The sequence below is a fragment of the Micromonospora sp. NPDC049836 genome, from assembly GCF_044465125.1.
GTDB lineage: Bacteria > Actinomycetota > Actinomycetes > Mycobacteriales > Micromonosporaceae > Micromonospora.
In genome coordinates, this window is record NZ_JBITLH010000006.1 from 396,365 (window position 1) to 452,333 (window position 55,969).

The following is a 55,969-nucleotide window of genomic DNA, read 5'->3' on the forward strand; positions in this document are numbered from 1 at the left end:
TGCCTGGGCGCGGCGCTGGCCCGCCTGGAGGCCCAGGTGGCCTTCCCGCTGCTGCTGCGCCGGCTGCCCGGGCTGGCCCTGGCCGGGACGCCCGAGCGGCGGGTCCGGCTCACCCTGCGCGGGTACGCCACCCTGCCGGTCACGGTCGGCGGCCCGGCCGGTCGCGGCACGCCGGCCGGGGCGGGCGCCGATCGCGGTGCCCCGACCGGGGCGGGCGCCGATCGCGGTACGCCGGCCGGGGCGGCGGGAGCGACTCCGTAGACTGGGACGGCACCACTCGTCCCAGTTAAGGAGCCACCCCGCGTGACCGTCCAGCCCATCCGTCTGTTCGGCGATCCGGTGCTGCGCACGCCGGCCGACCCGGTGGTCGACTTCGACGCCGAGCTGCGCAAGCTGATCGCCGACCTGACCGACACGATGCGCGAGCAGAGCGGCGCCGGGCTGGCCGCGCCGCAGCTCGGGGTGGGCCTGCGGGTGTTCACCTTCGACGTGGACGACGTCCTCGGTCACCTGGTCAACCCGGTGCTGGAGTTTCCCGACGAGGAGGAGCAGGACGGCCCGGAGGGCTGCCTGTCCATCCCCGGGCTCTATTTCGACACCAAGCGCCGGCAGAACGTCATCGCCAAGGGCTTCAACGGCTACGGCGACCCGCTGCAGATCGTCGGCACCGGCCTGATGGCCCGCTGCGTGCAGCACGAGACCGACCACCTCGACGGGGTGCTCTTCGTGGACCGGCTCGACCCGGCCGGCCGCAAGGAGGCCATGAAGGCGATCCGGCAGGCCGAGTGGTACGACCCGGCCGCGCCGCCCACGGTCAAGCTCAGCCCGCACGCCGCCGGCAACCCGTTCGGCCTGGGGCGGTGAGCCGGATGCGCCTGGTCTTCGCCGGCACCCCGGCCGTCGCCGTGCCCGCCCTGGACGCCATCGCCGCGGCCGGCCACGAGTTGCTGGCCGTGGTGACCCGTCCCGACGCGCCTGCCGGCCGGGGCCGCGGCCTGGTCCGCTCGCCCGTCGGCGCGTGGGCCGACGCGCACGGCGTGGAGGTGCTCACCCCGGCCCGCCCGCGTGAGCCGGAGTTCCTCGACCGGCTCCGCGAGCTGGCACCCGACTGCGTGCCGGTGGTCGCGTACGGCGCCCTGGTCCCGCCGGTGGCGCTGGAGATCCCCCGGCACGGCTGGATCAACCTGCACTTCTCGCTGCTGCCCGCGTGGCGGGGCGCGGCCCCCGTCCAGCACGCCGTGCTGCACGGCGACGAGCTGACCGGGGCCAGCGTCTTCCAGCTGGAGGAGGGGCTGGACACCGGCCCGGTGTACGGCACGGTGACCGACGAGGTCCGCCCCACCGACACCTCCGGCGACCTGCTGGAGCGGCTCGCCCACGCCGGTGCCGGCCTGCTCGTGGCGGTGCTCGACGCGCTCGCCGCCGGCACCGCCCGGGCCGAGCCGCAGCCCGCCGACGGGATCTCCCTGGCGCCGAAGCTGACCGTCGAGGACGCCCGGGTGCGCTGGACCGACCCGGCGTTCGCGGTCGACCGGCGGATCCGCGCCTGCACCCCGGCCCCCGGCCCGTGGACCACCTTCCGGGACGACCGGGTGAAGCTCGGCCCGGTCACCCCGGTGCCCGACGGCCCCGAGCTGAAGCCCGGCGAGCTGCTGGTCGAGAAGTCCCGGGTGTTGGCCGGCACGGCCACCACCCCGGTCCGGCTCGGCGAGGTGCGGGCGGCCGGCAAGAAGCCCATGTCGGCCAGCGACTGGGCGCGCGGCGCCCGGGTCGCGGCGGGCGAGGTGTTCGCGTGACCGGCCCGTCCGTGCCGCGCGGCGAGCGTTCCGCCGGGGACGGCCCACGCGGCGAGCGTTCCGCCGGGAACGGCCCACGCGGCGAGGGTTCCGCCGGGGACGGGCCGCGCGGGGACCGCGCGGGCGACGCCGGGCGGTTCGCCGGCGGCGACCGGTCCCGCGACCGTGGCGGGGCCGAGCGCGGCGGGCGCCGGGGCGACGGGCCGCCGCGCGAGGGGCGCTTCGGCGCGGACCGGCGCGGCGGGCCCCGCCGGCCGGTCCGGCCGGTGGTGGACCTGCCCCGGCAGGTCGCGTACCAGGCGATCGCGGCGGTGCACCGGGACGACGCGTACGCCAACCTCGTGCTGCCGGCGCTGCTGCGCGAGGAGGGGCTGAGCGGCCGGGACGCCGCCTTCGCCACCGAGCTGACCTACGGCACGCTGCGGCACACCGGCACCCTGGACGCGATCATCACCGACGCGGCCGGCCGGGACGTGGCGCGCATCGACCCGCCGGTGCGGGACGCGCTGCGGCTCGGGTCCTACCAGCTCCTGCACACCCGGGTGCCGGCGCACGCGGCCGTCTCGTCCACCGTGGACCTGGTCCGGTCGGTGGGTCCCGGCGCCACCGGCTTCGCCAACGCGGTGCTCCGTGAGGTGGCCGGCCGGGACGCCGACGGCTGGGTGGCGAAGCTCGCCCCGGCCGAGGAGACCGACCCGATCGGGCACCTGGCACTGGCGTACAGCCACCCACAGTGGATCGTCCGGGCCTTCGCCGAGGCGCTCGGCGGCGACCTGCGCGAGACCGCCCGCCTGCTCATTGAGGACAACGAGCGCCCGCCGGTGCACCTGTGCGCCCGCCCCGGGCGGGCCGACCCGGTGGCGCTGGCCGACGAGGTCGGCGGCGCTCCGGGTGCCTTCTCGCCGTACGCGGTCTATCTCTCCGGCGGCGCGCCGGGTGAGCTGGCGGCGGTGGCCGACGGGCGCGCGCACGTCCAGGACGAGGGCTCCCAGCTGGTGGCGAACGCCCTCGCGGTGGCCCCGCTGGACGGGGCGGACGGCCGCTGGCTCGACCTCTGCGCCGGTCCGGGCGGCAAGGCCGGCCTGCTCGGCGCGCTGGCCGCGGAGCGCGGCGCCCGGCTCACCGCCGTCGAGGTGGCCGAGCACCGGGCCCGGCTGGTCGCCCAGGCCACCCGGGGGCTGCCGGTCACCGTGGTGCACACCGACGGGCGCACGGTCGGCGCCGACCCGAAGCTGCCCGAGGGGCACTTCGACCGGGTGCTGGTCGACGCGCCGTGCACCGGGCTCGGCTCGCTGCGCCGCCGGCCGGAGTCCCGCTGGCGGCGGCAGCCGGCCGACCTGCCGCCGCTGACCCGGTTGCAGCGGGAGCTGCTCACCGCCGCGCTGCGGGCGGTCCGGCCGGGCGGCCTGGTCGCGTACGTGACCTGCTCGCCGCACACCGTGGAGACCCACGTGACGGTGACCGAGGCGGCCCGGCGGTGCGGCTTCCCGGTCGACTTCGTCGACGCCCGGCCGCTGCTGCCGGCCGGCATGCCCGGCCTGGGCGACGGGCCGACCGTGCAGCTGTGGCCGCAGCGGCACGGCACCGACGCGATGTTCCTGGCGGTGCTGCGCCGGGGCTGAGCCCGACTTGGGTCGACGCGCGTCCCGACGGCTTCGGGCGGGTTCCGGCACGGCCCGCCCGGGGCTGTCGGGGGCGCGAACGGTGGGCTGAACGGCTGGTCGTCGCGGGGGAGTGGGGCGCCGGGCGGATGTGCCGGAATGTGCCGCGCCTCGGCCGCCTCGACCCCCATCGCACGGAACCTCGCTCCGCGCACCATGTGACACCCCGTTGACTCTTAGATCGATACATGTAACTGTTCCGATCACCGGTTCCCCGCCGGCCCCGGGGCTCTCCCACCGGAGACCACCGGTCGCGCCACCCCCCGCCAGCACGTCCCGCCGACCCCCACGAGGAGTCTCCATGAGACGCAGCACGCCCGCCGCCGGCCTCGCGCTCGCCCTCTTCGCCGCCATGACGGCGACGGTGACCGCCACCGCCGCCTCCGCCGCGCCCGCGCCGGTGAGCGTCGCCGCCCCGCTCGCCGCCGCCGCGCCGGACATCTCGGTGACCAACGTCCAGGCCCACCTCACCCAGCTCAACACCATCGCCAGCAACAACGGCGGCACCCGGCGGGCCGGCTCGGCCGGTTACACCGCCTCGGTGGCGTACGTGAAGTCGAAGCTCCAGGCCGCCGGCTACACGGTCACCGAGCAGACCTGCACCAGCTGCACCTATCCCGGCAGCAACCTGATCGCCGAATGGCCGCAGGGCCCGGCCGACCAGGTCGTCATGTTCGGCGCGCACCTGGACAGCGTCTCCGCCGGGCCGGGCATCAACGACAACGGCTCCGGCTCGGCCACCCTGCTGGAGAACGCCCTGGTGCTGGCCAGCCAGCGCCCGACCATGTCCAAGCGGGTCCGGTTCGCCTGGTGGAACGGCGAGGAGCAGGGCCTGCAGGGCTCGAAGTACTACGTCGGCCAGCTCAGCTCGACCCAGCGGGGATACCTCAAGGCGTACTACAACTTCGACATGGTGGGCTCGCCCAACGGCGGCTACTTCATCAACCGGATCACCTCGGCCACGGCCGCGCCGCTGAAGGCGTACTGGGACTCGTTGAACCTCCAACCGGAGGAGAACACCGAGGGCGCCGGCCGTAGCGACGACTACTCGTTCGCCAACGCCGGCATCCAGACCTCCGGCTACGCCGCGGGTGCCAGCTACACCAAGACGTCCGCGCAGGCCAGCAAGTGGGGCGGCACCGCCGGGGCGGCGTACGACGGCTGCTACCACCGCTCCTGCGACACCACCGCCAACGTCAACGCGACCATCCTGAACCGCAGCGCCGACGGCGTCGCCTACACGATCTGGAACACGGCCGTCGGCGGCACCCCGACCAACGACTTCTCCGTGGCGGTGAGCCCGACCTCCGGCAGCCTGGCCCGGGGCGGCTCCACCACGGCCACCGTCAGCACCGCCACCACGAGCGGCAGCGCCCAGACCGTGAGCCTGTCCGCCAGCGGCGCCCCGAGCGGGGTCACGGTGAGCTTCAGCCCGTCGTCGGTCACCTCCGGCGGCTCAGCCACCATGACGGTGAGCGCCTCGTCGAGCGCCACCACCGGCACCTTCACCATCACCGTGACCGGCACCGGGTCGGTCACCCGCACCGCCGGCTACACCCTCACCGTGACCGGCACCGGCGGCTGCGCCGGCGGTCAGCTCATCGTCAACGGCGGCTTCGAGTCCGGCAGCTCACCGTGGACGGCGACCTCGGGCGTGATCACGAGCGACTCCGGCCAGGCGGCCCGGACCGGGTCGTACAAGGCCTGGCTGGACGGCTACGGCAGCTCGCACACCGACAGCCTCGCCCAGACGGTGAGCCTCCCGGCCGGCTGCGCCAGCTACAGCCTCGCCTTCTGGCTGCACATCGACACCGCGGAGACCACCACGTCGACCGCGTACGACAAGCTGACCGTCCAGGTCGGCGGCACCACCGTGGCGACGTACTCGAACCTCAACGCCGCCAGCGGCTACCAGCAGCGCACCGTGAACCTGGCCGGGTACGCCGGGCAGACGGTCACCTTGAAGTGGACCGGGGTCGAGGACGCGTCCCTGCAGACCAGCTTCGTCATCGACGACGTGACGGTGCAGGTCGGCTAGGCGCGCTCCGGCGGGGCGGGCCTGGTGCCCGCCCCGCTCACCGGACCGGCAGGCCCTTGCTGCCGGCGCCCCGCAGCGAGCGGGTCAGCGTCCGGTCGGACAGCCAGAGGAAGCACTGCACGCCCCGCTCGCCGTTGCGCCACTCCGCCTCGAAGGGGTGGTAGATGATCGTGCCGGCCCGGTACTGCAGGTCGCCGTTGTTCGGCACCTTGACGTACTTGGCGATCAGACCCCGGCAGGCCTTGTGCGCGCGCAGCGAGGTGCGCTTGAACTCGGCGTACGAGATGTCGGGGAACTGGTAGACCCCGACGAACTCGGCGTGGTGCTTCGCCGTGCAGGCGACCGGGCGCATCTGTTGGATGTCGTCCTTGACCAGCTTCGGGTTGAAGCAGCCGAAGGCCAGCGGGGAGCCCGCGGCGAGCGCGCCCCGCAGGCTGGCGGTACGCGACGTGACGCTGCCGTCGTCGAGGCTGGTCACCTCCGAGGCGTCGCACCGGAACCAGCGTGCGCCGCCGCCCCACGCCAGGGCCGACGGGAAGACCACACCGACCGCCAGGCGCCCGGACCGCCAGTCCGCGCCGACGGCCTTGCTCACCTGGGTGTCGCACTGGGCGCGGGCGGTGCGCATCCCGGCCGAGCCGGCGCGCGGCGGCGTGGACCGCTCGGCGTCCGGGCCGGTCAGCGTGCCCACGTACAGCGTCTCCGCCCGGTGCGAGGCGGTGCAGTCGACCGGGTTGTAGCCGCTGAGGTACCCGACGTCCTGGATGGTGACGTGGCAGGTCCCCGCGTCCGGCAGGAACGCGGCGGCCTTCGGCAGCGCGGGCCAGTCGTCGGCCAGGTCGCGGTCCACCCCGCCCGGCGCGCCGCACCCGGTCAGCGCCAGCGCCGCCGCGGCACCCGCCGCGATCGCCGTCCACCATCGCCGCATCGCACCGACCTCCCCGTCGTCGTGGTCCCGCGGACCCGCACCGCGCGCCGGCCCCGGCCCGGGCCTCTGCCGCGCGCCGGAACGGCCGACCGTCACGGCGGTGCAGCATACGGCACGGACGCTCAGATGACCGGTAGTCCCTCCGGGCCGGCGCCGCGCATCGACCGGTTGAGCCTGCGGTCGTCGCTCCACAGGAAGCAGCGCACCCCCCGGTCGCCCTCCGTCCACTCCCGCTGCGACGGCGGATAGAAGATCGAGCCGGCCCGGTACGGCAGGTCGGCGTTGTCGGGCACCTCGGCGAAGGTGGCGATGAGCGCCATGCAGCGGCGGTGCACCTGCGGGGCGGCGCGCAGGAAGTCGGCCCAGCTCATGTCCCGCTCCACGAAGACGCCGACGAACTCGGCCCGGTGCGGCTCGGTGCAGAGCACCGGGGCCATGTAGTTGAGGTTCTCGCCGATCAGCTTCGGGTCGAAGCAGCGGTGCGCCAGCGGGTTGTCGCCGACCAGCGCGCCGCGCAGGCTGCCCACCCGGTTGACCGGGCGGGTGTTGTCGATGCTGTCGGTCTCGGCCAGGTCGCAGCGGTACCAGCGGGCCCCGGCCAGCCAGGCGGCCGTCGTGGGCAGCGCGATGTTCAGGGCGAGCCGGGCCGCGTGCCAGTCCCCGCCGATGACCTCCCGGGCCCGCTGGTCGCACTCGGCGCGGGCGGCCCGCAGCGCGGGCGAGCCCGGCTCGGGGCGGGGGCCGGTGGCGGCGGACCCGGCGAACGTGCCGACGTGCACCACCTCGGCGAGGTGGCTGCGCGCGCAGTCGACCGTCTCGTAGCTGCCGGCCGGCACCACCGGCGTGATCCGGGGCAGGCAGGCGTCGGTGGCGGGGACGAAGACGCGGGCCTCCGGGAGCGCGGGCCAGTCGTCGGTCAGGTCGCCGTCGGCCCGGTGCCCGGGCACGCAACCCGCCAGGAGCAGCGTCGCCGCGCCGGCCAGCGCCAGGAGCCACCGTCGCATCGTCCGCCCTTTCCGGGAGATGACAGGCGGTCGCCGGGGCCCGGATGGCGGGCGTACCGCCGCCGGGGCGTGCAGCATACGCGACCGTCCCTGTTGGAGTGTTGCGGTCTTTCCGTCGTTCGGCCAGTAGTGTCTGGCTCCTCGTTCCGGATTATTCCTCCGGACGGGCCGATCCCGCACCGCGGGTCACGCCCGGGTCACGGCGCGTTCCCGCGGGTGCCGGGTGGTGAACGGCGGGTCACCGCGTTCGTACACTGGCCCGGTGACCGTACCGCCGCTGATCGTCGCGCCCAGCATCCTGGCCGCCGACTTCGCCCGCCTCGCCGACGAGGTCCGTGCCATCGAACACGCCGCCGACTGGCTGCACGTGGACGTGATGGACAACCACTTCGTGCCGAACCTGACCATCGGCCTGCCGGTGGTGCAGAGTCTGCGCGCGGCGACCGAGCTGCCCTTCGACGTGCACCTGATGATCGAGGACCCGCGCCGCTGGGCCCCCGGCTACGCCGACGCCGGCGCCTACAACGTCACCTTCCACGTCGAGGCGTGCGACGACCCGGTGGCGCTGGCCAAGGACCTGCGCTCGGCGGGGGCGAAGGCGGGGCTGGCCATCGACCGGGACACCCCGATCGAGCCGTACCTGGAGCTGCTGCCCAGCTTCGACACGTTGCTGATCATGACGATCAAGGCGGGCTTCGGCGGACAGCGGTTCCTCCCGCAGCTGCTGGAGAAGGTCCGCACCGCCCGGCGGCACGCCGCCGCGGGGCACCTGGAGCTGCGCATCGAGGTCGACGGCGGGATCGCCGACGACACCATCGCGCAGGCCGCCGAGGCGGGTGCCGACGCCTTCGTCGCCGGCACCGCGGTCTACGGCGCCGACGACCCGGCCGAGGCGGTACGCCGGCTGCGCGGCCTGGCGGAACGCGCGACGACCGGGGCCTGAGGTGGAGCCGGCCGGCGAGCGACCCGACGTCATCCTGGTCGTCGACGACGACGAGGACATCGCCCGCTTCGTCGAGTTCAACCTGCGGCTGCACGGTTTCGAGGTGCTGCACGCCGGCGACGGCCAGGAGGCCCTGGAGATCATCGAGCAGCGCCGGCCCGACCTGGCCGTGGTGGACCTGATGATGCCCCGCATCGACGGCCTGGAGCTGACCCGCCGGCTGCGCGCCGACCCGATGACCTCGGCCCTGCCGGTGATCATGCTGACCGCCAAGGGGATGACCGTCGACAAGGTCAACGGCCTCAGCGCGGGCGCCGACGACTACCTGGTCAAGCCCTTCGACACCGCCGAGCTGGTCGCCCGGGTCAGCTCCACGCTGCGGCGCAACAAGGAGTTCCGCGAGGTCTCCCCGCTGACCGGGCTGCCCGGCAACAGCCGGATCCGCCGGGAGATCAGCGACCGGGTGCGCAACGGCGTCGACTACGCGGTCGGCTACATCGACATCGACCGGTTCAAGAGCGTCAACGACCGGTACGGCTTCGTCCGCGGCGACGAGTTCATCTCCGCGCTCGCCCGCAGCCTGCACCGGGCGGTCGTCTCGATCGGCCTGCCGCCGGCCTTCCTCGGCCACGTCGGCGGTGACGACTTCGTCATCGTCTGCACGCCGGCCCAGGTCCGGCCGCTGACCAGCCGGGCCGTGGTCGACTTCGAGAAGGCCGCCGACGCCCTCTACGACCCCACCGACCGGGAGCGCGGGTTCGTCGAGCTGAAGGACCGGCGCGGCAACATCCGGCGGGCCGCCCTGGTCACCCTCTCCATCGGGGTCTCCCTCTCCGACTCGGGCAAACGGTTCACCGACCCTCTGGAGGCGATCGCGGTCGCCTCCGAGATGAAGACGGTCGCCAAGAGCCAACCCGGGTCGTACGTCGCGGTCGACCGGCGGCGGGGCGTGACGTGACGATCCACCCGTCGCTGTGAGGTAGCTCGCCTCGGTGGCACGCGCCCCCGTCCGGCGTGTAAGACTTCCCCTGTACCCACCACGCGCTGGCGGGGCTCGGTGAAATTCCGAACCGGCGGTGATCCACGGTCCGACCGTGGTAAGCCCGCGACCCGGACGGCTTCGGCCGGACGGTGGACCTGGTGAGAATCCGGGGCCGACGGTTGGGGTGCGGCTCGTCCGCCCCCAGACAGTCCGGATGGGAGACAGCGCGCGGGACGGGGAGGCCCCTGCCGGCCGCTGGCATGCTCAGCCGCCGCGTGGGCTCTCTCCGGGGTCGGCCGTGCCGTCCCCGGATCTCCGCCGCCGCGTGTCCGCGGCACCCGTGCCGTCCGTCTTCCGCCCGTCCGCGCGTGCCCGGCGAGCGAGAGGACAGGGCTGGCGATGGCGAGCGTCTCCGTCGACGAGGCGATGGGTCGCGCGATCGAACTGGCCGCCCGCGGCCTCGGCACCACCAGCCCCAACCCGGTGGTGGGCTGCGTGCTCCTCGACCCGGACGGCGAGATCGTCGGGGAGGGCTTCCACGCCTACGCCGGCGGCCCGCACGCCGAGATCGTCGCCCTGGCCCAGGCCGGCAGCCGCGCCCGCGGCGGCACCGCCGTGGTCACCCTGGAACCCTGCGACCACACCGGCCGCACCGGCCCGTGCAGCCACGCGCTCATCGCGGCCGGGATCGCCCGGGTGGTGGTCGCCGTCGGTGACCCCAACCCGGTCGCCTCCGGCGGCGCGGCCACCCTGCGCGCCGCCGGGGTCCAGGTCCAGGTGGGGGTACGCGCCGAGGAGGCCGAGGCCGGCAACGTCGCCTGGCTCACCTCGATGCGCCGCGGCTGGCCGTACCTGATCTGGAAGTACGCCGCCACCCTCGACGGGCGCTCCGCGGCCGCCGACGGCACCAGCATGTGGATCACCTCCGAGGCCGCCCGGATCGACGTGCACGCCCTGCGCGGCACCGTGGACGCGGTGCTCGCCGGGGTCGGCACGGTGCTCGCCGACGACCCCCGGCTGACCGCCCGCAACCTGCGCGACGGCACGCTGGCCATCCGGCAGCCGCTGCGGGTGGTGGTGGACAGCACGGGGCGTACCCCGGCCGACGCCCGGGTCCGCGACGGCGCCGCCCGCACCTGGATCGCCACTGCCGCGGAGGTCGGCGCCGGCCCGGACGGCCGGGTCGACCTGCCCGCGCTCCTGGCCGAGCTGCACCACCGGGGCGTGCGCGCCGCGCTGCTGGAGGGCGGCCCCCGGCTGGCCGGGGCGTTCCTGGCCGCCGGCCTGGTCGACAAGGTCGTCGGGTACGTCGCGCCGAAGCTGCTCGGCGCCGGCCCGACCGCGCTGCTGGACGCCGGCGTGACGACCATCGCCGACGCCATCGACCTGGAGCTCACCGACGTTACGCAGGTCGGTCCCGACCTGCGGATCACCGCGCTGCCCCGGAAGAGGGAGGCCTGAGATGTTCACCGGCATCGTCGAGGAGTTGGGCGAGGTCGTCCGGATCACCGAGACCGGGGGCGACTCCGCGCTGGTCGCCCTGCGCGGCCCGCTGGTCACCTCGGACGCCCGGCACGGCGACTCGATCGCGGTCAACGGCGTCTGCCTGACCGTGGTCGACGTCGACGGCGGCGTCTTCACCGCCGACGTGATGGGGGAGACCCTGCGCCGCAGCGCGCTGGGCGCGCTGCGCCCGGGCGACCCGGTCAACCTGGAACGCGCCGCGGCGCTGAACAGCCGCCTCGGCGGGCACCTGGTCCAGGGCCACGTGGACGGGGTCGGCGAGGTGGTCGCCCGGGAACCGGCCGCCCAGTGGGAGACGGTCCGCTTCCGGCTCCCCGCCGGCCTGGCCCGGTACGTGGTGGAGAAGGGCTCGATCACCGTCGACGGCGTGTCGCTGACCGTCGCCGAGGTCGGCGACGACTGGTTCGCCGTCGGGCTGATCCCGACCACCCTCAAGCTGACCACCCTCGGCGCCAGGGGCGTCGGCGACCCGGTCAACCTTGAGGTGGACGTGCTGGCCAAGTACGTCGAGCGGCTGCTCGGCGACCGGCTCGCCGGGGGTGCCCGGTGACCGGCCCGCTCGGCTGGCTGCTCGAGGCCCAGGTGCACGTCGCCGGCTCGCCGGTGCTGGTCCGGGAGATCGTCGGCAACGTCTTCGGTCTCGCCTCGGCGTTGCTCGGGCTGCGCCGGCTGGTCTGGGCCTGGCCGGTCGGCATGATCGGCAACGCGCTGCTGTTCACCGTCTTCCTGGGCGGGGTCTTCGCCACCCCGCAGGCGCACGACCTCTACGGCCAGGCCGGCCGGCAGGTCTTCTTCTTCGCGGTCAGCGTCTACGGCTGGTGGCGCTGGTCGCGCAACCGCCGCTCCGGTGACGGCCAGCGGCCCGCCGTGGTGCCGCGCTGGGCGACCGGGCGGGAGCGGCTCGGCCTGCTCGTCGTGGCGGTGGCCGGCACCGCGGCCGGGTACCCGGTGCTGGCCGCGCTCGGCTCCTGGGGTCCGCTGCCGGACGCCTGGATCCTGGTCGGCAGCCTGCTCGCCACCTACGGGATGGCCCGCGGCTGGGTGGAGTTCTGGCTGATCTGGATCGCCGTCGACGCGGTCGGCGTGCCGCTGCTGCTGCGCGGCGGCTTCTACCCGTCGGCCGCCATGTACCTGGTCTACGGCGGGTTCTGCCTGGCCGGCCTGGCCGCCTGGTGGCGTACCTCGCGGGCCACCCCGCCCGCCCGCACCGACATCCCGCCGACGTACTCGGAGGCCGTGGCATGAGCAGCACCTTCGGCAGCATCGAGCAGGCGGTGGCGGACATCGCCGCCGGCCGGCCCGTGGTCGTGGTGGACGACGAGGACCGGGAGAACGAGGGCGACCTGATCTTCGCGGCCGAGCTGGCCACCCCGGAGCTGGTCGCGTTCATGGTCCGCTACACCTCGGGTTACATCTGCGCCCCGCTGACCGAGAGCGAGTGCGACCGGCTGGACCTGCCACCCATGCACCACACCAACCAGGACCGGCGGGGCACCGCGTACACGGTGACCGTGGACGCCCGGGAGGGGGTCAGCACCGGCATCTCGGCGGCCGACCGGGCGCACACCATCCGGCTGCTCGCCGCCGCCTCGACCGACCCGACCGACCTGGCCCGCCCCGGGCACGTGGTGCCGCTGCGCGCCCGCGAGGGCGGGGTGCTGCGCCGCCCCGGGCACACCGAGGCGGCCGTGGACCTGACCCGGCTGGCCGGGCTGCGTCCGGCCGGCGTCCTCTGCGAGCTGGTCAACGACGACGGCACCATGATGCGCCTGCCCGACCTGGAGAAGTTCTGCGCCGAGCACGGGCTGACGCTGATCACCATCGCCGACCTGATCGCCTACCGGCGGCGTACCGAGAAGCAGGTGGAGCAGGTCGCCGAGGCGCGGATGCCCACCCCGTACGGGGTGTTCCGGGCGCTCGGCTACCGCAGCGACTTCGACTCGGCCGAGCACGTCGCGCTGGTCATGGGCGACGTCGGCGATGGGCAGGACGTGTTGGTCCGGGTGCATTCGGAGTGCCTCACCGGGGACGTGTTCGGCTCGCTGCGCTGTGACTGCGGCCCGCAGTTGCAGGCCGCCCTGGCCCGGGTCGCCCAGGAGGGGCGGGGCGTGGTGCTCTACGTGCGCGGGCACGAGGGGCGGGGGATCGGCCTGCTGCACAAGCTGCAGGCCTACCAGCTCCAGGACCAGGGTCGGGACACCGTGGACGCCAACCTCGACCTGGGCCTGCCGGCCGACGCCCGCGACTACGGCACCGGCGCGCAGATCCTCTACGACCTGGGCGTCCGCACGATGCGGCTGCTGACCAACAACCCGGCCAAGCGGGCCGGCCTGGAGGGGTACGGCCTCACGGTGAGCGGCCGGGAAGGGCTGCCCGTGCGGTCGAACCCGGAGAACGTGCGCTACCTGCGCACCAAGCGGGACCGGATGGGCCACCTCCTGGAGGGGCTGGACGAGGTGACCGAGGCGCCGATGGGGCGTCCGGTGGCCGGCGACGAGATCGGAGCGTAGGAATGGCGGGTTTCGGGGAACCGGGCGCGAGCGCGGTGGACGCCGCCGGGCTGACCGTCGGGATCGTGGCGGCGCGCTGGCACGGCGACCTCACCGACCACATGGTCGACCGGGCGGTGGCGGCCGCCGAGGCGTGCGGCGCCCGGCCGGTGGTGGCCCGGGTGGCCGGCTCGGTGGAGCTGCCGGTGGTGGCGCAGGCGATGGCCCGCCGGTACGACGTGGTGGTCGCCCTCGGTGTGGTGGTGCGCGGCGCCACCGCCCACTTCGACTACGTCTGCCAGTCGGTGACCGAGGGGCTGACCCGGGTGGCCCTGGACGAGGGCAAGCCGGTGGCGCACGGGGTGTTGACCGTGGACACCCTCGAGCAGGCCCGGGACCGGGCCGGCCTGCCCGGCTCGGCCGAGGACAAGGGCTGGGCGGCGACCGTGGCGGCCCTGGACGCGGCGCTGGCCGTGCGTGGCCTGGACGCCGCCAACGGCCGCCGGGTCGGCTTCGCCTGACCGCCCTCTCCGCCGAGCGACCGCTCCCCGGCCGGACCGCCGGCCACCGTCGGCTCGGGGCCGGGGAGCGCACCCGAACCGCTCACCCGGCCGGCGCGTCGACCCGCGGTGCGACCCGGCGGGGGACACCGGTGTCGGCCGGCCCGCCGCCCTGCCCGGACGGCGCCGAGAGGTGGCGGCCGGTGAGCAGGTAGCCGCCGGCGGCCAGCAGCAGGGCCCCGATCGCCGCGAACAGCAGGCGGTAGTCGACCAGCCCGACCAGTAGCGCGCCCAGCCCGATGGCCAGCGACTGGGGTCCGCTGGCGAGCGCGTCCAGCGCGGCCGAGGCGCGGCCGAGCAGCTCCGGCGGGGTCTGCCTCTGCAGCAGGGTCATGGTGCCCACCAGGGCGACCGGCAGCCCCAGCCCGATCAGCACGGCGGCGGCGACGGCGACGGCGAGCACCGGCCAGATCGGGGCCAGGAAGCCCACGGCGACGGCGGACACGCCGAGTGCCATGCCGCCCAGCTCGCCGAGCCGGCGCACCAGGGCCGCCGAGGCCAGCCCGCCGAGCAGGCCGCCGATGCCCTGCAGGGAGACCAGCACCCCGAGGAAGGCGGGCTCCCGCCCGAGCCCCTGGTCGACGTAGGCGAACCAGAGCGTCTCGCCGAACCCGAGGCCGACGGTGGCGGCCACCACGGCCAGCAAGGCCCGCCGCAGCGCCGGCTCGCGCACCAGGTGCCGCACGCCGGCGACCACCTCGGTCCGCCAGCCGCCGGCGGCCCTCACGGCCGCCTCCGGCGTGGCCGTCCCGGCGGGTCCGTCCGCGCCGGCCGCCGGCACCGGAGCCGGGCGTACGGCCAGCCCGACGGCGGCCGCCGCGAGGAATCCGAGCGCGCAGACGGCGGCCATCGCGGGGCCGCCGAGCAGCACGTAGAGCCCGGCGCCGAGCAGCGGGCCGACCAGCCGCAGCCCCTGCTTGACGGTCTGGGTGACGCCGTTGGCGTCGGGCAGCAGGCCGGCGGGGACCAGTTCCTGCACGAGCGCGGTGACGGTCGCGCCGAGCGCGATGTAGGACAGGCCGTAGCCGGCGGCGACCGCGTAGACGACCCAGAGCCGGCCGGCGTCGTGCACGGCCAGCAGCGGCAGCAGCAGCCCGGCGGTGGCCGCGTTGAGGGCCACGAACAGGGTCCGGCGCGGCATCCGGTCGACCACCCAGCCGGCCAGCGGGGCGAGCACCATCGGCGCGGTCAGCGCCAGGAAGGTGGCGCCGGCCAGCCCGTCGGAGCCGGTCAGCTCCTTGACCCAGATGGCCAGGGCCAGCAGCAGGATCGACTCGGCGATCATGCTCACGGTCAGCGCGACGAAGAACAGCCGGAAGTCCGGCCGGCGCAGCAGTTCTCTCATCGGTCCCCGTTCCCCTCCGCGTCGGTGTCGCCAGCGCCGGGCGCGTCCTCGGTGTCCGCCCCGCCGGCGACCGCCGTCCCGTCGACGTCGGGCACGGCCCAGGCGAGCAGCCGTACCGGCCGGGAGCCGGGTGGGCGCGCGGCCGGGTCGGCCAGCCGGTTCAGGTGGCGGGCGAGCACGGTGCTCAGCTCCGCCTTCAGGTCCTGCAGCTCCGCGGCGGTGTACCAGCCGATGAACTGGTGCAGGAAGTCGACCTCGCGCCAGCCGGGGGACTGCTGGCGCCGGACGGCCAGCCAGCCCCGCAGCTTGCGGTGTTCCAGGTCGAGCAGGGCCAGCAGGGCCGCGTCCCCGGCCTGCGCCAGCGCCGGGCTCTCCGCGCCCTCGCCCCACCGGTGCCCCTCGGTGACCAGCCGCCACGGCCGCTGCCGGCCGGTGCCGCCGCCCGCCTCGGTGACGAAGCCGTAGCGGGCGAGCTGGCGCAGGTGCCAGGAGCAGTTGGCCGGGCTCTCGCCGACCCGCTCGGCGACCTCGGTGGCGGTCAGCGGGCCGTGCACGGCGACCGCGTCGAGGACGCGCAGCCGCAGTGGGTGCGCGAGGGCGCGCAGCGTGTCGACGTCGGTGATCTTCCGGGTTCGCGGTTCGTCCACGGTCGAAGCGTACCTTTCGAAAACCTCCTTTCGAAAGCCCTCTTTCCAAGAGTCCGGCATGTGGTCCGGGTCCGGACCCGGCGCGTACCGCGACCGGCCGGGGCTGGAAGAATCGCCTCCCGTGAAGACGTTCGAGGAGTTGTTCGCCGAGCTGCAGGCCAAGGCCGCCGCCGGCACCCCGGGCTCGGGCACGGTCGACGCGCTCGCCAAGGGGGTGCACTTCATCGGCAAGAAGGTCGTCGAGGAGGCGGCCGAGTCGTGGATGGCCGCCGAGCACGAGGGCCCGGAGCGCGCCGCGGAGGAGATCTCCCAGCTGCTCTACCAGGCCCAGGTGCTGATGCTCGCCACCGGCCTCGAGCTGAAGGACGTCTACCGACATCTCTGAGTGCCCCCGCCCGCTGATCATCCGATCATTCGAAGGAGCACTCTCCCCATGCTGCGTGTCGCCGTACCCAACAAGGGCGCCCTGGCCGAATCGGCCGCCGGAATGCTGCGCGAGGCGGGCTACCGCCAGCGCACCGACCCCAAGGACCTCGTCTGCCGGGACGAGGCCAACGACATCGAGTTCTTCTACCTGCGCCCCAAGGACATCGCCACCTACGTCGGCTCCGGCGACCTGGACGTCGGCATCACCGGCCGCGACCTGCTGGTCGACTCCGGCGCGCCGGCCGAGGAGATCGTCGACCTGAACTTCGGCCGGGCCACCTTCCGCTTCGCCGCCCGCCCCGACGACGTGGACTCGGTCCAGCAGCTCGGCGGGCACCGGATCGCCACCGCGTACCCGGGGCTGGTCGAGCGGCGCCTGGCCGAGCTGGGCGTCAAGGCCGAGGTGATCCGCCTGGACGGCGCGGTGGAGAACGCCATCCGGCTGGGCGTGGCCGACGTGGTCGCCGACGTGGTGGAGACCGGGGCCACCCTGCGTCAGGCCGGTCTGGTGGTCTTCGGCGAGCCGCTGCTGCGCTCCTCGGCGGTGCTGGTCCGGCGGGCCGGCGCACCCGGCTGCGCCCAGCAGGAGCAGCTGCTGCGCCGCCTGCACGGCGTGCTGGTCGCCCGCCGGTACGTGATGCTCGCCTACGACGTGCCGGCCGGCCTGCTCGACCGGGCCAGCTCGCTGACCCCCGGCATCGAGTCGCCGACGGTCTCCCCGCTGCACCGGGAGGGGTGGGTCGCGGTGCAGGCGATGGTCCTGCGCGACGACGTGCACCGGATCATGGACGAGCTGTACGAGCTGGGCGCCCGGGCGATCCTCGTCACCAACATCCACGCCTGCCGGCTGTGAGGCCGCTGCCGGTCCCGGCCGCCCTGGCCGTGGTGGTGCTGGGCGGGGTGGGCTCGGCCGCGCAGGGCGTGGTCAACGCCGAGCTGGGGGAGCGGACCGGCGACCCGCTCCTCGGCGCGGTGGTCAACAACCTCGGCGGCAGCCTGCTGGTGCTGCTCGGGTTGGTCGCGGTCCCGTCGATGCGGGCCGGCCTGGCCGGGCTGCGCCGCGCCCGCCTGCCCTGGTGGGCCTACCTGGGCGGGCTGGGCGGCGCGGCGATCGTGGTGATCGGCCCGTTCGTCGTACCGGCGCTCGGGGTGGCGGTCTTCACCATCGCCCAGGTGGCCGGGGGCAGCCTCGGCGGGCTGGGCGTCGACCGGGCCGGACTGGGCGCCACCGGCCGCCTGCCGCTCACCGCCCCCCGGGTCGCCGGCGCGCTGGTGGGGATCGCCGCGGTGGCCCTCGCCCAGCTCGGCCAGCCGGTCGGCGACCTGGCGACCGGGCTGGTGCTGCTCTCGGTCGGCGGCGGCCTGGCGGTGGCGTTCCAGTCCGCCCTCAACGGGCGGCTCGCCGCCCAGGTCGGCCCGGCCGCCGGGCTGGCGGTGAACTTCGCGGTGAGCACCGCGGCGATCGCGGCGGTGGCCGCGCTGGCCGGCGCGCTCGCCGACCACCCCGCCTGGCCGGCCCAGTGGTGGTTGTACGTGGGCGGCCTGTTCGGGGTGGGCATCGTGCTCGCCCTGCTGGTCGGCGTCCGGGCCGCCGGCGTGCTGCGCACCGGCCTGGCCCTGGTGGCCGGCCAGCTCGGCGGCGCCCTGCTGCTGGACGTGGCGCTGCCGGGCGGTGCCGGGGTGCGGCTGCCGGTGCTCGCCGGCGCGGTGCTCACCGGGGTGGCGGTGCTGGTGGCCGGAGGGCGGCGGGGCACGCCGGTCCGAGTGGCGGCCGAACCCGACCCCGCACCGGATGGCAGACTGGTCGGGTGAGCGATGCAGTGGTGACCGTGCGGCCGCGCCGGCTGCGGGTGGTCTGCTGGGTGTCGGCCGGCGCCCTGCTGGTGGTGTTCGCCGGGCTGGCCACCTCGCTGACCGGGACGACCGGCGACGGCTACGGCACGTTCCAGCGCGGCGACCAGCTCGCCATGGTCGGGCTGGGCGTCTTCGCCGCCCTCGGGGTGCTGCTCTTCACCCGCCCCCGGGTGGTCGCCGACGCGAAGGGCGTCCGGGTGCGCAACGTCCTCGGCTCGTACGACCTGCCGTGGGAGGTCGTCCGCGGGGTCCGGTTCGACCGGGGCGCCCCCTGGGCCAGCCTCGAGCTGCACGACGACGACCTGCTGCCGATGGTGGCCCTCCAGGCCGCCGACAAGGAGCACGCGGTGGAGGCGGTGCGCGCCCTGCGCCGCCTGCACGGGGCGCACCCGGCGGTCCGGGCCGACGATCCCGCGCCGCGCTGAGCCCCGGGCCCGGTTTGGGGGCCGCTGCGGCGAGGGTGTAGTGTTGCGGAGTCGACCAGACTGCCTCCGTCCCTGACGTGCGGGCAGTCGTTGAAGCGGAGCGCCTGCTCCCACCCGAGTCGCCCCCGTAGGTGGCCGGGTCCGGTCACCGGTTCCGGGCACGTCCCGGTCCCGGATGCGCGATCATTGTGATCGTGCCGACCGGTCGAGTGGGCCCTGGCATGCGCCGGGGCCTTCTGCTTTCCGGGCCGGCTCCCGCCCGGGAGCCCACGGAGTCGGCACCGTAGGACACTCGACTCGAGGAGGCCCCATCAGCGTCGAACCACGCGTGAACGAGCAGATCCGGGCACGTGAGGTCCGACTGGTCGGCCCTGAGGGTGAGCAGGTGGGCATCGTCCCGCTGGAGCGCGCCCTGCAGCTGGCCGCGGACGTCGACCTGGACCTGGTCGAGGTTGCGCCGATGGCGCGCCCGCCGGTGTGCAAGCTCATGGACTTCGGCAAGTTCAAGTACGAGAGCGCACTCAAGGCGCGCGAAGCGCGGCGTAACCAGCAACAGACCGTCATCAAGGAGATGAAGCTCCGGCCGAAGATCGACCCGCACGACTACGAGACCAAGAAGGGTCACGTGGTGCGGTTCCTCAAGGCGGGCGACAAGGTCAAGGTGACGATCATGTTCCGCGGTCGCGAGCAGAGCCGCCCGGAGCTGGGTTACCGGCTCCTGCGCCGGCTCGAGTCCGAGATCACGGACCTGGGATACGTCGAGGCCGCTCCCAAGCAGGACGGCCGAAACATGATCATGGTTCTCGCTCCGCACCGGGCCGTCAAGGCCTCCGCGGTCGCCGCCACGGCGTCCCGCGGTGGACCGCGCGACCGGGCGGCGGAGGAATCGGCCGCCCCGGCAGGCGGCGAGACCCCGGCGGCCGGCGAGACCGCAGCAGCCGGCGAGACCGGCCCGACCGCTGACACCAGCGGCCAGTAACAGGGGAGAGACGTTCCACATGCCGAAGATGAAGAGCCACACGGGTATGGGCAAGCGGGTCAAGGTCACCGGCAAGGGCAAGATCGTTGCCCAGCAGGCCGGCCTTCGCCACCACATGGAGCTGAAGCCCTCCACCCGGACCCGGCGACTGACCGGCACTGTCGAGCTGGCCAAGGCCGACGTCAAGCGCATCAAGAAGCTGCTCGGCCGCTGACGCGCGCCACCTGAACCGAAGAAGGAGTTGAGATGGCACGCGTCAAGCGGGCTGTGAACGCCCAGAAGAAGCGTCGTACCCTGCTGGAGACCGCGAGCGGTTACCGCGGTCAGCGCTCCCGGCTGTACCGCAAGGCCAAGGAGCAGGTGCTGCACTCGATGCAGTACGCCTACCGGGACCGCCGCGACCGCAAGGGCGACTTCCGGCAGCTCTGGATCCAGCGGATCAACGCCGGCGCCCGGGCCAACGGCATGACCTACAACCGGCTGATCCAGGGCCTGCGCCTGGCCGGCATCGAGGTCGACCGCAAGATCCTGGCCGACCTGGCCGTCAACGACGCCGCGGCGTTCGCCGCGATCGTCGAGCTGGCCCGCGCCGCCGTGGCGGCCGAGGGCACCGGTGGCGCCGCGGCCCAGGCCGCCTGATCCACCTCTAGCGGCAGACCGCGGACCCACCCGGACCAGCAGATCGAGGCGTCTCCCATGCCGTCAGCACCGCACGGGAGGCGCCTCGACGCTGTTCCCGGCCCGTTCACCCCGCGTACCCCGCGGGTGGTCGCCGCCCGCCGGCTCCAGCGCCGCCGGGACCGCGAGGCCGCCGGCCGGTTCCTGGCCGAGGGGCCGCAGGCGGTCCGGGAGGCGCTGGCCCGCGCCGGCACCGTGGTCGAGCTCTTCGGCACCCCGGCCGCGCTCGACCGGTACGCCGAGCTGGCCGCCGCGGCCGCCCGCGCCGACGTGCCGGTCTCCGAGGTCACCGACGAGGCCCTCGCCGCGCTCGCCGAGACCGTCGCCCCGCAGGGCCTGGTCGCCGTCTGCCGGCACCTCGACGTACCGCTGGACGACGCCCTGGCGCGCGGGCCGCGCCTGGTCGCGGTCCTCGCCGAGATCCGCGACCCGGGCAACGCCGGCACCGTGCTGCGCACCGCCGACGCGGCCGGCGCGGGCGCGGTGATCTTCGCGGGCGACGCGGTCGACCCCTACAACGGCAAGTGCGTGCGGGCCTCCGCCGGCAGCCTCTTCCACGTCGACGTGGTCCGGGCCACCGACCCGGTCGCCGTGGTCGCGGCGCTGCGCTCCGCCGGGCTCACCGTCCTGGCCACCACCGGGTACGGCGACAGCGACCTCGACGACCTCGCCGACGCCGGCCGGCTGGCCGCCCCGACCGCCTGGCTCTTCGGGTCGGAGGCGCACGGGCTGCCCGCGGAGCTGACCGCCGCCGCCGACGCCCGGGTCCGGGTGCCGCTGCACGGGCGCGCCGAGAGCCTGAACCTGGCTGCGGCCGCGGCCGTCTGCCTGTACGCTTCAGCGAGAGCACTGCGCTGACGTGATCGCGTCGCGCGGCACACAGCAGGGGAGTCGTCCACGTGATGAACGCGCCACGGCGTTCGTTTAGCCAGCCCGCCGGTGTCGGCGGGCGGCGGGCCTGACCCTTCCCCCTGCGCGACCTCCCACCGGCGGGCTGCGGCGAAGCCGCGCGTCCGTAGACTCGCCTAGCCGCCCCGAAAGGGCCGGCGCCGCCGTGAGGGAGTGCCCGTACGCCATGAGCTACCGCAACGATCCGTACGACCCGAAGCAGGTCGCCCTGCTCGACCCGGACGCCCTGGCCGGGGCCGTGGCCGACGCCGAGAAGGCGTTCGCCGCCGCCACCGACCCGGACGCGCTGACCGCGCTGCGCCCCGCGCACCTGGGAGACCGCGCCCCGGTCTCCCTCGCCCGCCGGGAGATCGGCGCGCTGCCGCCGGCCGCGAAGGCCGACGCCGGCAAGCGGGTCAACGAGGCCCGCCGGGCCATCGAGTCCGCGTACGCCGCCCGGCAGGAGATCCTGGAGCGCGAGCAGGCCGAGCGGGTGCTGGTCGAGGAGCGGGTCGACGTCACCCTGCCCTACGACCGCCGGCCGCGCGGCGCCCGGCACCCGCTGAGCACCCTGATGGAGCAGATCAGCGACCTGTTCATCGGGATGGGCTACGAGGTGGCCGAGGGCCCCGAGGTCGAGCTGGAGTGGACCAACTTCGACGCGCTGAACATCCCCGCCGACCACCCGGCGCGCGGCCTGATGGACACCTTCCACATCGCACCCCCGCCCGGTGCGGAGAGTTCCGGCCTCGTTCTGCGGACCCACACCTCGCCGGTGCAGGCGCGCACCATGCTCACCCGCCAGCCGCCGATCTACGTGGTGGTGCCCGGCCGGGTCTACCGCACCGACGAGCTGGACGCCACCCACGCGCCGGTCTTCCACCAGGTCGAGGGCCTGGTGGTGGACAAGGGCATCACCATGGCGCACCTGCGCGGCACGCTGGACCACTTCGCCCGGGCCATGTTCGGCGAGGGCGCGAAGACCCGGTTCCGGCCGCACTACTTCCCGTTCACCGAGCCGTCCGCCGAGTTCGACGTCTGGTTCCCGGAGCACCGGGACGGTCCGCAGTGGGTCGAGTGGGGCGGCTGCGGCATGGTCAACCCGCGGGTGCTGCGCGCCTGCGGCATCGACCCGGAGGTCTACTCCGGATTCGCGTTCGGCATGGGCATCGACCGGACCGTGATGTTCCGGCACGGGGTCAGCGACATGCGGGACATGGCCGAGGGCGACGTGCGGTTCACCCGCGCGTTCGGGGTCTGACGGTGCGGGCACGAGTTACGGAGACGGTGGTTTAACAGTCATGCGAGTTTCTGTCAGTTGGCTGCGGGAGTACGTGGACCTCCCGGCCGACCTGCCCGCCGGCGACCTGGAGCGGGCGCTGGTCGACCTCGGCATCGAGGTCGAGTCCGTGGTGGACCTGCGGCAGTCCGTCACCGGCCCGCTGGTGGTCGGCGAGGTCCTGGAGATCGAGGAGCTGACCGGCTTCAAGAAGCCGATCCGGTTCTGCCGGGTGGATGTCGGGGCCGCCAACGGCACCGGCGAGCCGCAGGAGATCGTCTGCGGGGCGCGCAACTTCGCCCAGGGCGACCGGGTGGTGGTGATCCTTCCCGGCGGGGTGCTCCCCGGCGACTTCCACATCGGCGCGCGCAAGACCTACGGGCGCAACTCCAACGGCATGATCTGCTCGGCCAGGGAGCTGGGCCTGGGCGACGACCACTCGGGCATCCTCGTGCTGCCCGAGCACATCCCGGCCAAGCCGGGCGACGACGCGCGCCCGCTGGTCGGCCTCGACGACGTCGTGGTCGAGCTGGAGATCACCCCCGACCGGGGGTACGCCCTCAGCCTGCGCGGCCTGGCCCGGGAGCTGGCGCACGCGCTCGACGTCGGCTTCCAGGACCCCGGCCTGCGGTCCGCCCCGGGCGCGACCGCCGAGCCGGCGTACCCGGTCGAGGTGCGGGACACGGTCGGCTGCGACCGGTACGCGGCCCGGATGGTGCGCGGCGTCGACCCGGCCGCGGCCACGCCGGACTGGATGGCGCGGCGGCTCGCCGTCGCGGGCGTGCGCAGCATCTCGCTGCCGGTCGACATCACCAACTACGTGATGCTCTGCCTCGGCCAGCCGATGCACGCCTTCGACGCCGACCGGATCAGCGGCCCGCTGGTGGTGCGCCGCGCCGAGCCGGGGGAGAAGCTGACCACCCTGGACGGGGTGAACCGCACCCTGGCCGCCGAGGACATGGTGATCTGCGACGACACCGGGCCGATCTCGCTGGCCGCGGTGATGGGCGGCGAGACCAGCGAGGTCGTGCCCACCACCACGAACGTGCTCTTCGAGGCGGCGCACTGGGACCCGGCGATGGTCGGCCGCACCGCCCGGCGGCACAAGCTGTTCAGCGAGGCCGCGAAGCGCTGGGAGCGGGGTGTCGACCCGGCGCTGCCGCTGGTCGCCCTCGAGTTCGCCGTGCAGCTGCTCACCACCCACGGCGGCGGGACGGCCGGTGCCGAGATCCTCGACATCGACCACGTCCGGCCGCGTACCCCGGTGACCCTGCCGGTGGACCTGCCGTCGCGCCGGGTCGGCGTGGCGTACCGGCCGGAGCGGGTGGTCGAGCTGCTGGAGCACGTCGGCTGCACCGTCACCCGGGGCAGCGACCGGCTCGGCGAGGACCCCGGCGCGGCTGGGACCGCGGCCGGCGGTGCCGAGGTGCTGAGCGTGACCCCGCCGACCTGGCGGCCCGACCTGACCGACCCGGCCGACCTGGTCGAGGAGGTGGTCCGCCTCGACGGGTACGACCGGGTGCCGTCGGTGCTGCCCACCGCGCCACCCGGCAGGGGCCTGACCTGGCAGCAGCAGCGCCGCCGGTCGGTGGCCCGGTCGCTGGCCGAACGCGGGTACGTCGAGGTGCTGGCGCACCCGTTCGTCGCCACCGAGCTGGCCGACCAGCTCGGCCTGCCCGCCGACGACCCGCGCCGCCCGGCGGTGCGGGTGGCCAACCCGCTGTCCGAGGAGGAGCCGCTGCTGCGCACCACGCTGCTCGGCCCGCTGCTCGGCATCCTCAAGCGCAACGTCGGCCGGGGCCAGCGGGACGTGGCGATCTACGAGATCGGCGTGGTCTTCCACCCGCGTCCGGGCGCCGGCGCCCCGCCGGCCATGGGCGTCGACCGGCGCCCCACGGACGAGGAGTTCGCCCGCGCCGACGCGGTGGTGCCCGACCAGCCGCGGCACGTCGCCGTGGCGCTGACCGGGGAGCTGGACCCAGCCGGCTGGTGGGGCGCGGGCCGCCCGGCCGGCTGGGCGGACGCCGTCGAGGCCGGCCGGGCGGTGCTCGCCGCCGCCGGCATCCCCGCCGAGCGGGTCACCGTCCGGGCCGCCGAGCAGGCACCCTGGCACCCCGGCCGCTGCGCCGAGCTGCTGGTCGACGGCAGCACCGTCGGGTACGCCGGCGAGCTGCACCCGAACGTCCTGGCCACGCTGGAGCTGCCCCGGCGGACCAGCGCCATGGAGCTGAACCTGGACGCGCTGCCGGCCGCGGCGATGGTGACCGGACCGGCCATCTCCACCTTCCCGCCCGCCCTCATCGACGTGGCGCTGGTGGTGGACGAGTCGGTCCCGGCGGCCGAGGTGGAGCGGGCCCTCGTCGAGGGGGCCGGCGCGCTGCTGGAGGACGTCCGGCTCTTCGACGTGTACGCCTCCGCGCAGCTCGGCGCGGGCCGCCGGTCGCTGGCGTACAAGCTGACCTTCCGGGCCCCGGACCGCACGCTCACCGTCGAGGAGGCGGTGGCGGCCCGGGACGCGGCGGTGGCCCGGGCGGCGGAGCGGTTCGGCGCCACCCTGCGCGGCGCCTGACGGTCGTTCCTCGCCCCGGTGCCGGGCCGTCGCGCAGGCGGCGGCCCGGCACCGGGGCGAGGCGGCGGCCCGGCACCGGCCGCAGCGCGGTGCGGCGGCCTGGGCGGTGGTGTGGCGGCCTGAGCGGCGGTGTGGCGGCCTGAGCGGCGGTGTGGCGGTCTGAGCGGTGGTGTGGCGGCCTGGGCGGGAGCCGCTGCCGGGTCAGCGGTCCGGGTGCCGGCGGCGGAAGTCCTGGTAGGTCTCGTTGGCCAGTTCGATCTCGCGGACCTGGGCGGCCAGCTCGGCCCGTCGGATCTCGGCGGCCGCCCGCTCCCGGGCCAGCCGCAGCTCGTGCCGCCGGTCGCGGGCCCGCGCCCAGCCCCGCACGGCGGCCCAGGCGATCCAGCCGCCCGACGCGGCGAGCCCGGTCACCACGAAGGCGAGCAGGAAGTCCATCTCGACGCCTCCTTCCGCCCCCGTCAGCCGACGTCCCGGCGGGCGGCCAGCCAGCTGCCCGCGCCGAACATGACCAGAACGTAGCCCAGCAGCACCACCACCGGCAGCACCGCGCTGGCCGACTCCAGCACCCCGGGGGTGCCGCCGTCGAACTGGGAGCGGGCCCCCAACGCGCCGGCCAGGGCGCCGGAACTCGGGGCCAGCAGCACCTTCTGCACCACGGTCAGCGGGCTCAGCGCGAGGGCGAGCGCGCTGACCGCGTTCTCCAGCACCAGCGTCCAGACCAGACCGACGGCGATCGCCGTGGTGGCGCCGCGGAACGCGATGGCGAGGAACCAGCCCACCGCCGCGTGCGCGGTGCAGATCAACCAGGCCGCCGCGACCGCCGCCAGGAGCCGGCCGGCCGACGGCCAGTCGGCGGCACGCCCCTCGGCCGCGGCCAGCGAGCCGGTGGTGGCCGCCAGCGCGGCGAAGGTGAGCACGGCGACCAGCAGGGTCAGCCCGCAGAGCACGACCGCCTGCCCGAGCATCACCTGCACCCGCCGGGGGCGCTGGGTGAAGACCAGGTTCCAGGTCCCCCAGCGGTACTCGTTGCCCACCACCAGCGCGCCGAGGATCACCAGGATGGCGCCCCCGAAGAGCGGGAACAGCCCGATCCCGGTCGGCACCAACTGCCCCGGGAGGACGGCGGCGAGCAGGGACTCGGCGGACTCCGCCTCCTTCGGGTCCCCGGCCAGCGCCAGGTGCACCAGGTAGGGCACCCCGACGCCGAAGGCGAGGGCGAGCAGGAGCCAGGTCGTGGTGACCGTCCACACGGCCGGGCGTTTGCGGTCGGCGAACCAGGCCGCGCGGACGGCTGCGATCATCGGGTGCCTCCCGTGGTGGTGGCCGGCTCCGGTGGCTGCGGCCGGCTGGGCGCGGTCAGTTCCAGGAACGCCTCCTCCAGGGAGTGCCGCAGCGGGCGCAGCTCCCGGACGTCGATCCCGGCCTGGACCAGCCGCCGGTTGAGTTCGGCGGCCAGCGCCGGGTCGGTGACCACCCGCAGCCGCCCGTCCACCGGCTCGACGGCCCGTACGCCCGGGTGCCCGCGCAGGCACGTCGCGGCCTCGTCGAGCGGGTCGGCGTCGAACAGCAGCACCGCCTGCCCCAGCGTGCCGCGCAGGTCGTCGGGGCTGCCGTCGGCGATCAGCCGGCCCTCGTCGATGACCACGATCCGGTCGCAGATCTGCTCCACCTCGCCGAGCACGTGGCTGGAGAGCAGCACGGTGCGGCCGGCCCGGCCCAGCGCGCGCAGCAGCTCGCGGATGTCGCTGACCCCGGCCGGGTCGAGTCCGTTGGTCGGCTCGTCCAGAATCAGCAGGCTGGGCTCCTTGAGCAGCGCGGCGGCCACGCCGAGGCGCTGTTTCATGCCCAGCGAGTAGGTGCGGAACGGCGAGGAGGCCCGCTCGGTCAGGCCCACCTCGGCGAGCACCCGGTCGGCGGCGGTGTCCGGCACGGCCGCGTACCGGGCGGCCAGCCGCAGGTTGTCCCGGCCGGACAGGTGCGGGTAGAACGCCGGCGACTCGATCAGGGCGCCCACCCGGGCGAGCGCCCGCGGCGTGCCGGGCGGGTGGCCGAGCACCCGGATCCGGCCACTCGTCGGCCGGACCAGCCCGACCAGCATCCGCATCGTGGTGGTCTTGCCGGCCCCGTTGGGACCGAGGAAGCCGAGCACCTCACCCTCGCTCACGCGCAGGTCAAGGCCGTCCACCGCGGTGACGCCGCCGGGATAGCGTTTGGTCACCTCATGAACTTCAATGGCAAATCGGTCATTCCTCAACGTGCCACCGCAATCGTCCGATGCCACGCCGAGAGCCCACCGATCGGATTTTCCTTCGCGTTCATCTCGGCGCCCTTCGCATTCCCGACCACATCACAGGGTTATTTTCCTTGGCCCGCATTTAGCTCCGCTTTAGGACACGTTAAGTGGTGGCCCCGGCCCCGGCCCGGTGGTCGCGCCGGCATCGCCAGCCCTCGGCGACCTGCCACCGCCGAGCCGGGCACAGCCCCTCTGACCTGCGGTGGTGTGGTCGACGCCCACAGGGTATCGGAGGTCGATCGACTGCGGAAGATCCGAAGTCCGGGCTTCGCCACGTTTTTTGTCTTTACCGCAGCTCAATGCACGTCAATTTGCATACGCGGCCGATCGGCTCGAAACAATCTGTTGACGAATGACATGACCTTGGGCAGCATGAAGACGCTTTCGAGACGGTCGAAGTCGTTGTCATGGGGGGTCGGATGAGCCAGCCACCGGACGGTGCGACAAACCTGGAAATGCGCCCCAAGCTGCGGCACGACGTGGTCTTTCTGGACGCGCCGGCCGGGGCGTACCTGCGCGGGCCGGACAACGCGTTCCTGATCAAGGGCAGATCCGCGTTCCGCTGGTTGACGTCGCTGAGTCCCTACCTGACCGGGGAGCACACCCTGGCGCAGCTCACCGCGGCCCTCGACCCCGGTCAGCGGCAGACCGTGCTCACCCTGGTCCAGGCCCTGCTGGCCCGCGGCTTCGCCAAGGACGCCGGCGAGCGCAGCCCGCTGCCCGAGCCGCTGGCCCGCCGCTTCGCCGCCCAGATCGAGTTCATCGACCACGTCGCGGACGACCCCACCGGGCGGTTCGCCCGCTTCCACGCCGCCCGGGTGGCGCTCTGCGGCAGGGGAGCGGCGCTGCTCGCCGCCGCGAGCGGGCTGCTGCGCAACGGCTGCGTCCGCCTCGACCTGTACCCCGACGACGACCCGGCCGGCTACGCCGAGGCGCTGCGCCCCGAGCTGGCGGAACTGGACGCCGACGGGCTGCCCGCGCAGGTCCGCTTCCCCGGCGGCACGCCCGCGCTGTCCACCGTGGACGCGGTGCTCTGCTGTGCCGGCCCGGACGGCCTGGCCCGGCTGGCCGAGCTGGCCCGCACCGCACACCGGGACGGGCCGCTGCTCGTGCCGGTGACCTGGGACGGTGACCGGGCGGTGGTCGGGCCGACCGTCGCGGCCGGGCGTACCCCCTGCTGGCACTGCGCGCAGCTGCGGCTGGCGGCCGCCGCGGACCCGGCCGTGGCCGCGGAGTTTTGGCGCCACCTCGCCCTCGGCGGGCCGCCGGCGGCGCTGCCCGAGGTGACCGCCCGGATGCTCGGCAACGCCGCCGCCTTCGAGCTGTTCCGGGCGCTCACCGGCGCCGTCGCGCCGGACACCGCCGGCGGGGTGCTGCTGCTGGACCCGGCCACCCTGGAGTCCACCCGGGAGCGGGTGCTGCCGCACCCGGCGTGCCCGGTCTGCCGGGAGGTGGCGGTGACCGAGCCGGCGCCGCCACCGGGCTCGGACGACGAGACCTACCAGCGGGCCGAGGCCCTGGTGACCCCGAACGCCGGGGTGTTCACCCGGTTCGTCGACGACCCGCTGGAGCAGGCGCCGCTGAAGACCGCCCGGCTCCGGCTGCCCGGCCGGCGCGGCCCCCGCGAGGTGACCGCCTTCGACGTGCACACCGTGATGGGTGCCCGGCTCGCCGCCTACCGCGCGGCGGTCCGCGACCACGCCGCCCGCCACGCCGACCCGGCCGCGGCGGTGACCGCCTCGGTGGCCGAGCTGCGCGAGCGGGGTGAGCACCCGGTGCCCTGGCGGGACCTCGTGCCGACCGCCGCCCCGCCCGACGCCGACACCCGGCGCGTCCGCTGGCTGCCGGCGACCGTGCTGGGCGGGGCGGATCGGGTCCTGGTGCCGGCGGCCGTGGCCCTGCCGACCTCCGCGTACAACGCCGACGGGTGGGCCGAGCCGACCGTGGCGGGCGCCGCCGCCGCGGGCTCCCCGGACGAGATGATCGACCGGGCACTGGCCGACGCGCTGGCCTACCACGCGCTGCTCGCCGTCCTGCGCGGCCGGGCCGAGGCGCGGCCGGTCGGCGAGGAGGACCTGGTCACCGACGACGACACCGCCTTCGTGGTCAAGGCCGCCCACCGGTTCGGCCGCCGGCTGTCGGTGTACGCCCTGACCGGCGTCGAGCCCGCCCACGCGGTGCTCGCGGTGGCCGCCGCGCCCGGTGGCGACGACCCGGACTGGGCGCTGGCCGGCGGGTACGACCCGGTCGCCACCCGGCTCGCGGCGGTCCGCGACGTGGTCGGCCGGGCCCAGGTGCGGCACTTCGAGGGCACCGTCGCCGACCTCGGCGACCCGGTGCTGCGCGACCTCGACCCGGCGGCGCTCGCCGCGAGCGCCGGCCCCGCCGTCCCGGCCGGTGCGGCCACCGACCGGCCGGCCGTGCTGGCCGCGCTGGCGCGGCGGGGGATGAGCGCGCTGCTGGTCGAGACGACCACCCGGGACGTCCGGGCCACCGGGGCCTTCCGCAGCGGGGTCGTCCTGCTGCGCCGGCCCGCCCCGGCGGCCGACTGAGCCACCACGTCAGTGGTTTCGGCGAGGCACGCACCACGAGAGGAGGTGGAAACATGCCGATCACCCTGAACGACGAGCTCCGCGAGCTGGAGACCGAGACCTTCGAAATCGAGGAGGTCGAGGACGGCGGCGAGGCGCTCGCCGCCACCAGCTCCAGCTGCTCCTGCTCCAGCTGCTGCAGCTGCAGCACCTCGAGCTGCTGCAGCACCAGCACCAGCACCTCCAGCTGCGGCTGACCGGGTGGACGGGGTTGCCCCCGACGCTGACGATTTCCGGTCCCCGGTGGGACGCGCACGAACACCGCACCATCCGCCGCCGGCCGACACCGGCGAGTAGCCCCTGCGTGCCTCCGCAACCACCGTGGTGGTGCGCGCGGACCACCGACGACCGGCTCGAAACGCGGCTCAAGGAGAGGCCTGTGCCCACACAACCCCCGACATCCGGCGTGCTGTCCGACTCGGTCCGCAGCGAGCTGCGCGACCTGCAGACCGAGACGTTCGAGGTCGAGGACATCGCTGATCTGTCCGCCGACCTCATGGACATCTGCAGCAGCAGCACGAGCACCTCGAGCTGTTCCAGCTGCAGCACGTCCAGTTGTTGCAGCTGCACCTCGTCGAGTTGCAGCAGCACCAGCTGAGCCCGGCGCCGTCGGTCGCTCCGGACGGCCGGCCGGCGCCGCGGCCCCTAACCGACCAGAGGGGAGGTGGAAGGAAATGCCGGAACTGACTGAGGAACTGCGCGCGCTGGAGACGGAGACGTTCGAGATCGAGGACGTCGACGCGATCGACGCGATGGTCATGGACTGGTCCAGCTCCAGCTGCTCCTGCTCCAGCTGCTGCAGCTGCAGCACTTCGAGCTGCTGCAGCAGCAGCACCAGCACCGGATGCGGCGGCGGGTGAGCCAACCCACCGCCTTACCGTCCCCGCCGGCGAGCCACGTCGGCGGGGCACCGGTAGCCCAGCAACCCGCCCAGTCCGCGAGCGCAGACAGGTGAACCGCATGATCGTCGATGTCCGGACCACCTCCACGGGGTGGGACAGCAGCCTCAAACAGCTCGGCGAGGCGTTCCACGAGCGATTCCAGGACCGGACCCGGCAGCCGGCCGACCCGGACGGGCCGCTGCACGGGATCACGGTCCGGATCGCCGCCCTCGGCCTCACCGACGCGTACGCCGACGGCGGGGAGGGCCTGACCGGCACCGTGGTGCCGATCTGGTTGCACGGCGCGACCGCGCTGGTCGGGCCGCGGTGGACGGACACCGCCACCGGCTCCGGGGCCGCCACCGGCTCCGGGGCCGCCACCGGCTCCGGGGCCGCGACCGGCACCGGCTCCGAGGCCGCCATCGGCACCGGCACCGGCTCCGAGGCCGCCACCGCCGGCGGCCGGCCTGGGCCGTGCCCGCTCTGCACCCAGCGCCGCTGGCAGGCCATCCGGGTCCGCGAGGAGCGGCACGCCCTGGAACACCAGGCTCGGGTCGGCACGGTGGCCGCCCTGCCGCACCTGACGCCGTTCGCGATCGACGCGCTGTGGCAGCTCCTGCTGGACGCCAGCCGGCCCCAGCCGGCCCGGCCCGGCGTCGGCCGGCTACGGCAGCTGCGCATGGACACCCTGGAGACCACCGTCGTCGAGGTGCTGGCCGACTCCGAGTGCCCGGCCTGCGCGCGCCCCCGCCCGGACAGCGCGGCGGCGGCCGTCATCCCGCTCACCAGCCGGCCCAAGCCCGAGCCCGACGCGTACCGGCTGCGCTCGGCCGGGGAGCTGGACCTGCCGGTCGCCGCGCTGGCCAACCCGGTCGCCGGGGCGCTGGGCGGCGGCGCGCTGCGCGCGTACAACGCCACGGCGACCGCACCGGTGACCGGCTACTTCCGCATCCGCAGCCGCTACGACCTGCACGAGATGTGGTGGAGCGGGCACGCCAACAGCTACGGCGGCAGCGAGACGTACGCGCTGCTGGAGGGGTTGGAGCGGTACGCCGGGCAGTTCCCCCGGGCGCGCCGGACCACCGTCTTCGACAGCTACGCCAACCTCGCCCCGGACGCGCTGGACCCGGCCGGCCTCGGCTACCACCCGGCCTTCTACCAGGGCCACGGGCTCTACTACCAGCCGTACGCGCCGGACGCGCCGATGCCCTGGGTCTGGGGCTGGTCGCTGCGCGACCGGGCTCCCCGGCTGGTGCCCGAGCAGCTCGTCTACTACCTGGACCGGCGCACCGACCACCGCAAGTTCGTCCAGGAGTGCTCCAACGGCTGCGCCAGCGGCAGCTGCCCGGAGGAGGCGCTGCTGCACGGCATGCTCGAACTGGTCGAGCGGGACGCCTTCCTGCTCGCCTGGTACGGCTCGGCCCGGCTCGCCGAGATCGATCCGGCCACCTGCCGCGACGAGCGGGTGCACTTCATGCTCGACCGGGTCGACCTGCTCGGGTACGACATCCGGCTCTTCGACACCCGGGCCGACCTGCCGGTGCCGGTGGTCACCGCGGTGGCGGTCAAGCGCGGCGACGGACTCGGCCAGCTCTGCTTCGCCGCCGGCGCCAGCCTCGACCCCGACGACGCGGTCCGCGCCGCGGTCTGCGAGACCGCGTCCTACGTGCCCGGCTTCGACGAGCGGGTCGCCGCCAGCGAGCCGGAGCTGCGCGAGATGATCCGGGACTACACCAAGGTCACCGAGCTGAGCCACCACGCCCTGCTCTACGGCCTGCCGGAGATGACCCGCCACGCCGCGTTCCTCTTCGACGACCCGCCGCTGCGGTCGATGACCGACCTGTACGGCGACTGGCTGGCGAGCCGGCCGACCCACCACGACCTGCGCGCCGACATGGAATACCTGTGCGGTCTGATCGCCGGCCTGGGCGGGGACGTGGTCGCGGTCGACCAGACCTGTCCGGAGCAGGAGGTGGCCGGCGTGCACACCATGGCCGTGGTGGCGCCCGCCCTGGTCCCCATCGACTTCGGCTGGCAGCGCCAGCGGGTGCTCTGGAGCGACCGGCTGGCGCGGCACCTGGCCCGGGGCACCCGCGGCCCCGACCGGCTCGGGGCCACCGGCCGCAACCCCCACCCGCACCCCTTCCCGTAGGAGCGACGCATGCAGCAGGAGGCCCGTACGGTCGTCCGGGAGTACGCGGAGGCGGTGTTCCGCCGGGCGCGGACCCCGATGGAACCGCTCAACTACGAGGTCGACTGGGCCGACCAGCCCTCCCGGCACCTCAGCTACCCGGACGCCCCGCGGCTGCCGCTGCCGGCGGACGGGCCGACGCTGCCCACGCTGCGCGACCTGTTCACCGGCGCGGACCGGCCGCCGGCCGGCGGCTGGACGCTGCCCGCCCTGGCGACGCTGCTACGGCTCTCCTACGGGGTGCTCGACCGGCGGCTGACCGTGAACTGGAACCAGGACCTGGCGAAACGGACCCACTTCGAGCACGCCGTCTGGGGTCGCGGCACCGCCTCCGGCGGCGGCATGTACCCGGTCGAGATCTTCCTGGTCGCCGGCGCCTCCGCGCCGCTGCTGCCGGGCGTCTACCACTACCACACCGGCCAGCACGTGCTGGAACGCCTGCTGCTGGGCGACGTCGCCGGGACCGTCCGGGCCGCGGTCGGCGACGCGGCGGGCGCGGCGGACAGCTTCCTGGTGGCGAGCATCCGGTTCTGGAAGAACTCGTTCAAGTACAACAGCTTCTGCTACCACGTGGTCACCCAGGACCTGGGCGCCCTGCTCGGCTCCTGGGACCTGCTCGCCCAGGGCCTCGGCGTGCCGCTGCCCCGGCTGCTCGGCTTCGACCCGGTGCCGGTGGACCGGCTGCTCGGTTTCGACGGCGAGCGGGAGAGCGCCTTCGCCGTCGTGCCGCTGAGCTGGGCCGACGCCGAGCCAGCCGGGGCGACGGCGCCGGTGGGGGCGGCCGCGCCGGGCGGGGCGACCGCGCCGGTGGGGGCGACCGTGCCGGCCGGGGAGACCGCGCCGCCGGAGACCCGGGTCCGGTACCGGGCCTTCGAACGGTCCCGCCGGCTGCGCGAGTTCCCCGCGGTGACCGCGGTGCACCGGGCGGCGGCGGCCCCCGCCGTACCCGACCCGGACGCGCTGGCCGCCGCCGCGCCCGGCGACCTGCCCGGCGAGCCGGTGGCGCTGCCCGCGCCGCTGCTGGACCGGCTGGCGCGCCCCCTGTCGACGGTGCTGGCCACCCGGTCCAGCAGCTTCGGCCGGTTCCGCCGGCCACCCGAGCTGACCGCCGCCGAGCTGGGCACCACGCTGGCCTTCGCCGCCGCCGGCCGGCACCACCCGGCCGACGCCGGGCTGCCCGCCGACGCGCCGCCGCTGACCCGGCTCTGGGTCTTCGCCAACCACGTCGACGGCCTGCCCACCGGCACGTACGGCTACTGCCCGCGCCGGCACGCCCTGCTGCCCGCCGCCGGCGAGCCGGCCGGCGGCATGTCCGCCTTCCTGCAACAGCAGTACTTCCTCACCAACTACACGATGGGCCAGGTCGGCGCCGTGCTGGCCATCTCCGGCCGGCTGGACGCGGTGCTCGACGCCGTCGGCCCGCGCGGTTACCGCCTGCTCAACGCCGAGATCGGCGCCGTCGCCCAGCGGACGTACTGCGCGGCCACCGCCCAGCGGGTCGGCTGCGGCGCGGTGCTCGGCTTCGACAACGTCGCCATGGACGACGCCCTCGGCCTGACCGGCGGCGACGAGCGGACCGTGCTGTTCCTCCTGCTCGGCCACCACCCCGAGGACGTCGCCGACGTCGTCTACCGGCTCTGACCCCGGCAGGCATCGCCTGCACGCACCGACGACTCCCCTGCACGCATCGACGAAGGAGCAACCCGTGACGGTGTCCCTGCCCGCGCCAGCGGTCACCGAGGTGTCCTGGCGGATGCCGGAGGTGTTCATGCTGCGTACCGCCGGCCTGCCGTTGGAGGTCGCCGACCGGCTCGCCTTCGACCGCAGCGCCGGGTGGGCGCGCCGGACCCTCGACCTGGAGGACCGGCTGCGGGCGGCCGGGCCGCCGCTGGCCGACGCGTTGCAGGAGGCGGTGGCCCGCAACCTCGACGACGACCGGCTGCGGCGGCGGCTGATCCGGCTGCGCCGGGACGTGTGGAACCTGCGCCGGCCCGACCCCGCCGACCCGGCGGCCTGGCCCGCCGGTGCGCTCGGCGCGGACACCCACCGGCTGCTGGTGGACTGGCTGGACACCTTCGCGGCGTACCGCCGGGAGCTGGCCGGCGGGGCGGCGGTGCTGGCCGCGGAACTGGCCGAGCGCCGGGAGGTGCTGCGCGAGCTGGCCGACGACCCGGACCTGCGCGGCGGCATCCTGCTCGCCTCGCCGTCGCTGGACCAGTACCTGTCCACCTACCTGGCCACGCCCGGCCGGCTCGGCAAGCGGGCCCGGCGGGTGGAGCGGTCGCTGCTGGAGTACGCGCTGCGCACCGCCTGCAAGACCAGCCCGTTCAGCCGGCTCACCACGGTCAACGTGGGCACCTTCGCCCCGCACGCCGGCCCGCTGCTGCACGTGGCGCCGGCCACCGGCCGCACCGGCGACGCGAAGCGTGGGGCGGCCCGGCTCAACCTGGCCGCGCTGGGCCGGCTGTCGGCGGTGGTGCTCGCCGACGAGACGCTCCGCGCGGACCTGCCGGTCACCGTCACCACCGGCTGGCGCATCGAGCGCGGCCGGCTGCGCTACCTGCGCCGGCGCCGGACCAGCTCGGAGGACGGCGAGGCCGCGATCACCCTGGAGTCGATCCACGAGTCGCTGTTCGTGCTGCCCACCGGCCGGGTCCTGCACGACATCCTGGCCGCGCTCGCCGGCGGCCGGGTGCGCCGGATGGCGGACCTGGTCGCCGAGCTGGCCACCGACGGGCGACCGGCCGCCGAGATCGAGCAGTACCTGCACCACCTGCTGCGGGTGGGCCTGCTCGTGGTGCCCAACCTGCACCTGGACATCCACGCCGACGACCCGGTCGACGGTTACCGGCGGGCGCTGCGGGAGATCGGCCGCGACTGGGCCGACGGGCTAGCCGACCGGGTGGACACCGCCAACCGGCTCGCCACCGGCTATCCGGAGCGCGACCTGCCCGGGCGGCGCGGCGCGCTCGCCGACATCCGCCGGGAGCTGGTCGCGGCCCACACCGAGCTGGGCCGCCCCGACGTGCCGGCGCCGCGCACCCTGCTCTACGAGGACGCCACCCTGGTGACCCGGGCGCCGGTCACCGCCGACCGGGACCGCTGGGAGCGGGAGGTGCTGCCCGGCCTGCGGGCGCTGGCCCGGATCATGCCGGTGTTCGACATCAACCTGCCGCGCCGGCTGGCCACCAAGGGCTTCTTCGTGGCCCGCCACGGCGCCGGCGGCCGCTGCGACGACCTGCTCACCTTCGCCCACGAGTTCCAGCAGGACTTCTTCGAGCACTACAGCGGGCGGATGATGCGCCGCCGGGCGTTCGACGCCGACAACCGCTACGTGCGGCAGGAGAACTGGTTCCGGCAGCCGGAGATCACCGCGCTGGACGACGCCCGGATCGAGGTCGCCCGGCGGATGAACGAGGCGTACGACCGGCTGCCGGCCGGCGCCGAGGAGCTGCGCCTGGACGGCGACTTCATGACCGCGGTGGCCGCCCTGGTGCCGGACACCCTGGGCACGCTCGACCCGCGGTCGTTCTTCCTCCAGATCGCCGACCAGGGCGACCGGCACCGGGTGGTGGTCAACCGGATCTACTCCGGGATGACCCTGCTCTTCTCCCGGTTCGCGCACCTCTTCGCCGATCAGGACCTGGCCGGGGCGCTCCGCGCCGAGCTGGCCCGGCTCGCGCCGCCGGGCGCGGTGCTCGCCGAGCTGAAGGGCGGGTACGACGCCACCAACCTGAACCTGCACCCGGCGGTCACCCCGTACGAGCTGGTCTGCCCGGGCGAGATCAGTTTCCGGCCGGCGGCCGAGCAGATCCACATGGACGACCTCAGCGTCGAGCACGACCCGGTGGCCGACCGGCTGCTGCTGCGCTCACGCCGGCTCGACGCCGAGGTGATCCCGGTCTACCTGGGGTTCCTGCTGCCGATGGCGCTGCCCGAGGTGCAGCAGGTGCTGCTCACCTTCGCCTACCTGGGCATGGCGCAGCCGGACCTGTGGGCGGGGACCACGGTGCCGCTGCCCGGGCACGGGATCGCCGGGTATCCGCGCATCGTGCACGGCGACCTGGTGCTGCAGCGGCGGATGTGGAAGCTGCACCCGGACCACCTGCCGCCGCCGCGTACCCCGGACCGCGATGACGCCGAGTGGTTCCTGGGCTGGCAGCGGTGGCGCCGCGACAATGGCCTGCCCCGGCGGGTCTTCGCCACCCCGGAGGGGAGCCGGCTCACCCCGGCGGCCGACGACGGCGCCGCGCAGCCGGCCGGTCGGCCGGAGCACAAGCCGCTCTACGTCGACTTCGACAGCCACTTCTGCCTGCAACTGCTGGAGGCCACCGGGCGCGGCGCGGGCAGCCGCCTGGTGCTCACCGAGATGCTGCCGGACCGCGACGAGCAGGTGCTCCGCGGGCCGGGCGGCACCCACGTCACCGAACTGACCGTCGAGCTCAACGGCGTGCGCGCCGGAAAGGTGGTCCGATGACCGACTTCCCCTCCCCGGTCGCGCACGACTGGCTCAGCGTCCACGTCTTCTACGCCAGCAACGCCAACCCGATGCTCGTCGAGGGGGTCCGGCCGCTGGTGGACGAGCTGCGGGCCGAGGGACTGATCAGCCGCTACTTCTTCATCAAGTACTGGATGGAGGGGCCGCACGTGCGGCTGCGGGTGCTGCCCGCGCCCGGGGTGGACCCGGCCGTGGTGCGGGCCCGGGTGGACGCGGCGATCGAGGCGTTCCTGCGCCGCCGTCCCGCGCTCTACGAGGTGGACAGCGAGGGACTGGGCGAGCTGTACAAGCAGATGTTCCTCGCCGAGTACGGCCAGCAGCGGTGGGACGAGGAGTACGGCCCCGACGGGGTGATGCCGATGCGGGCCAACAACAGCTACCACCACATCCCGTACGAGCGGGAGTACGGCCGCTACGGCGGCCCGGCCGGGATCGAGCTGGCGGAGTGGCACTTCGAGCACTCCAGCGACGTGGTGCTGGACCTGCTGGCCACCACCAACGTGCACGTCCGGCCGGTGCTGCTCGGCCTCTCCGCGCAGCTGACCATGATGATGTGCGCGGTCTTCCTGACCGACGACGGGCGGGTCGCCGACTTCCTCGACGAGTACCGCCGGTTCTGGGAGGTCTCCTACGCCGAGCCGAGCGACGACTACCACGCCAGCTTCGACGGCAGCTACCGGCGGATGGACGCGGCGCTGCGCGACCGGCTGGCGCAGATCCGGGGGACCGCCCGGGGTGCCGCGGCGGTGCGGCCGACCGGCGTGGAGGGGCGTTGGGCGGCGCACTGCCGCGAGCTGCGGGACCGGGTGGTCGCCTCGGTCGAGCGGGGTGAGCTGGTGTTCCAGCGCGGCGGGGCCGAACCCACCCCGGTGCGGGATCTCGACGCCGCGCTGCCCATCCTGCTCAGCTCGTACGTGCACATGACCAACAACCGGCTCGGGGTGAGCATCCTCGACGAGATCTACCTGTCGTACGTGATGCGGACCGCGTTGCGCGACGACCTGGCCCCGGCGGGCCCGCGATGACGACGGTGGACGCCACCTGGACCCGGCCCCGGCTGCGGGCCGGGATCGTGCTCGGCCCGGGCCAGTGGCGCGGCGAGAAGCTGGTGCACCACGTGAAGGACCCGGAGACCGGCTGGTTCTACCGGATCGGGCCGCGGGAGCACTTCCTGTTGTCCCGGATGGACGGCAGCCGGACCCTGGACGACCTGGCCGCCGAGTACGCCGCGGCGTTCCGCCGCCGGCTCGGCCCGGAGAACTGGCAGCAGCTGTTCGGGATGCTGCACCAGCGGCAACTGCTCGACGGCGCGACCGACCCGGCGGCCCTGGCCCGGCTCACCTCGGCCGCCGCCGAGGGGGCCGCGCGCAGCCGCCGCGGCCCGCTGTCGGCCCGGCTGCCGCTGGCCGACCCGGACCGGCTCTTCGACCGGTTGCTGCCCCGGCTGGCGCCGCTGTTCAGCTGGTGGTTCGTCGTGCCGGCGCTGCTGGCCGTGCTGGCCGTCGCCGGGTACGTGGCGGCCCACCTGCCGGAGCTGGCCGGCGTGGTCGGCCGGGGTGACCGGCCGCTGGCCGCGATCCTCGCCTCGGTGGTGATCACCTGGCTGATCGTCCTGCTGCACGAGTGCGCGCACGGCCTGACCTGCCGGCACTTCGGGGGGCGCGGCACTGAGATCGGGGTGATGTGGCGCTTCCCGCTGCTCGCCCCGTACTGCAAGGTCGACGACATCGTGCTGTTCACCCCGCGCCGGCGCGTCGCCACCGCGTTCGCCGGGGTGTTCGTGAGCATGCTGGCGCTGGTGCCGTTCGCCGCCGTCCGGATCTGGGGTACGCCGGGCGGCGCCCTGTACGACCTGGCCGGCACGATGCTGCTCTTCGGCACCGCGACCGCCGCCTTGAACCTGGTGCCCTTCCTCCGGCTCGACGGCTACTACATGCTCAGCCACGCGTTGAACCTGGCCGACCTGCGGACCGACACCTACCGGTTCTACGGCCGGCTGCTGCGCCGCGGCCCGGGCGCGGTGCGCGGCTACCGGCCCCGGGACCGGGCCGTGTACGCCCTCTACGGCCTGACCTCGCTGGTCTTCGCGGTCACCGTGCTGACCCTGCTGGTGCGCTACTGGTACGGCACGCTGGCCGACTGGCTCGGCCCCGGCTGGGCGGTCACCGTCCTGGTCGCGGAGGCGCTGGTGCTGGCGGCCCTGGCCGGTCACCTGGCGCGGCGCCGCGCCGGCGCTGACCCGGCCGGCCGGCCGGTCGGGGACGGGTGAGGTCTCCCGGCCGGATGGGTCGACCCGGCACCCGCCGCACCGGCAGGTGCGATGATGGGCCAAACGGGGACAAGCAGGGTCAATCCACATGGTCACGCGGGGTATGGCGGCTGAGCTGCCGGGGAGCCGTCAGCCCCCGCAGCGGGCGGGTTTCGTCGAACTGCTCTTCGACGTGGTGCTGGTCTTCGCCCTCACCCGGCTCTCCGACCGCCTCTTCACGGAGCTGAACTGGCGCGGCTTCTACTCGGCGCTCGTGCTGACCCTGGCCGTCTGGTGGCTCTGGTACCGGATGGCCTGGACGGCCAACCGGTACGATCCGACCCGCCCGATGATCCAGGTCATGGTCCTGGTGACCATGTTCGCCGCCCTGCTGCTGGCCGCCGCGCTGCCGGAGGCTTTCCAGGACCGGGCCGCCGTCTTCGCCACGGTGTACGTCGCCGTCGAGGTGCTCCGACATCTCTGGCTGGTGCTCTTCGCCGGGGACGGCTACGCCCGCCTGGTCAGTGTCCGGATCCTCTTCTGGGCCGGCGTCTCGGCGGTGCCCTGGATCGTCGGCATCTTCACCGACCAGGACACCCGGATGGTGCTGTGGAGCGTGGCGATCCTGATCGACTACGCCGGCGGACTGCTCGACTTCCCGACGCCGGGGCTCGGCCGCGCCGGGCTGCGGGGCCAGCCGATCGCCGAGGAGCACCTGACCGACCGGTACCGGCAGGTACTGATCATCGCCTTCGGTGAGACGATCCTGACCTCGGGCATCCAGTTCAGCCCGTACGGGTTCGAGCGGGAGCGGACGGCGGCGCTGCTGGTGGCGTTCGTGACCACCGTGCTTCTCTGGCAGATCTACTACTACCGGGCCGGCGAGATGCTCCCCGCCGCCATCGCCTCGGCCCGGTCCCCGGCGTACGTGGGTGACCTCGGCGCGTACGCGCACCTGGTCATGGTGGTCGGCGTGGCGGTCACCGGGGTGGGGGACAAGCTGATCATCGCGCATCCCTTCGACGGGAACCAGGTGGCCTGGACGGTGACCATCCTGGGCGGGCCGGCGCTGTTCCTGGTCGGGCGGGCGACGCTCGACTACGCCGCGTTCAGCCGGGTCTCCTGGTCCCGGCCGATCGGCATCGCGGTGCTCGCGATCCTGGCCCCGGCGACGGTCGCCCTGCCGCCGCTGCTGGTGGCGGTGGCCGCCGCCCTGGTGGTGGCCGGCATCGCCGTCTCGAACGCGATCAGCTGGCGGCTGTTCCCAAGGCGGATGACCCCGCCGCCCGGCCTGCCGCCGGCCGGGTGAGCGTGGTCCCACGGGATGAACGCCAAGTTCATGCAGTCGACTGCATGAACTTGCAGGGGCCGATCACCGCTGCTAACCTACTCTGCATAGTCATGCGGAGGTGAGTATGGGTATCCGGGTCGCGGTCGCCGGTGCCAGCGGGTACGCCGGCGGCGAGTTGCTCCGGCTGCTCGCCGGGCACCCCGAGTTCGACCTCGTGGCCGCCACCGCGCACTCCTCGGCCGGTCAGCCCGTCGCCGCCGTACACCCGCAGCTCACCGGGCTGGACCTGGTGTTCGGGGCGACCGACCCGGCCACCCTGGCCGACGCGGACCTGGTCTTCCTGGCCCTGCCGCACGGCCAGTCGGCGGCCCTCGCCGCGGCCCTGCCCGGCACCGTCAAGGTGGTCGACCTCGGCGCCGACCACCGGCTCGCCGACGCCGCCGCCTGGGCCCGCTACTACGGCGGCGACCACGCCGGCACGTGGACCTACGGGCTGCCCGAGCTGCCGGGCCAGCGGGCCGCGATCGCCGCCGCCACCCGGGTGGCCAACACCGGGTGCTACGCGGTCGCCACCACGCTGGCCCTCGCCCCGCTGATCGCCGCTGGCGCGGTCCACCCCGCCGACGTGGTGGTGGTCGCCGCCTCCGGCACCTCCGGCGCCGGCCGGGCCGCCAAGCCGCACCTGCTCGGCAGCGAGGTGATGGGCGACCTGTCCCCCTACAAGGTCGGCGCGCACCAGCACGTGCCGGAGATCAAGCAGGCCACCGGGGCGACCGGCCTCTCCTTCACCCCGGTCCTCGCGCCCATGCCGCGCGGCATCCTGGCCACCGTCACCGCCCGGCCCACCGGCGACGCCGACCCGCGGGCGGTGCTCGCGACCGCGTACGCCGACGAGCCCTTCGTGCACGTGCTGCCCGCCGGCGTCTGGCCGCACACGGCCGCGACCGCCGGCGCCAACTCCTGCCACCTCCAGGCCACCGTGGACGCCGACTCCGGCCGGGTGATCGTGGTCAGCGCCGTCGACAACCTGGGCAAGGGCGCGGCCGGCCAGGCCGTGCAGAACGCCAACCTGATGTCCGGCCTCCCCGAGACCACCGGCCTCTCCGGCTGGGGGACCGCACCGTGACCGCGCGGCGTGGCCCCGCCGACGCGACCGAAAGGACCGCACCGTGACCGTCACCACCCCCCGCGGCTTCCGGGCCGCCGGCGTGGCCGCCGGGCTCAAGTCCGGCGGCGCCGGCGACGTGGCCCTGGTCGTCAACGACGGCCCCGACGCCGGGGTAGCCGGCGTCTTCACCGCCAACCGGGTCAAGGCCGCCCCGGTGCTCTGGACCCAGCAGGTGGTCCGCGGCGGCGTGGTCCGCGCCGTGCTGCTCAACTCCGGCGGCGCCAACGCCTGCACCGGGCCGGCCGGCTTCCAGGACACCCACGCCACCGCCGAGCACACCGCCGCCGTGCTCACCGCCAGCAGCCCCCGGCTGATGGTCGGCGCGGGCGAGGTGGCGGTCTGCTCCACCGGCCTGATCGGCGAGCGCCTGCCGATGGACAAACTCCTGCCGGGCGTACGCGGCGCGGTGCGCGGCCTGTCCCGCGACGGCGGCCACCCGGCGGCCGAGGCGATCATGACCACCGACACCCGGCCGAAGACCACCGTGGCGCAGGGCAGCGGGTGGACCGTCGGCGGCATGGCCAAGGGCGCCGGCATGCTCGCCCCGGCCCTGGCCACCATGCTCTGCGTGCTCACCACCGACGCGGTGGCCGGGCCGGAGCTCCTCGACGCCGCGCTGCGCGCCGCCACCCGGGTCACCTTCGACCGGATCGACTCCGACGGCTGCATGTCCACCAACGACACCGTGCTGCTGCTGGCCAGCGGGGCGTCCGGCATCGAGCCGACCGCGGCGGAGCTGACCGCCGTGGTCACCGCCGCCTGCCACGACCTGGCCCAGCAGCTGATCGCCGACGCCGAGGGCGCCACCAAGCAGATCGCCATCGACGTGGTCGGCGCGGCCGACGAGGACGACGCCGTCGAGGTGGGCCGCTCGGTGGCCCGCAACAACCTGGTCAAGACCGCGCTGTTCGGCAACGACCCGAACTGGGGGCGGATCCTCGCCGCGGTCGGCACCACCGCCGCCGCCTTCGAACCGGACGGCGTGGACGTCGCGGTCAACGGCATCTGGGTCTGCCGGGGCGGCGCCGCCGCCGAGGACCGCGCCAAGGTCGACCTCGCCGGCCGGGACGTGACCATCCGGATCGACCTGCACGCCGGCACCGCGGCGGCGACCGTCTGGACCAACGACCTGTCGCACGCGTACGTGCACGAGAACTCGGCGTACTCAACGTGAGCGCGAGGAACGCAGCGCAGCGGAGTCCCGCAGTCGCGAACGAAAGGTCAGCCCGGTGAGCGCGAGGAACGCAGCGCAGCGGAGTCCCGCAGTCGCGAACGAAAGGCGGGCCCGGTGAGTGGGAGCCTGAGCGCCGACCTCACCCGGGCCCAGGCCAAGGCCGAGACGCTGATCGAGGCGCTGCCCTGGCTGGCCCGTTTCTCCGGGGCCACCGTCGTGGTCAAGTACGGCGGCAACGCCATGGTCGACCCCGCGTTGCAGCGGGCCTTCGCCGCCGACATGGTCTTCCTCCGGTACGCCGGCCTCAAGCCGGTCGTCGTGCACGGCGGCGGACCGCAGATCTCCGCGATGCTCGGCCGGCTCGGCATCGCCAGCGAGTTCAAGGGCGGCCTGCGGGTCACCACTCCCGAGGCGATGGACGTGGTCCGGATGGTCCTGGTGGGCCAGGTCGGCCGGGAACTGGTCGGGCTGATCAACGCGTACGGACCGTTCGCGGTCGGCCTCTCCGGCGAGGACGCCGGCCTGTTCACCGCCGTGCGCCGCCCGGCGTACGTGGACGGGGAGCCGGTGGACGTCGGGCAGGTCGGCGACGTGGAGTCGGTGGACGTCTCGGCGGTGACCGACCTGATCGCGGCCGGCCGGATCCCGGTGATCTCCACCGTGGCGCCGGACGCGGACGGGGTGCTGCACAACCTCAACGCGGACACCGCCGCTGCCGCGCTCGCCGTCGCCCTCGACGCCCGCAAGCTGGTCGTGCTCACCGACGTGGCCGGCCTCTACGCCGACTGGCCCGACACGGCCAGCCTGGTCAGCGAGATCAGCACCGACGAGCTGGCGAAGCTGCTGCCGTCCCTGGAAGCCGGGATGGTCCCCAAGATGGAGGCCTGCCTGCGGGCCGTGTGCGGGGGAGTGCCCGCCGCGCACGTCGTCGACGGCCGGGTCGCCCACTCCACGCTGCTCGAGGTCTTCACCTCGGAAGGGTTCGGCACGATGGTCGTGAGCGGCGAGCCCGCGCGCGACCCGGCCGAGACGACGGAAGGCACGGTCGGGTCATGAGCACACTGGTCGAGCGCTGGGGCGCGGCCATGATGGACAACTACGGCACCCCGCCGCTGGCGCTGGTCGCCGGCGCCGGCGCGGTCGTGGTCGACGAGGCCGGCCGGGAGTACGTCGACCTGCTCGGCGGCATCGCGGTCAACGCCCTGGGCCACGCCCACCCGGCCGTGGTGGCCGCCGTCTCCCGACAGGTGGCCACCCTCGGCCACGTGTCCAACCTGTTCGTCGCCGAGCCGCCGGTGGCCCTGGCCGAGCTGCTGCTGGCCCTCGCCGGCCGCCCCGGCCGGGTGTTCTTCGCCAACTCCGGCGCCGAGGCGAACGAGGCCGCCTTCAAGCTCTCCCGGCTCACCGGGCGCCGCCACGTGGTGGCCACCCAGGGCGGCTTCCACGGCCGCACCATGGGCGCGCTGGCGCTGACCGGCCAGCCCGCCAAGGCCGACCCGTTCCGCCCGCTGCCCGGCGACGTCAGCCACGTGCCGTACGGCGACGCCGCCGCCCTCGCCGAGGCGGTCACCGACGCCACCGCCATGGTGATCCTGGAGCCGGTCCAGGGGGAGAACGGCGTGGTCGTCCCGCCGCCCGGCTACCTCACCGAGGCCCGCCGGATCACCGCCGCGCACGGCGCGCTGCTGGTGCTCGACGAGGTGCAGACCGGCGTCGGCCGCACCGGCCACTGGTTCGCCCACCAGGCCGAGGGTGTCGAGCCGGACGTGGTCACCCTGGCCAAGGGGCTCGGCGGTGGCCTGCCGATCGGGGCCTGCCTGGCCTTCGGTCGGGCCGCCGAGCTGCTCGCCCCCGGCTCGCACGGCACCACCTTCGGCGGCAACCCGGTCAGCTGCGCCGCCGCCCTCGCGGTGATCTCGACCATCGCCAGCGAGGGCCTGCTCGACCACGTCAAGCGGATCGGGGAGCGGCTGCGGCGCGGCGTCGAGGCGCTGGGTCATCCGCTCGTCACCGGGGTACGCGGCGCCGGCCTGCTGCTCGGCATCGTGCTCGACCAGCCGGTCTCCGCCGCGGCGGCGACCGCGCTGCGCGCGGCGGGCTTCCTGGTCAACCCGGTGCAGCCCGGGGTGCTGCGGCTCGCCCCACCGCTGATCCTCACCGCCGAGCAGGCCGACGCCTTCCTGGCCGCTCTGCCCGCCGCGCTCGACGCGGCGGTGGCCGCTCCCGCGGCGACCCTGCCCACCCCCGCGCCGGGCTCCGCCGGCCCGACCACGACGGAGGTCCCCGCATGATCCGGCACTTCCTGCGCGACGACGACCTGTCCCCCGCCGAGCAGTCCACCGTGCTGGACCTGGCCGCCCGGATGAAGGCCGACCGGTTCGCGTACCAGCCGCTCACCGGGCCGCGGTCGGTGGCCGTGCTCTTCGACAAGCAGAGCCTGCGCACCCGGATCTCCTTCGACGCCGGCATCGCCGAGCTCGGCGGTCACCCGCTGGTGGTGGACACCCAGGTCACCCACTTCGGGCGGGGCGAGACGCTGGCCGACGCCGGCCGGGTGCTCTCCCGGTACGTCGCGGCCATCGTGCTACGCACCCACGGCGACGACCGGATCGCCGAGGTCGCCTCGCACGCCACCGTGCCGGTGATCAACGCGCTCACCGACACCTACCACCCGTGCCAGCTGCTGGCCGACCTGCTCACCGTCCGCGAGCGGTTCGGCGCCACCGCCGGGCGCACCCTGGCGTACGTGGGGGACGCGGCGAACAACATGGCCCACTCGTACCTGCTGGGCGGGGCGAGCGCCGGCATGCACGTGCGGGTGGCCGGGCCGGCCGGCTTCCAGCCCGACCCGGAGATCGTGGCCCGCGCCGAGAAGATCGCCACCGGCACCGGCGGTTCGGTCCGGGCGCTCACCGACCCGGCGGAGGCGGCCCGGGGCGCGCACGTGCTGGCCACCGACACCTGGACCTCGATGGGGCAGGAGTCCGACGGTCTCGACCGGATCACCCCGTTCCTGCCGTACCAGGTGAACGAGGCGCTGCTCGGCCACGCCGCGCCGGACGCCGTCGTGTTGCACTGCCTGCCCGCCCACCGGGGCGAGGAGATCACCGACGGGGTGCTCGACGGGCCGCGGAGCGCGGTCTTCGACCAGGCGGAGAATCGGCTGCACGCCCAGAAGGCGCTGCTGACGTTTCTCCTGGAGGCATCCACACCATGACCGCCCCGCTGACCCGTGCCGCCCGGCACGCCCGCATCGTCGAGCTGATCCGTGACCAGGCCATCCACTCGCAGACCGAGCTGGCCGACCTGCTCGCCGGTGACGGCATCCAGGTCACCCAGGCCACCCTCTCCCGGGACCTCAAGGAGTTGGGCGCGGTCACCGCGCGCGGCGGCGACGGGCGGGGCGTCTACCTGATCCCGGAGGACGGCCACCGGCCGCTGCGCGAGGCCGAGGCCGCCCCGGCCCGGCTGGTCCGGCTGCTGCACGAGCTGCTCAACGGGGTCGACTCCAGCGGCAACATCGCCGTGTTGCGCACCCCGCCGGGCGCGGCCCAGTACCTGGCCAGCGCGTTGGACCGGGCGGGCCTGTCCGAGATCGTCGGCACCATCGCCGGCGACGACACCATCCTCGTGGTGGCCCGCGAGGCCGACGGCGGGGCGGCGCTCGGCGACAAGCTCGCCGGGTGGGCCCGCCGGGGAGAAAACGTCGAAGGGAACACCACACCATGACCGAGCGGGTCGTGCTGGCCTATTCCGGGGGTCTGGACACCTCCGTCGCCATCCCGTACCTGGCCGAGCAGACCGGCGCCGAGGTCGTCGCGGTCGCCGTCGACCTCGGCCAGGGCGGCGAGGACATGAACGTCATCCGGCAGCGCGCGCTGGACTGCGGCGCCGTCGAGTCCGAGGTGGTGGACGCGCGCGACGAGTTCGCCGCCGAGTACTGCCTACCGGCGGTCCGGGCCAACGCCCTCTACATGGACCGCTACCCGCTGGTCTCCGCGCTATCCCGGCCGCTGATCGTGAAACACCTGGTGGCGGCGGCGACGAAGCACGGCGGCACGATCGTGTCGCACGGCTGCACCGGCAAGGGCAACGACCAGGTCCGCTTCGAGGTCGGCCTGGGCGCGCTCGCTCCCGACCTGAAGATCATCGCCCCGGCCCGGGACTTCGCCTGGACCCGGGACAAGGCCATCGCCTTCGCCGAGGAGCGGGGCCTGCCGATCGACGTGACGGCCCGGTCGCCGTACTCGATCGACCAGAACCTGTGGGGGCGGGCCGTGGAGACCGGCTTCCTCGAGGACATCTGGACCGGGCCGGTCGAGGAGCTCTACGCGTACACCGCCGACCCGGCGCAGGAGCGCGACGCCGACGAGGTGGTCATCACCTTCGACGCCGGCGTGCCGGTCGCGATCGACGGCGAGACGGTGACCCCGTACCAGGCGATCCTGGAGCTGAACCGGCGGGCCGGCGCGCAGGGCGTGGGCCGGCTCGACATGGTCGAGGACCGGCTGGTCGGGATCAAGAGCCGCGAGGTGTACGAGGCGCCCGGCGCGATCGCCCTGATCACCGCGCACCGGGAGCTGGAGGCGGTCACCGTCGAGCGGGACCTGGCCCGGTTCAAGCGCGGCGTCGAGCAGCGCTGGGGCGAGCTGGTCTACGACGGCCTCTGGTTCTCGCCGCTGAAGAGGTCCCTCGACGCCTTCATCGACGACGCCCAGCGGCACGTCTGCGGCGAGGTCCGGCTCACCCTGCACGGCGGCCGGGCCACCGTCACCGGGCGGCGTTCCGAGGCCAGCCTCTACGACTTCGGCATGGCCACCTACGACACCGGCGACACCTTCGACCAGTCCCTGGCCAAGGGTTTCGTGCAGCTGTGGGGCCTGCCCAGCAGGATGGCCGCCGCGCGGGACGCCCGGCTGGGCGGATGCTGACCATGACGAATGAGCGAGCTCAACGAGTGAGCCCCGCAGTCGGGAGTGAAAGGTGAACGCTGCCACAATGGGTGGGGTGGACGACAAGAGTCTGACCGAGAACAGTGCCGCCACCAACCGGACGAGCCTCTGGGGTGGCCGGTTCGCCGGCGGTCCCGCCGAGGCGCTCGCCCGGCTGTCGGTGAGCGTCCAGTTCGACTGGCGCCTCGCCCCGTACGACATCGCCGGCTCCCGGGCGCACGCCCGGGTCCTGGCCGGCGCGGGCCTGCTCGACCCCGATGAGCTGGGGCGGATGCTGGCCGCGCTGGACGACCTGGAGGCCGCCTGCGCCTCCGGGGAGTTCCGTCCCACGGTCGACGACGAGGACGTGCACACCGCCCTGGAGCGGGGCCTGCTGGAGCGGCTGGGCACCCTGGGCGGCAAGCTGCGCGCCGGCCGCTCCCGCAACGACCAGGTCGCCACCGACCTGCGGCTCTATCTGCGTGACCACGCGCGCGGCGTGGCGGCCCGGCTGGTCGAGCTGGCCGAGGCGCTGGTGGAGCAGGCGGAACGGCACGTGGACACCGCGGCGCCCGGCATGACCCACCTCCAGCACGCCCAGCCGGTCACCTTCGGGCACTGGCTGCTCGCCCACGTGCAGCCGCTGCTGCGGGACCTGGAGCGGCTGCGCGACTGGGACCACCGCACCGCGATCAGCCCGCTCGGCGCGGGTGCGCTGGCCGGCTCCGGGCTGCCGCTGGACCCGGTGGTGGTGGCCAAGGAGCTGGGCTTCCGCACCTCCTTCGCCAACTCGATGGACGCGGTCGCCGACCGCGACTTCGTGGCCGAGTTCCTCTTCGTCACCGCGATGATCGGCGTGCACCTGTCCCGGCTCGGCGAGGAGGTGGTGCTCTGGACCTCGCAGCAGTTCGGCTGGGTGGAGCTGGACGACTCCTTCGCCACCGGGTCGTCGATCATGCCGCAGAAGAAGAACGCGGACATCGCCGAGCTGGCCCGGGGCAAGTCGGGTCGGCTGGTGGGCGGGCTGACGAGCGTGCTCACCATGCTCAAGGGCCTGCCGATGGCGTACGACCGGGACATGCAGGAGGACAAGGAGCCGGCGTTCGACGCGGTCGACACCCTGGAGCTGCTGTTGCCGGCGCTGGCCGGGATGATCGCCACGATGACGGTCCGGGTCGACCGGCTGGTCGCCGACGCGCCGACCGGCTACTCGCTCGCCACCGAGGTGGCGGACTGGCTGGTGCTGCGCGGCGTGCCGTTCCGCGAGGCGCACGAGATCACCGGCAAGCTGGTGGCGCTCTGCGCGGCCCGGGACTGCGCCCTCGACGAGGTCACCGACGCGGACCTGGCGGCGGTGAGCCCGCGCCTCGACCCGTCGGTGCGTGACGTGCTCTCGGTGCGGTCGGCGCTGGCCGCCCGGATCACCCCCGGCTCCACCGGCCCCGGCCCGGTGGCCGACCAGCTCGCGGCCGCCGCGGACCGGCTGGCCGGCTGGCGGGAGTGGGCCGCCGAGCGGGTGGTGCCCCGCTGACTCCGGTACCGCGCGGCGGCCCCCGGGACTCCCCGTCCCGGGGGCGCCGTCCGTGACGGCGGCGTCGCGGTAACGGCCGCTCCCCGGGGAATTTCGGGCCGGTGCCGGGCGCCCGACCGGCGGCGCCGACGGTGGCGCGTCGACGGTGGCGCGTCGGCCGTGGCGCGCGTCGTCGGTGGTGCGTCGGCGGCGGCGCGCGTCGGGCGGGAGGATGATCCACTCCGGTTGCGGCAATCCGGCCCTTCCTCGACGCCGGATGCCCCCGTTTGCCGCATCCCGTCGTCAAGCAGCGGCGGCGACGCGGGTGCGGGCTGGGTGGGTGTGGGCTAGGCGGTCGGCCGCTCGCCCTTGGGCAGCTTCGCCACCACCGCGTCGTACGACCCGTCGACGGCCTCGCGCAGTTCCTCGTCCGGGATGGCGCCGCCCAGGCGCAGCGTGTTCCAGCCGGAGCGGCCGATGTAGGGGGAGGAGCGGGCATCCTCCGGGAAGCGGTGCAGCCACTCGTCGGCCACCTCCCGGGACGGGCCGCACTTGACGCCCACCCGCGCCTCACCGTCGGGTCCGCCGAGGAACGCGAAGATCCGGCTGCCCACCTTGACCACCTCGTCGCCCTCCCAGGGCTGGTCCAGCCAGGCACCCGGCTTGGCCAGGCAGTAGGTCCGCATCTCGTCGCGCCGCATCGCGTCCTCCCTGTCGGTCCCCGGCCAGTCTGCCGCGCCCTCCGACCAGCCGCGACCCCCGGGCAAGCCGCCGCCTGTCACGACCCACCGGCAAGCCGCGCCCGCAGCAGTGCCCCTGGCAAGTCGCGCCCGCAGCCGTGCCCCTGGCAAGTCGCGCCCGCAGCCGTGCCACCGGCAAGCCGCGCCCGCAGCCGTGCCCCTGGCAAGCATCGGCCCGCCGTCGCGGCGCCGCCCGCGGCGCCGCCGGACGGACCGCTCAGTCGCCGGTGCCGGTGCGGACGGCCAGTCGCTCGTAGCGCTGCCGGGCCGCCTGGGCGCTGCCCAGCCCGAGCCCGAAGGCGATCGCCTGCCAGGTGAGGCCCCGACCCCGGGCCACCTGCAACAGCCCGGCCTCGAGCGCGTCCACCTCGGCCCGCACGTGCGGGATCAGGGTCAGCGCGGCCATCAGGTCGGCCTGGTCGACCGGCTCCTCGCCCGGCTCCAGCTCGGCGCCGCCGGCCAGCGCCATCACCAGGGTGGCCGCCTCGTAGGCGTCGGGGACGTCGGGGTGCGCGTACCGCCGGCGACCGGCCTCGGTGCCGGCGTGCCGCTCGGCGATCCGCATCAGCGCCGCGTAGTTGCGGTGCGCCCGGGCCTGGGCAGCATCCGGAGCGGTGAACGGGTCGTTGTTTAGCGTGACCATGCCCACCATGAGAACCTGTTGAACAACTGTTTGTCAACGCTCTATTGAAAGCAGATTGCGCGGGAACCGGGGACGCCGGATAGGCTCGGTCCGTGACCGCAAGCGACCTCGCCAGCCTCGCCGATCTGCTCGCCGGGCCGGTCGAGCCCGCCGCCCGGGGTCTGCTCGGCTGCCGCCTCGCCGGTCACGGGGTGACCGTGCGGATCACCGAGGTGGAGGCGTACGCCGGCACCGCGGGCGACCCGGCCTCGCACGCCCACCGCGGGCGCACCCCGCGCAACGCGGTGATGTTCGGCCCGGCCGGGCACGCCTACGTCTACTTCACCTATGGCATGCACTGGTGCGTGAACGTGGTCACCGGGCCGGACGGGGAGGCCTCGGCGGTGCTGCTGCGGGCCGGTGAGGTGGTCGACGGCCTCGACCTCGCCCGGTCCCGCCGGCCGGCCGTACGCCGGGATGTGGATCTCGCGCGCGGGCCCGCCCGGCTCTGCGCGGCGCTCGGCATCGACCGGTCCGTCTACGGCGCGGACCTGCTCGGCGACGGCCCGGTCCGGCTGCGGCCCCCGGCCGCGCCGGTGCCACCGGCGGCGGTCGCCACCGGGCCTCGGGTCGGCGTCACCGGCGCGCACGACGTGCCGTGGCGCTTCTGGCTCGCCGGCGACCCGACGGTCAGCGCCTACCGCCGGCACGTGCCCCGCGCCCGGCGCTGACCCGGTGGCACGGTGCAGGGCGCCCGGCGCCGTCCCGGGCCCGGCGGCCCCGCTCCGGGCGGCCGGTCCGCGGGTGGGTGAGCCGCACCACCCGGGGTGGGGTGCGTGGCGGAATAGTTGACTCGTCAAATATGTTGTGCGGTACGACTCCGGGTCGATCGACCCGGACGGCACGCGAGGAGCGGTCATGCAGTTCGGAGTCTTCACCGTCGGCGACGTCACGGTCGACCCGACCAACGGGCGGATGCCGTCCGAGCGTGAGCGCATCAAGGCCATGGTGGCCATCGCGCTCAAGGCCGAGGAGGTCGGGCTCGACGTCTTCGCCACCGGTGAGCACCACAACCCGCCGTTCGTGCCCTCGTCGCCGACCACCATGCTCGGCTACATCGCGGCCCGCACCGAGCGGCTGCTGCTCTCCACCGCGACCACGCTGATCACCACCAACGACCCGGTGAAGATCGCCGAGGACTACGCGATGCTCCAGCACCTGGCCGACGGCCGGGTCGACCTGATGATGGGGCGCGGCAACACCGGGCCGGTCTACCCGTGGTTCGGCCAGGACATCCGCAACGGCATCCCGCTGGCGATCGAGAACTACGACCTGCTGCGCCGGCTCTGGCGCGAGGACGTGGTCGACTGGAAGGGGCGGTTCCGCACCCCGCTGCAGGCGTTCACCTCGACGCCGCGCCCGCTCGACGGCGTGCCGCCGTTCGTCTGGCACGGCTCGATCCGCAGCCCCGAGATCGCCGAGCAGGCCGCGTACTACGGGGACGGCTTCTTCGCCAACCACATCTTCTGGCCCAAGGAGCACACCCAGCGGATGGTGGGCCTCTACCGGCAGCGCTTCGAGCACTACGGCCACGGCTCCGCCGACCAGGCGATCGTCGGCCTCGGCGGGCAGGTCTTCCTGCGGCGCAACTCGCAGGACGCGGTACGCGAGTTCCGGCCGTACTTCGACAACGCCCCGGTCTACGGGCACGGCCCGTCGCTGGAGGAGTTCACCCGGGAGACGCCGCTGACCGTCGGCAGCCCGCAGCAGGTCATCGACCGGACGCTGAGCTTCCGCGAGTACGTCGGCGACTACCAGCGCCAGCTCTTCCTCGTCGACCACGCCGGGCTGCCGTTGAAGACCGTGCTGGAGCAGCTCGACCTGCTCGGCGAGGAGGTCATCCCGGTGCTCCGCAAGGAGTTCGACACGCTGCGCCCGGCGCACGTGCCGGAGGCGCCGACGCACGCCTCGCTGCTGGCCGCGGCCGGCGGGGGCACCGACGCCACCGTCCACGCCGTCGACGACGTGACCGGCAAGGCCCCCGAGGAGGCCCGATGACCCGGCGCACCCTCGTGGTGATCTCGGCCGGCCTCGGCCAGCCCTCGTCCACCCGGCTGCTCGCCGACCAGCTCGCCGCGGCCGCCCGCGACGAGCTGGTCCGGCGCGGCGCCGAGGTGGAGATCCGTACCGTGGAGCTGCGCGAGCACGCCCACGACGTGGTGAACCATCTGCTCACCGGCTTCCCGCCGGCCGCACTGCGCGAGGTGCTGGCGACCGTGGCCGGCGCGGACGGGCTGATCGCGGTCACCCCGATCTTCAACGCCTCGTACAACGGGCTGTTCAAGTCGTTCTTCGACGTGCTCGACCGGGAGGTCCTGGCGGACCGGCCGGTGCTGATCGGCGCCACCGGCGGCACCGCCCGGCACTCGCTCGCTCTGGAGCACGCGGTCCGGCCGATGTTCGGCTACCTGCGGGCCGCGGTCGTGCCCACGGCGGTCTTCGCCGCCCCGGAGGACTGGTCCGGTGAGGGCGACGAGAGCGCGCTGCGGGCCCGGATCCGCCGGGCCGGTGCCGAGCTGGCTGAGCAGGTGGACCGGCGGCCGGCCGCGACCGGACCGGCCGACCCGTTTGCGCTCACCACCAGCTTCGAGGAACTGCTCGCCGGCCGCGACCCGTCCTGAGCCGTGGCGAGCCGGCGCCGGTCACGGCGCCGGCTCGTGCGGGTGGGCGACCAGCACCGGGCAGCGCGCGTGCTGGACCACCGCCTGGCTGACCGAGCCGAGCAGCAGCCCGGCGAAGCCGCCCCGCCCGCGCGACCCGACCACCACCAGGGCGGCCTCGCCGCTGGCCGTGATCAACGCCTGCTCGGGGGAGTCCGCCTCGAGCGCCCGCTCGACCACCCGCAGCGCCGGATGGTCCGACCGCACCCGGGCCGCCGCCTCGGCCAGCAGTTCCCCGGCCTCGCCCGACCCGGCGTCCGCCCCGCCCGGCTCGGCCTGGCCGGCGCGGCCCCGGTCCGTCGGCCGGACGTGCACCAGCACCAGGTCGGTGTCCCGGCGGCCCGCCTCCTCGGCGGCGAGCTGGACGGCGAACGCGGCCGACGTCGAGCCGTCCACCCCGACCAGCACCGGTCCCCGCCGGGGAATCGGCTGCTCGGCGGGGCGAACCACCAGCACCGGGCAGTGCCCGTGCTGGGTCACCTGCCCGCTGACCGAGCCGAGCAGCAGCCCGGTGAAGCCGCCGATGCCCCGGCTGCCCACCACGACCAGATCGGCCCGGCGGGACTCCTCGACCAGGGTGGCACCCGGCCCGCCGGCCACCTGGCGGACCGCGACCCGCAGGCCGGGACGGGCCTCGGCCAGCTCGGCGGCCACCCGCTCGAGCATCTGCCGCGACTCCTCGGTGGGCGCCGGCACCCCGAGGTCGTACGGGTTCAGCGGCACGCCGTAGCCCAGCGGGTGCAGATAGCCGTGCACCACCAGCAGCGGGCGGGACCGGGCCACGGCGACGTCCGCCGCGTACTCGGCGGCGGTCAGGCTGGTCGGCGAACCGTCGACACCCACCACGACAGGCCGGTCCATCGGTACATCCCCTCCCGTCGGCTCAGGTCATTCTCGTCCTGCCGTCCGCGTCGCACCCGGGTTTACCCGGAACGCCGGGCCGGCGTGGCGTCCGTCCGGAACGCCGGGCCGGCGTGGCGCTGGTCCGGAGCGCCGGGTCGGCGGGGGAACGGCGCGCGGCACGCCGGATCCGCCGGCCGGCAGCAGCCGGCCGGCGGAGCGGTGGCGGGGGAATCAGCCGGCGTCGGATCCCGGCCGGTGCCGCACGATGGCCAGCGGGCTGCGTGCGTGGTGCAGCACCGCGTGGCTGATCGAGCCGAGCAGCATGCCGCCCAGGCTGCCCCGGCCGTGCGCGCCGACCACGGTCAGCTGCGCCTCGGTGGACTCCTCCACCAGGGCCCGGGCCGCGTTGGCGGCCACCAGCTTCTGCCGGACCCGGACCTGCGGGTAGCGCTCGGCCCAGCCGGCCATCGCCTCGGCGAGCACCCGCTCCTCCTCGGCGCGCAACTCCTGCGGGTCGTACACCAGCGGCATGATGTCGCCGTACGCCTCCCGGAACGCCGGGGACGCCGGGTAGAGCCAGGCGTGCACGGCGACCAGGTCGGTGCCGCGCTGCGCCGCCTCGGCGAAGGCGAAACCGATCGCCTCGCGGGACAGCGCCGAGCCGTCCACGCCGACCACGACCGGGCCGTCGGCGCGCGGCTCGTCCCGCACCACCAGCACCGGGCACTCGGCCCGCGCGGCGAGCTGCACCGCCGCCGAGCCGACCAGCAGCTCGGCGAAGCCACCCAGGCCGCGGTGGCCCAGCACGAGCAGCGCCGCGTCCCGGGCCGCCCGCAACAGCACCGGGATCGGGCCGCCGTCCACCACGGCACCGGAGACCACCAGCTCGGCGTCGATCTTGCGGGCCTCGTCGACGGCCTCCTGGACCAGCTTGCCGGCCTCCTCGCGCAGTTCGGGGTCGGGCAGCGCGGCCGCGACCGGGCCGAGCGGGGTGCCGAGCATCGGCCACAGGAACGCGTGCACCACCCGCAGCGGCCGGTGTCGGGCCGCCGCCTCCCGCGCGGCCACCCGTACCGCGTGCAGCGCCGAGGGGGAACCGTCCACGCCCACCACGACGGGGGCACCGGATCTGTTGGTCATCACGTCCTCCTTCGTCCACCTTCAGCCTGCGCCCGCCGGCCCTGCGCCGGCAGGGCCGGTCCGCCCCGGGGACCGGGACCATCGGCCCTGCCCGCCCGGGTTCTTCCGAGGTG

The 55,969-nt window shown here is 74.8% G+C and carries 54 protein-coding genes and 1 riboswitch (1 of these 55 only partly in view); of the genes, 43 read left to right on the forward strand and 11 right to left on the reverse strand.

Annotated elements, in window-relative coordinates; all coding sequences use genetic code 11:
• From ACIBPB_RS19205 to ACIBPB_RS19225, 5 genes are all read left to right on the forward strand, one after another.
• Positions 1-261 carry the final stretch of a cytochrome P450 gene (locus ACIBPB_RS19205; RefSeq protein ID WP_396840908.1) on the forward strand. The gene continues 1,119 nt to the left of window position 1, outside the view, so the window shows 261 of its 1,380 coding nt (coding positions 1,120-1,380); its start codon lies beyond the left edge, outside the window; its stop codon occupies positions 259-261.
• A 42-nt stretch (positions 262-303) separates the two neighbouring features.
• Positions 304-864 (forward strand): peptide deformylase, encoded by a 561-nt coding sequence (gene def, locus ACIBPB_RS19210; protein WP_046564652.1) that lies wholly within the window; start codon positions 304-306, stop codon positions 862-864.
• Between the two features lie 5 nt (positions 865-869).
• Positions 870-1,796 (forward strand): methionyl-tRNA formyltransferase, encoded by a 927-nt coding sequence (gene fmt / locus ACIBPB_RS19215; protein ID WP_396840977.1) that lies wholly within the window; start codon positions 870-872, stop codon positions 1,794-1,796.
• On the forward strand, positions 1,793-3,418 hold the full coding sequence (locus ACIBPB_RS19220; RefSeq protein ID WP_396840909.1) for an RsmB/NOP family class I SAM-dependent RNA methyltransferase: 1,626 nt from the start codon (positions 1,793-1,795) through the stop codon (positions 3,416-3,418). Before fmt ends, ACIBPB_RS19220 begins: the two co-directional genes overlap by 4 nt.
• 340 nt (positions 3,419-3,758) lie before the next feature.
• Positions 3,759-5,495, forward strand: coding sequence for a M28 family peptidase (locus ACIBPB_RS19225; RefSeq protein ID WP_396840910.1), 1,737 nt, complete (start codon positions 3,759-3,761; stop codon positions 5,493-5,495).
• A gap of 37 nt (positions 5,496-5,532) precedes the next feature.
• Here the strand turns inward: ACIBPB_RS19225 and ACIBPB_RS19230 are convergent, their stop codons facing one another.
• Together ACIBPB_RS19230 and ACIBPB_RS19235 are read right to left on the reverse strand one after the other, a co-directional pair.
• The gene (locus ACIBPB_RS19230; protein WP_396840911.1) at positions 5,533-6,423 is read right to left on the reverse strand and encodes a septum formation family protein; all 891 of its coding nucleotides are present in this window, start codon (positions 6,421-6,423) and stop codon (positions 5,533-5,535) included.
• A 122-nt stretch (positions 6,424-6,545) separates the two neighbouring features.
• Positions 6,546-7,427: a septum formation family protein gene (locus ACIBPB_RS19235; protein ID WP_396840912.1), complete on the reverse strand. Its 882-nt coding sequence runs from the start codon at positions 7,425-7,427 to the stop codon at positions 6,546-6,548.
• Between the two features lie 262 nt (positions 7,428-7,689).
• Here ACIBPB_RS19235 and rpe point away from each other — a divergent pair, with 262 nt between their 5' ends.
• From rpe to ribH, 7 genes are all read left to right on the forward strand, one after another.
• Positions 7,690-8,370 (forward strand): ribulose-phosphate 3-epimerase, encoded by a 681-nt coding sequence (rpe, locus tag ACIBPB_RS19240; RefSeq protein WP_396840913.1) that lies wholly within the window; start codon positions 7,690-7,692, stop codon positions 8,368-8,370.
• Positions 8,264-9,328 (forward strand): response regulator, encoded by a 1,065-nt coding sequence (locus ACIBPB_RS19245; protein ID WP_396840914.1) that lies wholly within the window; start codon positions 8,264-8,266, stop codon positions 9,326-9,328. Before rpe ends, ACIBPB_RS19245 begins: the two co-directional genes overlap by 107 nt.
• Before the next feature lie 81 nt (positions 9,329-9,409).
• Positions 9,410-9,582, forward strand: a riboswitch (FMN riboswitch).
• Positions 9,583-9,751: 169 nt separating this feature from the next.
• Positions 9,752-10,813: a bifunctional diaminohydroxyphosphoribosylaminopyrimidine deaminase/5-amino-6-(5-phosphoribosylamino)uracil reductase RibD gene (ribD, locus tag ACIBPB_RS19250; protein WP_396840915.1), complete on the forward strand. Its 1,062-nt coding sequence runs from the start codon at positions 9,752-9,754 to the stop codon at positions 10,811-10,813.
• A 1-nt stretch (position 10,814) separates the two neighbouring features.
• Positions 10,815-11,426, forward strand: a complete 612-nt coding sequence (locus ACIBPB_RS19255) for a riboflavin synthase (protein ID WP_396840916.1) — start codon at positions 10,815-10,817, stop codon at positions 11,424-11,426.
• Positions 11,423-12,121 carry a nicotinamide riboside transporter PnuC gene (pnuC, locus tag ACIBPB_RS19260; RefSeq protein WP_396840917.1) on the forward strand — a complete coding sequence of 233 codons (699 nt, stop codon included), beginning with the start codon at positions 11,423-11,425 and terminating at the stop codon, positions 12,119-12,121. Before ACIBPB_RS19255 ends, pnuC begins: the two co-directional genes overlap by 4 nt.
• Positions 12,118-13,386, forward strand: a complete 1,269-nt coding sequence (locus ACIBPB_RS19265; protein WP_396840918.1) for a bifunctional 3,4-dihydroxy-2-butanone-4-phosphate synthase/GTP cyclohydrolase II — start codon at positions 12,118-12,120, stop codon at positions 13,384-13,386. Before pnuC ends, ACIBPB_RS19265 begins: the two co-directional genes overlap by 4 nt.
• Positions 13,387-13,388: 2 nt before the next feature.
• Complete coding sequence (gene ribH, locus ACIBPB_RS19270) at positions 13,389-13,886, forward strand: 6,7-dimethyl-8-ribityllumazine synthase (protein WP_357325084.1); 498 nt, start codon at positions 13,389-13,391, stop codon at positions 13,884-13,886.
• A gap of 82 nt (positions 13,887-13,968) precedes the next feature.
• Here ribH and ACIBPB_RS19275 read toward each other — a convergent pair whose 3' ends face one another.
• Both ACIBPB_RS19275 and ACIBPB_RS19280 read right to left on the reverse strand, forming a co-directional pair.
• Complete coding sequence (locus ACIBPB_RS19275; protein ID WP_396840919.1) at positions 13,969-15,270, reverse strand: MFS transporter; 1,302 nt, start codon at positions 15,268-15,270, stop codon at positions 13,969-13,971.
• Positions 15,267-15,917, reverse strand: a complete 651-nt coding sequence (locus ACIBPB_RS19280) for a winged helix-turn-helix domain-containing protein (RefSeq protein WP_396840920.1) — start codon at positions 15,915-15,917, stop codon at positions 15,267-15,269. The genes ACIBPB_RS19275 and ACIBPB_RS19280 overlap by 4 nt, the downstream gene beginning before the upstream one ends.
• Before the next feature lie 121 nt (positions 15,918-16,038).
• On the opposite strand from ACIBPB_RS19280, the gene ACIBPB_RS19285 reads away from it, so the two are divergent.
• From ACIBPB_RS19285 to pheT, 10 genes are all read left to right on the forward strand, one after another.
• Positions 16,039-16,302: a phosphoribosyl-ATP diphosphatase gene (locus ACIBPB_RS19285; protein WP_043324932.1), complete on the forward strand. Its 264-nt coding sequence runs from the start codon at positions 16,039-16,041 to the stop codon at positions 16,300-16,302.
• Positions 16,303-16,350: 48 nt separating this feature from the next.
• Entirely contained in the window at positions 16,351-17,196 is an 846-nt protein-coding gene (gene hisG, locus ACIBPB_RS19290) for an ATP phosphoribosyltransferase (protein WP_357325075.1), read from the forward strand.
• Entirely contained in the window at positions 17,193-18,155 is a 963-nt protein-coding gene (locus ACIBPB_RS19295) for a DMT family transporter (protein WP_396840921.1), read from the forward strand. The genes hisG and ACIBPB_RS19295 overlap by 4 nt, the downstream gene beginning before the upstream one ends.
• On the forward strand, positions 18,152-18,622 hold the full coding sequence (locus tag ACIBPB_RS19300) for a PH domain-containing protein (RefSeq protein ID WP_396840922.1): 471 nt from the start codon (positions 18,152-18,154) through the stop codon (positions 18,620-18,622). The genes ACIBPB_RS19295 and ACIBPB_RS19300 overlap by 4 nt, the downstream gene beginning before the upstream one ends.
• Positions 18,623-18,950: 328 nt before the next feature.
• On the forward strand, positions 18,951-19,601 hold the full coding sequence (infC, locus tag ACIBPB_RS19305) for a translation initiation factor IF-3 (RefSeq protein ID WP_091263828.1): 651 nt from the start codon (positions 18,951-18,953) through the stop codon (positions 19,599-19,601).
• Between the two features lie 19 nt (positions 19,602-19,620).
• Positions 19,621-19,815 carry a 50S ribosomal protein L35 gene (gene rpmI / locus ACIBPB_RS19310; protein ID WP_396840923.1) on the forward strand — a complete coding sequence of 65 codons (195 nt, stop codon included), beginning with the start codon at positions 19,621-19,623 and terminating at the stop codon, positions 19,813-19,815.
• Between the two features lie 32 nt (positions 19,816-19,847).
• A complete protein-coding gene (gene rplT / locus ACIBPB_RS19315) occupies positions 19,848-20,240 on the forward strand; it encodes a 50S ribosomal protein L20 (protein ID WP_030335718.1) in 393 nt (130 codons plus the stop codon).
• Between the two features lie 57 nt (positions 20,241-20,297).
• Positions 20,298-21,137, forward strand: coding sequence for a TrmH family RNA methyltransferase (locus ACIBPB_RS19320; protein WP_396840924.1), 840 nt, complete (start codon positions 20,298-20,300; stop codon positions 21,135-21,137).
• 217 nt (positions 21,138-21,354) lie between these two features.
• Entirely contained in the window at positions 21,355-22,428 is a 1,074-nt protein-coding gene (gene pheS, locus ACIBPB_RS19325) for a phenylalanine--tRNA ligase subunit alpha (RefSeq protein WP_396840925.1), read from the forward strand.
• Between the two features lie 40 nt (positions 22,429-22,468).
• Entirely contained in the window at positions 22,469-25,015 is a 2,547-nt protein-coding gene (gene pheT / locus ACIBPB_RS19330; protein WP_396840926.1) for a phenylalanine--tRNA ligase subunit beta, read from the forward strand.
• Between the two features lie 201 nt (positions 25,016-25,216).
• Here pheT and ACIBPB_RS19335 read toward each other — a convergent pair whose 3' ends face one another.
• Genes ACIBPB_RS19335 through ACIBPB_RS19345 form a run of 3 tightly spaced genes read right to left on the reverse strand, consistent with a single transcriptional unit; the run spans position 25,217 to position 27,233 of the window.
• The gene (locus ACIBPB_RS19335; RefSeq protein ID WP_046564703.1) at positions 25,217-25,450 is read right to left on the reverse strand and encodes a hypothetical protein; all 234 of its coding nucleotides are present in this window, start codon (positions 25,448-25,450) and stop codon (positions 25,217-25,219) included.
• Positions 25,451-25,473: 23 nt separating this feature from the next.
• On the reverse strand, positions 25,474-26,316 hold the full coding sequence (locus ACIBPB_RS19340) for a hypothetical protein (protein ID WP_396840927.1): 843 nt from the start codon (positions 26,314-26,316) through the stop codon (positions 25,474-25,476).
• Positions 26,313-27,233: an ATP-binding cassette domain-containing protein gene (locus ACIBPB_RS19345; protein ID WP_396840928.1), complete on the reverse strand. Its 921-nt coding sequence runs from the start codon at positions 27,231-27,233 to the stop codon at positions 26,313-26,315. Before ACIBPB_RS19345 ends, ACIBPB_RS19340 begins: the two co-directional genes overlap by 4 nt.
• Before the next feature lie 494 nt (positions 27,234-27,727).
• On the opposite strand from ACIBPB_RS19345, the gene ACIBPB_RS19350 reads away from it, so the two are divergent.
• From ACIBPB_RS19350 to argH, 18 genes are all read left to right on the forward strand, one after another.
• Entirely contained in the window at positions 27,728-29,860 is a 2,133-nt protein-coding gene (locus ACIBPB_RS19350; protein WP_396840929.1) for a TOMM precursor leader peptide-binding protein, read from the forward strand.
• 53 nt (positions 29,861-29,913) lie between these two features.
• A complete protein-coding gene (locus ACIBPB_RS19355; RefSeq protein WP_046564715.1) occupies positions 29,914-30,096 on the forward strand; it encodes a hypothetical protein in 183 nt (60 codons plus the stop codon).
• Positions 30,097-30,278: 182 nt separating this feature from the next.
• On the forward strand, positions 30,279-30,497 hold the full coding sequence (locus ACIBPB_RS19360; RefSeq protein WP_231605700.1) for a thiazolylpeptide-type bacteriocin: 219 nt from the start codon (positions 30,279-30,281) through the stop codon (positions 30,495-30,497).
• Positions 30,498-30,573: 76 nt separating this feature from the next.
• The gene (locus ACIBPB_RS19365) at positions 30,574-30,759 is read left to right on the forward strand and encodes a thiazolylpeptide-type bacteriocin (protein WP_046564718.1); all 186 of its coding nucleotides are present in this window, start codon (positions 30,574-30,576) and stop codon (positions 30,757-30,759) included.
• Positions 30,760-30,859: 100 nt separating this feature from the next.
• Entirely contained in the window at positions 30,860-32,932 is a 2,073-nt protein-coding gene (locus ACIBPB_RS19370; RefSeq protein WP_396840930.1) for a TOMM precursor leader peptide-binding protein, read from the forward strand.
• A gap of 9 nt (positions 32,933-32,941) precedes the next feature.
• Entirely contained in the window at positions 32,942-34,612 is a 1,671-nt protein-coding gene (locus ACIBPB_RS19375) for a SagB family peptide dehydrogenase (protein ID WP_396840931.1), read from the forward strand.
• 64 nt (positions 34,613-34,676) lie between these two features.
• Positions 34,677-37,448: a lantibiotic dehydratase gene (locus ACIBPB_RS19380; protein WP_396840932.1), complete on the forward strand. Its 2,772-nt coding sequence runs from the start codon at positions 34,677-34,679 to the stop codon at positions 37,446-37,448.
• Positions 37,445-38,494: a thiopeptide-type bacteriocin biosynthesis protein gene (locus ACIBPB_RS19385; protein WP_396840933.1), complete on the forward strand. Its 1,050-nt coding sequence runs from the start codon at positions 37,445-37,447 to the stop codon at positions 38,492-38,494. Before ACIBPB_RS19380 ends, ACIBPB_RS19385 begins: the two co-directional genes overlap by 4 nt.
• On the forward strand, positions 38,491-39,738 hold the full coding sequence (locus ACIBPB_RS19390; RefSeq protein ID WP_396840934.1) for a hypothetical protein: 1,248 nt from the start codon (positions 38,491-38,493) through the stop codon (positions 39,736-39,738). The genes ACIBPB_RS19385 and ACIBPB_RS19390 overlap by 4 nt, the downstream gene beginning before the upstream one ends.
• 88 nt (positions 39,739-39,826) lie before the next feature.
• Positions 39,827-41,026 carry a low temperature requirement protein A gene (locus tag ACIBPB_RS19395; RefSeq protein WP_396840935.1) on the forward strand — a complete coding sequence of 400 codons (1,200 nt, stop codon included), beginning with the start codon at positions 39,827-39,829 and terminating at the stop codon, positions 41,024-41,026.
• Positions 41,027-41,132: 106 nt separating this feature from the next.
• Positions 41,133-42,134 carry an N-acetyl-gamma-glutamyl-phosphate reductase gene (gene argC, locus ACIBPB_RS19400; protein ID WP_396840936.1) on the forward strand — a complete coding sequence of 334 codons (1,002 nt, stop codon included), beginning with the start codon at positions 41,133-41,135 and terminating at the stop codon, positions 42,132-42,134.
• A 43-nt stretch (positions 42,135-42,177) separates the two neighbouring features.
• A complete protein-coding gene (argJ, locus tag ACIBPB_RS19405; protein ID WP_396840937.1) occupies positions 42,178-43,350 on the forward strand; it encodes a bifunctional glutamate N-acetyltransferase/amino-acid acetyltransferase ArgJ in 1,173 nt (390 codons plus the stop codon).
• Between the two features lie 114 nt (positions 43,351-43,464).
• Entirely contained in the window at positions 43,465-44,406 is a 942-nt protein-coding gene (argB, locus tag ACIBPB_RS19410; RefSeq protein WP_396840938.1) for an acetylglutamate kinase, read from the forward strand.
• Positions 44,403-45,641, forward strand: a complete 1,239-nt coding sequence (locus ACIBPB_RS19415) for an acetylornithine transaminase (RefSeq protein ID WP_396840939.1) — start codon at positions 44,403-44,405, stop codon at positions 45,639-45,641. The genes argB and ACIBPB_RS19415 overlap by 4 nt, the downstream gene beginning before the upstream one ends.
• Positions 45,638-46,567, forward strand: coding sequence for an ornithine carbamoyltransferase (argF, locus tag ACIBPB_RS19420; RefSeq protein WP_396840940.1), 930 nt, complete (start codon positions 45,638-45,640; stop codon positions 46,565-46,567). The genes ACIBPB_RS19415 and argF overlap by 4 nt, the downstream gene beginning before the upstream one ends.
• Positions 46,564-47,079, forward strand: a complete 516-nt coding sequence (locus ACIBPB_RS19425) for an arginine repressor (protein ID WP_357324988.1) — start codon at positions 46,564-46,566, stop codon at positions 47,077-47,079. Before argF ends, ACIBPB_RS19425 begins: the two co-directional genes overlap by 4 nt.
• Positions 47,076-48,281 (forward strand): argininosuccinate synthase, encoded by a 1,206-nt coding sequence (locus tag ACIBPB_RS19430; protein WP_396840941.1) that lies wholly within the window; start codon positions 47,076-47,078, stop codon positions 48,279-48,281. Before ACIBPB_RS19425 ends, ACIBPB_RS19430 begins: the two co-directional genes overlap by 4 nt.
• Positions 48,282-48,348: 67 nt before the next feature.
• Complete coding sequence (argH, locus tag ACIBPB_RS19435) at positions 48,349-49,812, forward strand: argininosuccinate lyase (RefSeq protein WP_396840978.1); 1,464 nt, start codon at positions 48,349-48,351, stop codon at positions 49,810-49,812.
• A 326-nt stretch (positions 49,813-50,138) separates the two neighbouring features.
• On the opposite strand, the gene ACIBPB_RS19440 is transcribed toward argH, so the two are convergent.
• Entirely contained in the window at positions 50,139-50,492 is a 354-nt protein-coding gene (locus tag ACIBPB_RS19440; protein WP_396840942.1) for an MmcQ/YjbR family DNA-binding protein, read from the reverse strand.
• A 256-nt stretch (positions 50,493-50,748) separates the two neighbouring features.
• A complete protein-coding gene (locus ACIBPB_RS19445; RefSeq protein WP_396840943.1) occupies positions 50,749-51,174 on the reverse strand; it encodes a DNA-binding protein in 426 nt (141 codons plus the stop codon).
• A gap of 92 nt (positions 51,175-51,266) precedes the next feature.
• On the opposite strand from ACIBPB_RS19445, the gene ACIBPB_RS19450 reads away from it, so the two are divergent.
• The 3 genes from ACIBPB_RS19450 to ACIBPB_RS19460 all read left to right on the forward strand — a co-directional run bounded on the left by ACIBPB_RS19450 (position 51,267) and on the right by ACIBPB_RS19460 (position 53,834).
• Positions 51,267-51,884: a DNA-3-methyladenine glycosylase gene (locus ACIBPB_RS19450; RefSeq protein ID WP_396840944.1), complete on the forward strand. Its 618-nt coding sequence runs from the start codon at positions 51,267-51,269 to the stop codon at positions 51,882-51,884.
• Positions 51,885-52,071: 187 nt separating this feature from the next.
• Positions 52,072-53,211, forward strand: a complete 1,140-nt coding sequence (locus ACIBPB_RS19455) for an LLM class flavin-dependent oxidoreductase (RefSeq protein WP_046564845.1) — start codon at positions 52,072-52,074, stop codon at positions 53,209-53,211.
• Positions 53,208-53,834 (forward strand): FMN reductase, encoded by a 627-nt coding sequence (locus tag ACIBPB_RS19460; RefSeq protein WP_396840945.1) that lies wholly within the window; start codon positions 53,208-53,210, stop codon positions 53,832-53,834. The genes ACIBPB_RS19455 and ACIBPB_RS19460 overlap by 4 nt, the downstream gene beginning before the upstream one ends.
• Before the next feature lie 21 nt (positions 53,835-53,855).
• On the opposite strand, the gene ACIBPB_RS19465 is transcribed toward ACIBPB_RS19460, so the two are convergent.
• Both ACIBPB_RS19465 and ACIBPB_RS19470 read right to left on the reverse strand, forming a co-directional pair.
• The gene (locus tag ACIBPB_RS19465) at positions 53,856-54,734 is read right to left on the reverse strand and encodes a universal stress protein (RefSeq protein ID WP_396840946.1); all 879 of its coding nucleotides are present in this window, start codon (positions 54,732-54,734) and stop codon (positions 53,856-53,858) included.
• 213 nt (positions 54,735-54,947) lie between these two features.
• On the reverse strand, positions 54,948-55,856 hold the full coding sequence (locus tag ACIBPB_RS19470; protein ID WP_396840947.1) for a universal stress protein: 909 nt from the start codon (positions 55,854-55,856) through the stop codon (positions 54,948-54,950).
• Between the last annotated feature and the right edge of the window lie 113 nt (positions 55,857-55,969).

Coding starts and splice junctions, on each gene's coding strand:
- fmt (WP_396840977.1), top strand. CDS start 870: ATGCGCCTGGTCTTCGCCGGCACCCCGGCCGTCGCCGTGCCCGCCCTG.
- ACIBPB_RS19225 (WP_396840910.1), top strand. CDS start 3,759: ATGAGACGCAGCACGCCCGCCGCCGGCCTCGCGCTCGCCCTCTTCGCC.
- ACIBPB_RS19230 (WP_396840911.1), bottom strand. CDS start 6,423: ATGCGGCGATGGTGGACGGCGATCGCGGCGGGTGCCGCGGCGGCGCTG.
- ACIBPB_RS19235 (WP_396840912.1), bottom strand. CDS start 7,427: ATGCGACGGTGGCTCCTGGCGCTGGCCGGCGCGGCGACGCTGCTCCTG.
- ribD (WP_396840915.1), top strand. CDS start 9,752: ATGGCGAGCGTCTCCGTCGACGAGGCGATGGGTCGCGCGATCGAACTG.
- ACIBPB_RS19255 (WP_396840916.1), top strand. CDS start 10,815: ATGTTCACCGGCATCGTCGAGGAGTTGGGCGAGGTCGTCCGGATCACC.
- ACIBPB_RS19265 (WP_396840918.1), top strand. CDS start 12,118: ATGAGCAGCACCTTCGGCAGCATCGAGCAGGCGGTGGCGGACATCGCC.
- ribH (WP_357325084.1), top strand. CDS start 13,389: ATGGCGGGTTTCGGGGAACCGGGCGCGAGCGCGGTGGACGCCGCCGGG.
- ACIBPB_RS19275 (WP_396840919.1), bottom strand. CDS start 15,270: ATGAGAGAACTGCTGCGCCGGCCGGACTTCCGGCTGTTCTTCGTCGCG.
- hisG (WP_357325075.1), top strand. CDS start 16,351: ATGCTGCGTGTCGCCGTACCCAACAAGGGCGCCCTGGCCGAATCGGCC.
- rpmI (WP_396840923.1), top strand. CDS start 19,621: ATGCCGAAGATGAAGAGCCACACGGGTATGGGCAAGCGGGTCAAGGTC.
- rplT (WP_030335718.1), top strand. CDS start 19,848: ATGGCACGCGTCAAGCGGGCTGTGAACGCCCAGAAGAAGCGTCGTACC.
- ACIBPB_RS19320 (WP_396840924.1), top strand. CDS start 20,298: ATGCCGTCAGCACCGCACGGGAGGCGCCTCGACGCTGTTCCCGGCCCG.
- pheS (WP_396840925.1), top strand. CDS start 21,355: ATGAGCTACCGCAACGATCCGTACGACCCGAAGCAGGTCGCCCTGCTC.
- pheT (WP_396840926.1), top strand. CDS start 22,469: ATGCGAGTTTCTGTCAGTTGGCTGCGGGAGTACGTGGACCTCCCGGCC.
- ACIBPB_RS19335 (WP_046564703.1), bottom strand. CDS start 25,450: ATGGACTTCCTGCTCGCCTTCGTGGTGACCGGGCTCGCCGCGTCGGGC.
- ACIBPB_RS19340 (WP_396840927.1), bottom strand. CDS start 26,316: ATGATCGCAGCCGTCCGCGCGGCCTGGTTCGCCGACCGCAAACGCCCG.
- ACIBPB_RS19350 (WP_396840929.1), top strand. CDS start 27,728: ATGAGCCAGCCACCGGACGGTGCGACAAACCTGGAAATGCGCCCCAAG.
- ACIBPB_RS19355 (WP_046564715.1), top strand. CDS start 29,914: ATGCCGATCACCCTGAACGACGAGCTCCGCGAGCTGGAGACCGAGACC.
- ACIBPB_RS19365 (WP_046564718.1), top strand. CDS start 30,574: ATGCCGGAACTGACTGAGGAACTGCGCGCGCTGGAGACGGAGACGTTC.
- ACIBPB_RS19370 (WP_396840930.1), top strand. CDS start 30,860: ATGATCGTCGATGTCCGGACCACCTCCACGGGGTGGGACAGCAGCCTC.
- ACIBPB_RS19375 (WP_396840931.1), top strand. CDS start 32,942: ATGCAGCAGGAGGCCCGTACGGTCGTCCGGGAGTACGCGGAGGCGGTG.
- ACIBPB_RS19385 (WP_396840933.1), top strand. CDS start 37,445: ATGACCGACTTCCCCTCCCCGGTCGCGCACGACTGGCTCAGCGTCCAC.
- ACIBPB_RS19390 (WP_396840934.1), top strand. CDS start 38,491: ATGACGACGGTGGACGCCACCTGGACCCGGCCCCGGCTGCGGGCCGGG.
- ACIBPB_RS19395 (WP_396840935.1), top strand. CDS start 39,827: ATGGTCACGCGGGGTATGGCGGCTGAGCTGCCGGGGAGCCGTCAGCCC.
- argC (WP_396840936.1), top strand. CDS start 41,133: ATGGGTATCCGGGTCGCGGTCGCCGGTGCCAGCGGGTACGCCGGCGGC.
- ACIBPB_RS19415 (WP_396840939.1), top strand. CDS start 44,403: ATGAGCACACTGGTCGAGCGCTGGGGCGCGGCCATGATGGACAACTAC.
- argF (WP_396840940.1), top strand. CDS start 45,638: ATGATCCGGCACTTCCTGCGCGACGACGACCTGTCCCCCGCCGAGCAG.
- ACIBPB_RS19425 (WP_357324988.1), top strand. CDS start 46,564: ATGACCGCCCCGCTGACCCGTGCCGCCCGGCACGCCCGCATCGTCGAG.
- ACIBPB_RS19430 (WP_396840941.1), top strand. CDS start 47,076: ATGACCGAGCGGGTCGTGCTGGCCTATTCCGGGGGTCTGGACACCTCC.
- argH (WP_396840978.1), top strand. CDS start 48,349: ATGGGTGGGGTGGACGACAAGAGTCTGACCGAGAACAGTGCCGCCACC.
- ACIBPB_RS19440 (WP_396840942.1), bottom strand. CDS start 50,492: ATGCGGCGCGACGAGATGCGGACCTACTGCCTGGCCAAGCCGGGTGCC.
- ACIBPB_RS19445 (WP_396840943.1), bottom strand. CDS start 51,174: ATGGTCACGCTAAACAACGACCCGTTCACCGCTCCGGATGCTGCCCAG.
- ACIBPB_RS19455 (WP_046564845.1), top strand. CDS start 52,072: ATGCAGTTCGGAGTCTTCACCGTCGGCGACGTCACGGTCGACCCGACC.
- ACIBPB_RS19460 (WP_396840945.1), top strand. CDS start 53,208: ATGACCCGGCGCACCCTCGTGGTGATCTCGGCCGGCCTCGGCCAGCCC.
- ACIBPB_RS19465 (WP_396840946.1), bottom strand. CDS start 54,734: ATGGACCGGCCTGTCGTGGTGGGTGTCGACGGTTCGCCGACCAGCCTG.
- ACIBPB_RS19470 (WP_396840947.1), bottom strand. CDS start 55,856: ATGACCAACAGATCCGGTGCCCCCGTCGTGGTGGGCGTGGACGGTTCC.